The sequence below is a fragment of the Acinetobacter tianfuensis genome, assembly GCF_003611465.1.
Taxonomy (GTDB): domain Bacteria; phylum Pseudomonadota; class Gammaproteobacteria; order Pseudomonadales; family Moraxellaceae; genus Acinetobacter; species Acinetobacter tianfuensis.
On record NZ_RAXV01000023.1, the window covers coordinates 1 to 56,479 of the forward strand.

Annotated in this window: 60 protein-coding genes (1 of these 60 cut by a window edge); 26 read left to right on the top strand and 34 right to left on the bottom strand. The window is 43.0% G+C overall.

Annotation, left to right across the window (positions count from 1 at the left end; all coding sequences use genetic code 11):
- Positions 1–48: 48 nt before the first annotated feature.
- The 7 genes from D7V32_RS10800 to D7V32_RS10830 form a co-directional block, all read right to left on the bottom strand.
- The gene (locus D7V32_RS10800; RefSeq protein WP_120402886.1) at positions 49–474 is read right to left on the bottom strand and encodes a roadblock/LC7 domain-containing protein; all 426 of its coding nucleotides are present in this window, start codon (positions 472–474) and stop codon (positions 49–51) included.
- Between the two features lie 9 nt (positions 475–483).
- A complete protein-coding gene (locus D7V32_RS10805) occupies positions 484–1,026 on the bottom strand; it encodes a GTP-binding protein (protein WP_120402887.1) in 543 nt (180 codons plus the stop codon).
- A 17-nt stretch (positions 1,027–1,043) separates the two neighbouring features.
- Positions 1,044–2,030 carry a hypothetical protein gene (locus D7V32_RS10810; RefSeq protein ID WP_120402888.1) on the bottom strand — a complete coding sequence of 329 codons (987 nt, stop codon included), beginning with the start codon at positions 2,028–2,030 and terminating at the stop codon, positions 1,044–1,046.
- 98 nt (positions 2,031–2,128) lie between these two features.
- Positions 2,129–2,488 (bottom strand): roadblock/LC7 domain-containing protein, encoded by a 360-nt coding sequence (locus tag D7V32_RS10815; protein WP_120402889.1) that lies wholly within the window; start codon positions 2,486–2,488, stop codon positions 2,129–2,131.
- Positions 2,489–2,916: 428 nt separating this feature from the next.
- Complete coding sequence (locus D7V32_RS10820; protein WP_120402890.1) at positions 2,917–3,561, bottom strand: hypothetical protein; 645 nt, start codon at positions 3,559–3,561, stop codon at positions 2,917–2,919.
- A 19-nt stretch (positions 3,562–3,580) separates the two neighbouring features.
- A complete protein-coding gene (locus D7V32_RS10825; RefSeq protein WP_120402891.1) occupies positions 3,581–4,009 on the bottom strand; it encodes a ClpXP protease specificity-enhancing factor in 429 nt (142 codons plus the stop codon).
- 8 nt (positions 4,010–4,017) lie between these two features.
- A complete protein-coding gene (locus D7V32_RS10830) occupies positions 4,018–4,671 on the bottom strand; it encodes a glutathione S-transferase N-terminal domain-containing protein (protein ID WP_120402892.1) in 654 nt (217 codons plus the stop codon).
- 158 nt (positions 4,672–4,829) lie between these two features.
- Here D7V32_RS10830 and D7V32_RS10835 point away from each other — a divergent pair, with 158 nt between their 5' ends.
- A complete protein-coding gene (locus tag D7V32_RS10835; protein WP_120402893.1) occupies positions 4,830–5,060 on the top strand; it encodes a hypothetical protein in 231 nt (76 codons plus the stop codon).
- Positions 5,061–5,135: 75 nt separating this feature from the next.
- Here the strand turns inward: D7V32_RS10835 and rpsI are convergent, their stop codons facing one another.
- Complete coding sequence (rpsI, locus tag D7V32_RS10840) at positions 5,136–5,522, bottom strand: 30S ribosomal protein S9 (protein WP_078190115.1); 387 nt, start codon at positions 5,520–5,522, stop codon at positions 5,136–5,138.
- A 12-nt stretch (positions 5,523–5,534) separates the two neighbouring features.
- A complete protein-coding gene (gene rplM, locus D7V32_RS10845) occupies positions 5,535–5,963 on the bottom strand; it encodes a 50S ribosomal protein L13 (RefSeq protein ID WP_120402894.1) in 429 nt (142 codons plus the stop codon).
- A 451-nt stretch (positions 5,964–6,414) separates the two neighbouring features.
- Here rplM and pdxA point away from each other — a divergent pair, with 451 nt between their 5' ends.
- From pdxA to D7V32_RS10860, 3 genes are read left to right on the top strand one after another with little or no spacing between them, the layout of a single operon-like run.
- Positions 6,415–7,383, top strand: coding sequence for a 4-hydroxythreonine-4-phosphate dehydrogenase PdxA (pdxA, locus tag D7V32_RS10850; protein ID WP_120402895.1), 969 nt, complete (start codon positions 6,415–6,417; stop codon positions 7,381–7,383).
- Between the two features lie 30 nt (positions 7,384–7,413).
- The gene (gene rsmA / locus D7V32_RS10855; RefSeq protein ID WP_120402896.1) at positions 7,414–8,226 is read left to right on the top strand and encodes a 16S rRNA (adenine(1518)-N(6)/adenine(1519)-N(6))-dimethyltransferase RsmA; all 813 of its coding nucleotides are present in this window, start codon (positions 7,414–7,416) and stop codon (positions 8,224–8,226) included.
- Positions 8,223–9,062, top strand: coding sequence for a symmetrical bis(5'-nucleosyl)-tetraphosphatase (locus tag D7V32_RS10860; RefSeq protein WP_171407641.1), 840 nt, complete (start codon positions 8,223–8,225; stop codon positions 9,060–9,062). The genes rsmA and D7V32_RS10860 overlap by 4 nt, the downstream gene beginning before the upstream one ends.
- A gap of 61 nt (positions 9,063–9,123) precedes the next feature.
- Here the strand turns inward: D7V32_RS10860 and D7V32_RS10865 are convergent, their stop codons facing one another.
- The 7 genes from D7V32_RS10865 to D7V32_RS17710 all read right to left on the bottom strand — a co-directional run bounded on the left by D7V32_RS10865 (position 9,124) and on the right by D7V32_RS17710 (position 13,407).
- Positions 9,124–9,573, bottom strand: a complete 450-nt coding sequence (locus D7V32_RS10865; RefSeq protein ID WP_120402944.1) for a DUF2147 domain-containing protein — start codon at positions 9,571–9,573, stop codon at positions 9,124–9,126.
- A 48-nt stretch (positions 9,574–9,621) separates the two neighbouring features.
- A complete protein-coding gene (locus D7V32_RS10870) occupies positions 9,622–10,071 on the bottom strand; it encodes a DUF2147 domain-containing protein (protein WP_120402898.1) in 450 nt (149 codons plus the stop codon).
- A gap of 157 nt (positions 10,072–10,228) precedes the next feature.
- A complete protein-coding gene (locus D7V32_RS10875) occupies positions 10,229–10,675 on the bottom strand; it encodes a DUF2147 domain-containing protein (protein ID WP_120402899.1) in 447 nt (148 codons plus the stop codon).
- 101 nt (positions 10,676–10,776) lie between these two features.
- Positions 10,777–11,451, bottom strand: a complete 675-nt coding sequence (locus D7V32_RS10880) for an LrgB family protein (RefSeq protein ID WP_120402900.1) — start codon at positions 11,449–11,451, stop codon at positions 10,777–10,779.
- A gap of 10 nt (positions 11,452–11,461) precedes the next feature.
- Positions 11,462–11,833 carry a hypothetical protein gene (locus D7V32_RS10885; protein ID WP_120402901.1) on the bottom strand — a complete coding sequence of 124 codons (372 nt, stop codon included), beginning with the start codon at positions 11,831–11,833 and terminating at the stop codon, positions 11,462–11,464.
- Between the two features lie 44 nt (positions 11,834–11,877).
- Entirely contained in the window at positions 11,878–13,209 is a 1,332-nt protein-coding gene (gene hflX / locus D7V32_RS10890; RefSeq protein WP_120402902.1) for a ribosome rescue GTPase HflX, read from the bottom strand.
- A gap of 69 nt (positions 13,210–13,278) precedes the next feature.
- Entirely contained in the window at positions 13,279–13,407 is a 129-nt protein-coding gene (locus tag D7V32_RS17710) for a hypothetical protein (protein WP_265936383.1), read from the bottom strand.
- A gap of 190 nt (positions 13,408–13,597) precedes the next feature.
- Here D7V32_RS17710 and D7V32_RS10895 point away from each other — a divergent pair, with 190 nt between their 5' ends.
- Positions 13,598–14,416 carry a lysophospholipid acyltransferase family protein gene (locus D7V32_RS10895; protein ID WP_120402903.1) on the top strand — a complete coding sequence of 273 codons (819 nt, stop codon included), beginning with the start codon at positions 13,598–13,600 and terminating at the stop codon, positions 14,414–14,416.
- A 2-nt stretch (positions 14,417–14,418) separates the two neighbouring features.
- Here the strand turns inward: D7V32_RS10895 and D7V32_RS10900 are convergent, their stop codons facing one another.
- Entirely contained in the window at positions 14,419–16,047 is a 1,629-nt protein-coding gene (locus D7V32_RS10900; RefSeq protein WP_120402904.1) for a phospholipase D family protein, read from the bottom strand.
- Positions 16,048–16,151: 104 nt separating this feature from the next.
- Between D7V32_RS10900 and D7V32_RS10905 the strand changes: the two genes are divergently transcribed.
- On the top strand, positions 16,152–17,162 hold the full coding sequence (locus D7V32_RS10905) for a metallophosphoesterase (protein WP_120402905.1): 1,011 nt from the start codon (positions 16,152–16,154) through the stop codon (positions 17,160–17,162).
- A gap of 156 nt (positions 17,163–17,318) precedes the next feature.
- Positions 17,319–17,669, top strand: a complete 351-nt coding sequence (locus D7V32_RS10910) for a hypothetical protein (RefSeq protein WP_120402906.1) — start codon at positions 17,319–17,321, stop codon at positions 17,667–17,669.
- Between the two features lie 72 nt (positions 17,670–17,741).
- Here the strand turns inward: D7V32_RS10910 and D7V32_RS10915 are convergent, their stop codons facing one another.
- Positions 17,742–19,055, bottom strand: coding sequence for an MFS transporter (locus D7V32_RS10915; protein ID WP_120402907.1), 1,314 nt, complete (start codon positions 19,053–19,055; stop codon positions 17,742–17,744).
- A 146-nt stretch (positions 19,056–19,201) separates the two neighbouring features.
- Positions 19,202–19,849 carry a PAQR family membrane homeostasis protein TrhA gene (gene trhA, locus D7V32_RS10920; protein WP_120402908.1) on the bottom strand — a complete coding sequence of 216 codons (648 nt, stop codon included), beginning with the start codon at positions 19,847–19,849 and terminating at the stop codon, positions 19,202–19,204.
- A 101-nt stretch (positions 19,850–19,950) separates the two neighbouring features.
- Here trhA and D7V32_RS10925 point away from each other — a divergent pair, with 101 nt between their 5' ends.
- Together D7V32_RS10925 and D7V32_RS10930 are read left to right on the top strand one after the other, a co-directional pair.
- Positions 19,951–21,174 carry a class I SAM-dependent methyltransferase gene (locus tag D7V32_RS10925; protein WP_120402909.1) on the top strand — a complete coding sequence of 408 codons (1,224 nt, stop codon included), beginning with the start codon at positions 19,951–19,953 and terminating at the stop codon, positions 21,172–21,174.
- Positions 21,175–21,185: 11 nt separating this feature from the next.
- The gene (locus tag D7V32_RS10930; protein WP_120402910.1) at positions 21,186–21,626 is read left to right on the top strand and encodes a GNAT family N-acetyltransferase; all 441 of its coding nucleotides are present in this window, start codon (positions 21,186–21,188) and stop codon (positions 21,624–21,626) included.
- An 85-nt stretch (positions 21,627–21,711) separates the two neighbouring features.
- Here the strand turns inward: D7V32_RS10930 and D7V32_RS10935 are convergent, their stop codons facing one another.
- The 3 genes from D7V32_RS10935 to D7V32_RS10945 form a co-directional block, all read right to left on the bottom strand.
- The gene (locus D7V32_RS10935) at positions 21,712–22,053 is read right to left on the bottom strand and encodes a hypothetical protein (RefSeq protein WP_120402911.1); all 342 of its coding nucleotides are present in this window, start codon (positions 22,051–22,053) and stop codon (positions 21,712–21,714) included.
- Between the two features lie 136 nt (positions 22,054–22,189).
- On the bottom strand, positions 22,190–24,322 hold the full coding sequence (locus D7V32_RS10940) for a 3-hydroxyacyl-CoA dehydrogenase NAD-binding domain-containing protein (protein ID WP_120402912.1): 2,133 nt from the start codon (positions 24,320–24,322) through the stop codon (positions 22,190–22,192).
- Positions 24,323–24,643: 321 nt separating this feature from the next.
- On the bottom strand, positions 24,644–25,849 hold the full coding sequence (locus tag D7V32_RS10945; protein ID WP_120402913.1) for an acetyl-CoA C-acetyltransferase: 1,206 nt from the start codon (positions 25,847–25,849) through the stop codon (positions 24,644–24,646).
- A 223-nt stretch (positions 25,850–26,072) separates the two neighbouring features.
- Between D7V32_RS10945 and D7V32_RS10950 the strand changes: the two genes are divergently transcribed.
- A complete protein-coding gene (locus D7V32_RS10950) occupies positions 26,073–26,330 on the top strand; it encodes a hypothetical protein (protein WP_228200209.1) in 258 nt (85 codons plus the stop codon).
- A gap of 50 nt (positions 26,331–26,380) precedes the next feature.
- Here D7V32_RS10950 and D7V32_RS10955 read toward each other — a convergent pair whose 3' ends face one another.
- Positions 26,381–27,391: an AraC family transcriptional regulator gene (locus tag D7V32_RS10955; protein ID WP_120402945.1), complete on the bottom strand. Its 1,011-nt coding sequence runs from the start codon at positions 27,389–27,391 to the stop codon at positions 26,381–26,383.
- 211 nt (positions 27,392–27,602) lie between these two features.
- On the opposite strand from D7V32_RS10955, the gene D7V32_RS10960 reads away from it, so the two are divergent.
- The 6 genes from D7V32_RS10960 to ygiD all read left to right on the top strand — a co-directional run bounded on the left by D7V32_RS10960 (position 27,603) and on the right by ygiD (position 33,898).
- Positions 27,603–28,721 (top strand): CaiB/BaiF CoA transferase family protein, encoded by a 1,119-nt coding sequence (locus D7V32_RS10960; protein ID WP_120402915.1) that lies wholly within the window; start codon positions 27,603–27,605, stop codon positions 28,719–28,721.
- A gap of 313 nt (positions 28,722–29,034) precedes the next feature.
- The gene (locus D7V32_RS10965; RefSeq protein ID WP_120402916.1) at positions 29,035–30,678 is read left to right on the top strand and encodes a nitrite/sulfite reductase; all 1,644 of its coding nucleotides are present in this window, start codon (positions 29,035–29,037) and stop codon (positions 30,676–30,678) included.
- Positions 30,671–31,156, top strand: coding sequence for a DUF934 domain-containing protein (locus D7V32_RS10970; protein ID WP_120402917.1), 486 nt, complete (start codon positions 30,671–30,673; stop codon positions 31,154–31,156). Before D7V32_RS10965 ends, D7V32_RS10970 begins: the two co-directional genes overlap by 8 nt.
- Before the next feature lie 254 nt (positions 31,157–31,410).
- The gene (locus D7V32_RS10975; RefSeq protein ID WP_120402918.1) at positions 31,411–32,397 is read left to right on the top strand and encodes a diaminopimelate dehydrogenase; all 987 of its coding nucleotides are present in this window, start codon (positions 31,411–31,413) and stop codon (positions 32,395–32,397) included.
- Between the two features lie 141 nt (positions 32,398–32,538).
- Positions 32,539–32,892, top strand: coding sequence for a DMT family transporter (locus D7V32_RS10980; protein WP_120402919.1), 354 nt, complete (start codon positions 32,539–32,541; stop codon positions 32,890–32,892).
- Positions 32,893–33,031: 139 nt separating this feature from the next.
- On the top strand, positions 33,032–33,898 hold the full coding sequence (gene ygiD, locus D7V32_RS10985) for a 4,5-DOPA-extradiol-dioxygenase (RefSeq protein ID WP_120402920.1): 867 nt from the start codon (positions 33,032–33,034) through the stop codon (positions 33,896–33,898).
- A 42-nt stretch (positions 33,899–33,940) separates the two neighbouring features.
- Here ygiD and D7V32_RS10990 read toward each other — a convergent pair whose 3' ends face one another.
- From D7V32_RS10990 to D7V32_RS11000, 3 genes are all read right to left on the bottom strand, one after another.
- A complete protein-coding gene (locus D7V32_RS10990; protein ID WP_120402921.1) occupies positions 33,941–34,396 on the bottom strand; it encodes a VOC family protein in 456 nt (151 codons plus the stop codon).
- A 226-nt stretch (positions 34,397–34,622) separates the two neighbouring features.
- Positions 34,623–35,798 carry a thiolase family protein gene (locus D7V32_RS10995; RefSeq protein WP_120402922.1) on the bottom strand — a complete coding sequence of 392 codons (1,176 nt, stop codon included), beginning with the start codon at positions 35,796–35,798 and terminating at the stop codon, positions 34,623–34,625.
- A 110-nt stretch (positions 35,799–35,908) separates the two neighbouring features.
- Positions 35,909–36,430, bottom strand: coding sequence for a GspH/FimT family pseudopilin (locus D7V32_RS11000; RefSeq protein ID WP_120402923.1), 522 nt, complete (start codon positions 36,428–36,430; stop codon positions 35,909–35,911).
- Between the two features lie 374 nt (positions 36,431–36,804).
- Here D7V32_RS11000 and omp38 point away from each other — a divergent pair, with 374 nt between their 5' ends.
- Positions 36,805–37,839, top strand: coding sequence for an outer membrane protein Omp38 (gene omp38 / locus D7V32_RS11005; RefSeq protein ID WP_120402924.1), 1,035 nt, complete (start codon positions 36,805–36,807; stop codon positions 37,837–37,839).
- A 125-nt stretch (positions 37,840–37,964) separates the two neighbouring features.
- Positions 37,965–38,495 (top strand): cysteine peptidase family C39 domain-containing protein, encoded by a 531-nt coding sequence (locus D7V32_RS11010; RefSeq protein ID WP_120402925.1) that lies wholly within the window; start codon positions 37,965–37,967, stop codon positions 38,493–38,495.
- A 61-nt stretch (positions 38,496–38,556) separates the two neighbouring features.
- Here D7V32_RS11010 and D7V32_RS11015 read toward each other — a convergent pair whose 3' ends face one another.
- The 3 genes from D7V32_RS11015 to D7V32_RS11025 form a co-directional block, all read right to left on the bottom strand.
- Positions 38,557–40,026, bottom strand: a complete 1,470-nt coding sequence (locus tag D7V32_RS11015) for an amino acid permease (RefSeq protein ID WP_120402926.1) — start codon at positions 40,024–40,026, stop codon at positions 38,557–38,559.
- Positions 40,027–40,028: 2 nt separating this feature from the next.
- Positions 40,029–41,060 (bottom strand): methyltransferase, encoded by a 1,032-nt coding sequence (locus D7V32_RS11020; protein ID WP_120402927.1) that lies wholly within the window; start codon positions 41,058–41,060, stop codon positions 40,029–40,031.
- Positions 41,061–41,125: 65 nt separating this feature from the next.
- Positions 41,126–42,496, bottom strand: coding sequence for a uracil-xanthine permease family protein (locus D7V32_RS11025; protein WP_120402928.1), 1,371 nt, complete (start codon positions 42,494–42,496; stop codon positions 41,126–41,128).
- A 174-nt stretch (positions 42,497–42,670) separates the two neighbouring features.
- On the opposite strand from D7V32_RS11025, the gene typA reads away from it, so the two are divergent.
- From typA to D7V32_RS11040, 3 genes are all read left to right on the top strand, one after another.
- Positions 42,671–44,500 (top strand): translational GTPase TypA, encoded by a 1,830-nt coding sequence (gene typA / locus D7V32_RS11030; RefSeq protein WP_120402929.1) that lies wholly within the window; start codon positions 42,671–42,673, stop codon positions 44,498–44,500.
- Between the two features lie 277 nt (positions 44,501–44,777).
- The gene (gene mscL / locus D7V32_RS11035; RefSeq protein ID WP_120402930.1) at positions 44,778–45,212 is read left to right on the top strand and encodes a large conductance mechanosensitive channel protein MscL; all 435 of its coding nucleotides are present in this window, start codon (positions 44,778–44,780) and stop codon (positions 45,210–45,212) included.
- A 138-nt stretch (positions 45,213–45,350) separates the two neighbouring features.
- On the top strand, positions 45,351–45,683 hold the full coding sequence (locus tag D7V32_RS11040) for a gamma-glutamylcyclotransferase family protein (protein WP_120402946.1): 333 nt from the start codon (positions 45,351–45,353) through the stop codon (positions 45,681–45,683).
- A 54-nt stretch (positions 45,684–45,737) separates the two neighbouring features.
- On the opposite strand, the gene D7V32_RS11045 is transcribed toward D7V32_RS11040, so the two are convergent.
- On the bottom strand, positions 45,738–46,019 hold the full coding sequence (locus D7V32_RS11045) for a peptidylprolyl isomerase (RefSeq protein WP_067764891.1): 282 nt from the start codon (positions 46,017–46,019) through the stop codon (positions 45,738–45,740).
- Positions 46,016–46,870, bottom strand: coding sequence for a bifunctional DNA-formamidopyrimidine glycosylase/DNA-(apurinic or apyrimidinic site) lyase (mutM, locus tag D7V32_RS11050; RefSeq protein ID WP_120402931.1), 855 nt, complete (start codon positions 46,868–46,870; stop codon positions 46,016–46,018). Before mutM ends, D7V32_RS11045 begins: the two co-directional genes overlap by 4 nt.
- Before the next feature lie 380 nt (positions 46,871–47,250).
- Between mutM and D7V32_RS11055 the strand changes: the two genes are divergently transcribed.
- The 3 genes from D7V32_RS11055 (at position 47,251) to D7V32_RS11065 (ending at position 51,016) form a co-directional block, all read left to right on the top strand.
- Positions 47,251–48,519 (top strand): carbohydrate porin, encoded by a 1,269-nt coding sequence (locus D7V32_RS11055; RefSeq protein ID WP_120402932.1) that lies wholly within the window; start codon positions 47,251–47,253, stop codon positions 48,517–48,519.
- 339 nt (positions 48,520–48,858) lie between these two features.
- A complete protein-coding gene (locus D7V32_RS11060; RefSeq protein WP_120402933.1) occupies positions 48,859–49,968 on the top strand; it encodes an NADH:flavin oxidoreductase/NADH oxidase in 1,110 nt (369 codons plus the stop codon).
- 121 nt (positions 49,969–50,089) lie between these two features.
- Entirely contained in the window at positions 50,090–51,016 is a 927-nt protein-coding gene (locus D7V32_RS11065) for an AEC family transporter (RefSeq protein WP_120402934.1), read from the top strand.
- 70 nt (positions 51,017–51,086) lie between these two features.
- Here D7V32_RS11065 and D7V32_RS11070 read toward each other — a convergent pair whose 3' ends face one another.
- Entirely contained in the window at positions 51,087–51,887 is an 801-nt protein-coding gene (locus D7V32_RS11070) for a tetratricopeptide repeat protein (RefSeq protein ID WP_120402935.1), read from the bottom strand.
- 288 nt (positions 51,888–52,175) lie between these two features.
- Here D7V32_RS11070 and D7V32_RS11075 point away from each other — a divergent pair, with 288 nt between their 5' ends.
- Complete coding sequence (locus D7V32_RS11075; RefSeq protein ID WP_120402936.1) at positions 52,176–52,421, top strand: hypothetical protein; 246 nt, start codon at positions 52,176–52,178, stop codon at positions 52,419–52,421.
- Positions 52,422–52,494: 73 nt separating this feature from the next.
- On the opposite strand, the gene D7V32_RS11080 is transcribed toward D7V32_RS11075, so the two are convergent.
- Together D7V32_RS11080 and ygfZ are read right to left on the bottom strand one after the other, a co-directional pair.
- Positions 52,495–53,229, bottom strand: coding sequence for a DsbC family protein (locus D7V32_RS11080; RefSeq protein ID WP_120402937.1), 735 nt, complete (start codon positions 53,227–53,229; stop codon positions 52,495–52,497).
- A gap of 136 nt (positions 53,230–53,365) precedes the next feature.
- Positions 53,366–54,088 carry a CAF17-like 4Fe-4S cluster assembly/insertion protein YgfZ gene (gene ygfZ / locus D7V32_RS11085; protein WP_120402938.1) on the bottom strand — a complete coding sequence of 241 codons (723 nt, stop codon included), beginning with the start codon at positions 54,086–54,088 and terminating at the stop codon, positions 53,366–53,368.
- Between the two features lie 261 nt (positions 54,089–54,349).
- Between ygfZ and acnD the strand changes: the two genes are divergently transcribed.
- A protein-coding gene (gene acnD / locus D7V32_RS11090; protein WP_120402939.1) for a Fe/S-dependent 2-methylisocitrate dehydratase AcnD crosses the window boundary here: on the top strand, positions 54,350–56,479 show its 5' portion. Its footprint extends 489 nt past the window's final position; 2,130 of the gene's 2,619 nt are visible here — the first part of the coding sequence; the start codon lies at positions 54,350–54,352; its stop codon lies beyond the right edge, outside the window.

Genomic DNA, 56,479 nt, shown 5'->3' on the forward strand with positions numbered 1-56,479 from the left:
GAAATAGAAAACGGAATCAGTAAAAAATATAAGCCACTCTTAGATCATTCAATCATCATCTGCTAAATCTGCTTTTAAAATTGCATTGTTAGAATTTTTTAAGGCATATAGAAGCTGTCCCAGCAGAACATCTTTGTCGGCCAATGCAACAATGATCATGGGGTGATTTTTGGCAGGAACAGAGGATAAAATGGCTTTGCCATTTTCTGCATCCAGAGTGATTGACTGGCAGCCAGTCAGATGAATTTCCTGAGTAAACGCACTAACCATAGCTAGGATAGAGCTGCTCACAGCTGCAAGTTTGCCGTTATTGTAATGATCACGTTTATGGATACTTGCGAGTTCAAAGCCATCAGTAGAGCAGGCCATCACAAAGTTGACACCGCGTACATTGGATATAATATTGCTTAATTCTTGCTTGGCCTTTTGTAAAAGTTCAGGAGAAGCAGTGCGTTTTTCTTTAATATTAAACATAATTTCTCCTTAAGCGCTAATGTGGTTAACTTCAACTGCTGTGATAAGTGCTTCTAGCAGCAGTAAAGCATCTTCTTTTTTTCGTGCATCGATAAAAAACAATGGTGAAAATAAATCTTGCTTAATAAGCCATTCTTTATAGATTGAAAGAGAGTGTGAACTGTCATGATCATCGACATGGGTAATGCCGATCGCAATATTGTCAGTATAATTCTGGAAGGTTTCTAGGTAGCTTTCTAATTCCTGCAGGGGTTCTGCACTATTATGGTCAATCAGTATGATTGCACCGATAGCGCCTTTGCAGATAACAGGCCAAATGAAATCGAAACGGTTTTGTCCTGGTGTGCCATATAAACCGATTTTGACTCCATCTTCTAAGGTCACTTCACCATAATCAATGCCAACGGTTGTTTGCATTTTTTCATGACTCGCCTGGTCGGTATTAAGTGCTTCTGTAAGCAGTACTGGAATATCTGATAAAGATCGAATGGCTTCCGTTTTTCCTGCACCCATCGTACCCGCAAATACAATTTTATATTGTTGTAGAATCATACAATATTCTCCATTTGTCAGAAGCCGAATTTTCTGCGTATTTTTCCGATGAAACTTTTGATTAAATTTTCTTCAGGTTTTTCTGCTGATTTTTCTGGCGGGTTGTAGTGATTGTCCCAAATATTAATTTTACTTAAATTTCCAGCTGCCATATTGGCCGCAATAAATTGGCGAACAATTTTAAGCGGGATATTATGCTGTTCCGATATTTTGGATATTTTTGCGCCTTGTATAAAACAGGCAGATAATTGAAATATAAGTTTTCTATTCGTTTGATCTTGCGGTTTTGGCCAAAAATGAATACGGTAATGTCCATCTTCAGGTGCAATTTGATAAAAATTGGGTGAATTCCAAAATAGATTCCAAATCCAGTCTTGTAAAATGAAACTGTTTTTCCGTGTGACTTTTATTAAGTCTGTTGTTGATGCAAGATCATATTTAAATTGAAAATCTGTTTGGTACTGTTCGCGCTCAGCATTACAAAAAACTAAATTTTGGGCAATATCAATTACGCCTATCGGCCCAGAACTATCCGAAAGCATCAGTTTGCTATGTAATTCCGCATCATGCATCCCTCTAAAAAAACTTTCAGTGTATGGGTGATTGGCTGGAAGTATTGCATATTCTGCTTTATTTAAAGCAGGTGCAGCTTCATCTAAAGGAAGGGTGTAATCATTATTAATAATGTATTGGTCTACCCATTGATTTAAATCATTAGAACTGTGTAGAGGAAGATATAAAGTATTATTTTCGAGTTTTCCTGAAAGGGAGCTGTTTTTCGCAATTTTTAGCCATGGAAATTTTTTATTATTTAAAATACGTTGAATTCCTTCAGTTTCAAAGAAATTTTCATGAATAAATAAGCAGTCTAAATTAATATCTGTTGCTGTTTTCCATTGGATGTTGAATTTATTTTCTATAATATTGCTGAGCTGGCCTTTTAATTCTTCTGCATCGTGAATACTTAAACCAGAGATGGCAATATTAATATATTGCTTATTCATTTTGATCTCTCTTTCAACTTGCTGTAAAAGTAATCTTCAAATTTTAGGAGAATAAAAATCCCCCCTATGTATTTGAACATCATAGGGGGGGCTAGAAATCAACTGAAATCTAGATTTTTTTCATATGCTTTTAATTCATGGCGCGCCATTGCTAAGTTTGCTTTAGAACGGTCAAGTACCAAATATAGGAATACGTTTTCATTTTTTTCCAGCGGGCGGATTAAATGATACTGTTTTCCTAGTGTGATTAGAATGTCCACAATTGTGTCATTTAAGTTCAGTGATTGCGCTACACGGCGTTTTGCGCGGACAACTTCTGTGTTTCCAGCTGCTGCCAGCTCAAGGTCAATATCACCGCCGCCTTGGGTCGCAAGTGCTAGACCGCTTTCACCGTCTACAAGTGCTGCTGCATGAAAACCATCAATACTTGTGAGTGAATCTAATGATACTTTAGCCATAGTTATTTCTCTCTTTTAGGTTATGCATGTTTATTTATTATGTTGAGCGGGTAATTAAGGTTTGTGGTTAATTACTTAATTTTTATTATAGGAGGCGCAGTTCTCTTTTCAATCAAATTATTTTAATACGTTAATAATGAATTATTTTTTGTATGCTTAAGTTAAGATTTGCTACAGGCTTTTTGTGAGCAGATTCGCATTTTTGATATTAAAATGGTTGGAAAACCAACTAAATTAATAAGTTTTAAAGCTTAAATTACAATGTAAATAAATGTAACCAGATTTCAAAATGCTTGAAATTTTGCTTTTAATTAAATTTATTTTACAAAAGTTAACAAAGTTTCGGTTTTAATAAGCGTAGTGTATTTGCAATAAAAAAGATCAGCAAATGCTGATCTTTTTTATTATATCTGCCGTATATGCTTAATTTACACAAACATTTTGCAAGCTGCTGAGTATAAAAACCATAAAATGATCACTGCTACAGCGGGTTCTAAAACTTTTGACCATGCAGGAATGGCTGGGGTTGAAGCCGTGTGTTCTGTATCGGTATGTGATTGGTTAACCATGTGATTGAATTCCTTCATTGTTGCTTCTAATGATAGCTCTTCTTGCTGAATTGGTTTAGAGCCTTTCAGTTCTATTAGTTGATTTGTTGACCAAACCCAATCATCAGACTGCCCTGACAGGTGTTCAATTTGCCCAAGAAGAAGCTCTCGAACACTGCTTAAATTGAGGCCGCCAGTATCATGAAGCTGTTTGAGTTCATGCAGCTGCAGTGAAAAAATAGTGCTGGTTAATTCTTCAAGCTGAAATAGAGGCAAGGCAGATTTATTTTCAGCTGAAGTTGTCAGGTGGCGGGAAACCTCTTGTATATATAGCGGATCAGGGTGGGTGATTTCCTGATAAACTTTTGTATCATTTTCACGCCATTGACGAATAAGCTCACCAAGGGTCAGTGTGTTGATTTCCTGAATATGCTCAAGGCGCTCACTGCGGGGAAGTTTGCTTAAAAGCTCTGGCTTTTGATTGTCTATTTGCGCTGTAAAATATTGTACTAAGTCAAAAGCCATATCATCACTCCATATTTTTTTAATCTAGCAGCCTTAAGCTAGGTTTCTTTTTCGGCTGCTCGGCTTGTTCTTCATTGCTTGATTTTAAAGCATTCTTATCATTTTGGATATGCTCGTACTCGCTTGGGTCGAAGAAAAGCCCTTGGCTGTTTTCCCGGGCATAAATGCCAATTAATGCTGAAAGCGGGATATATAAATCACGTGATACACCGCCAAAGCGTGCAGAGAATGTAATTGCTTCGTTACTCATGTGCAGGGCATGCACGGCATGAGGCGCTAAATTTAAAGTAATTTGACCATCTTGAATAAATTGTTCCGGCACCATGGTATTTGGCTGAGTTGCATCGACTAAGATGTGAGGTGTTAATTGGTTATCGCAAATCCATTCGTATATTGCGCGCGCAAGATAGGGGCGTGTAGGTGAAACATTCAACTCTTGTTCTGACATGATAAGGCCTATGGATGTGTTAGAAATTCGCTATAGCGTGTTTTTTCCTGCAATGTCAAAGACTTAGTGAATGCAGGGCGGCTAAATATACGTTGGCGGTATAGTAAAATTGGGCGGCAATGCTTTGCAGGCAATTCAATCCCCATGGATTTTAGACGTAAAAAGATAGGGGCTAACATGCAGTCTAAAATGCTGAATTGTTCAGACATGAAGTAAGGAAAATGCTGAAACAAAGGCGTTAGTGAAATAAGGGTATCTCGAAGTTTTTGCTGCGCTTGCTCTTTTGCTTTTAGATCGAGTGTATCTGGGTGGCGAAGCATGATATCTGCAAGTTTCAGCCAGTCTTGCTCAAAGCGCCAAACATATTGGCGCTGCTCTGCACGAGGCATGGGGGCATCTGCATACAGTTTATTTTGACGGTAGCGGTCATCCAGATATTCGGCAATAATACTGCTGTTATAGAGTTTTAGGCCATTTTCAATCATCATCGGAAGTTGATTGTAGGGATTTAAACTCGCAAGATCTTCGTCTTCATCATCAGCAATAATTAAATTATGTTTGATTTGCTTCTCTGCAAGTACATAGCGTATCCAGTGTGAGCGAAAGTCATCCGCATGACTGTAAAGCGTAATCCCTTGGAGAGGTGCATTTTCGACTGACATAATCCGAGACGATGAGAAATGAATAAGATAGGATACTAAAATTAGACAGTAAAATCACGGAGACTTTAGCAATATCAATGCCGCTACAGTGAAAATTACAGTTTTGTTTTATTTTATCTGATAGATTGGCATGTCATTCATTTACCCGATCATCACGCATGATGACCATTGCACTTTTACAAAAATTATTATTTTTCGCTGCTGTTATTTTTATGGGCATTGGCTTTTATACGGCACTCGCTGGAGGTTATGCCTCTGATTATGGCGCAGAGGATGATAGCCCTGAACAAAAAAGTAAAATTACCATTTGTACAATTACACTAACACTGTCGGTTATATGCTTAATTGCGAGTTTGGGTCTCTTTGTTTATCGGATCGTTTCTATTTGATTCATTTTCATAAAAATCAAGATATAAAAAAACCTTGGCATAAGCCAAGGTTTTTTGTCCGATTCGGTAAACGAATTAACGTTTAGAGAATTGAGGACGTTTACGCGCTTTACGTAAACCAAGTTTCTTACGTTCAACTTCACGAGCATCACGAGTAACGAAACCAGCTTGACGAAGAGCAGGTTTAAGAGTTTCGTCAGAAGCGATCAATGCGCGAGTAATACCGTGACGGATTGCGCCTGCTTGACCGCCGATACCGCCGCCAGCAACAGTGATGTAAAGATCATATTTTTCAGTAGCTTCTAAAAGCTCAAGTGGTTGGTTAACAACCATACGAGCAGTTTCACGACCGAAATATTGTTCTAAAGAACGGTTGTTGATTACGAGTTTACCAGTACCAGCTGATAGGAAAACACGTGCAGTTGCGGTCTTACGGCGACCTGTACCATAATTAGTAGCCATGTGCTGTATCCCTTAGATGTCCAAAACTTGTGGCTGTTGAGCAGCGTGTGGATGCTGAGTACCTGCATACACTTTCATTTTCTTGATCATTGCATAACCAAGAGGACCTTTTGGCAACATACCTTTAACAGCTTTTTCTAAAACTGCTTCTGGTTTGTGAGCGATTAACTTTTCAAAGTTAGTTTCGCGGATACCACCAGGGAAGCCAGTGTGGCGATAGTATTTCTTATCAAGCGCTTTTTTACCAGTCACTTGAATTTCTTCAGCATTGATAACAACGATGTAGTCGCCAGTGTCAACGTGAGGAGTATAAGAAGTTTTGTGCTTACCGCGTAAACGACGAGCGATTTCAGTCGCAAGGCGACCTAAAGTTTTGCCAGAAGCATCAACAACGTACCAGTCGTGTTGAACTTCAGCTGGCTTAGCGCTGAGAGTTTTCATTAAACCACTACCTATTATAGTTGGTTTGGACTATGGAATCTGTCCAAACAAAAGGAGACGCGATTCTAAACGAATATGTGAAGAATCACAAATGAAAATATCAAATTTCAAGCGCTGTATTGTAGTATATTTCTTCAGCAATAAACAGCATATAGTTCAGAAATGCGAAAAAAAGCAGATAAAAAGAAAGTCTGCCAAACATTAATCTCATAAAAACTTCATCTGAAGCTTTATTTTGGCTGATTACAAATCCTCCGCTTTATATTTTAGTCATTCGGCGTTAGTGCATTATGGTCATTGCATTGATTTAAATACATTCAATTTCAAATCATCCTATATAGGCTGCACAGTTTTATTTTTAATTTTGGCCCTTTGTTTTTAGAAAATATAATTAAGCCCGTCATGCGTATCCCACAGTATAATAAGCCTATTGCACATACAGGATAAACGCATGCTGCCTTTATATATTACTAGCGGTGAACCTGCAGGTATTGGTCCAGATATCTGTTTAAGTTTGGCCAGCCGTGCGGATGAACGTCCTATCGTAGTTTTGGCGGATGTTGATATGCTGAGGGCGCGGGCTGAAGTGCTGAATCAGACTGTTGAGCTGATTGATTATCAGGGGCAGGCTGAGTCAGCGCAGATTGGTCAGCTGTATGTTGAGCATGTGCCTTTGGCTGAACATGTGATTTTGGGTGAGCTGAATCCTAACAATGCAGCGTATGTGCTGGAACAATTAAGGCGCTCTGCTGATTATGCCATGTCAGGTAAAAGCGCAGGAGTAACCACAGCGCCTGTACAGAAATCTATTATCAATGAGGCTGGAATTCATTTCAGCGGCCATACCGAATATTATCAAGAGTTTGCTGGTGTTCCTCGCGTAGTGATGATGCTTGCGACCAAGACTTTGCGTGTTGCGCTTGCAACGACGCATTTGCCGCTGCGAGATGTGCCTGATGCAATTACTAAAGAGCGTTTGCATCAAGTGATTGATATTCTCATTCATGATTTAAAAACAAAATTTAAAAAAGATCAGCCGCGTATTTTGGTTTGCGGCTTGAACCCGCATGCAGGGGAAGATGGCTATTTGGGCATGGAAGAGATAGAGGTGATTAATCCTGTGCTTGAGTCTTATCGGGCGCAAGGTATTGAGATGAGCCTAAGCTTACCTGCCGATACGTTGTTTACACCTGAAAATTTAAAAGATGCAGATGCAGTTTTAGCGATGTATCACGATCAGGGTCTACCTGTGTTAAAATCACAGGGCTTTGGTGAAGCCATCAATATTACTTTAGGCTTGCCGTTTATCCGCACCTCTGTCGATCACGGCACAGCGCTCTCCCTCGCAGGCACAGGCCTTGCGAAATGCTCTAGCTTGCATGTGGCTGTGGATCTTGCGCTGGATTTAGCGCGTCAGTGATTTTGTCTTATTTACACGTTGGAAATGTCTATGTATCAGATTAATGCCTTAAACCCGAAAGATGAAGGGCACCACACGCGCAAGCGTTTCGGGCAGAACTTCTTACATGACCAGCGTGTCATTGCAAAAATTGTGCGCTCGGTTAATCCGCGTACAGGAGACAATATTGTTGAAATTGGCCCTGGTTTGGCAGCCTTAACATCACCTTTAATCGGTGAGTGTGATGCTTTAACTGTTGTGGAGCTTGACCGTGATTTGGCTGCTGGGCTGCCAGGCCGTGTACCGCACCCTGAGCGTTTGACCATAGTAGAAACAGATGCTTTGAAATACGACTTTACTGAGCTGTTTCAAGAAGGACGTCCGCTGCGTGTTGTGGGCAACTTGCCGTATAACATTTCTACACCGCTGTTATTTCATCTCTTGGAATTTGGCGACAAAGTGAAAGACATGCACTTTATGCTGCAAAAAGAGGTTGTTGACCGTATTACGGCATCACCGAATACGAAGGAATATGGCCGTTTGTCAGTCATGATTCAGTATTATTGCAAGCCGACGTTTTTATTTGAAGTACCGCCAGGTTCGTTCAATCCGCCGCCAAAAGTTACATCTGCAGTGTTCCGTTTAGAACCTTATGCAGACAAGCCAATTGTGGCAAAAAATGAAAAAGCTTTAGCGCGTTTAGTGTCGCATGTCTTTACGCAGCGCCGCAAAACTTTACGCAACAGTTTAAAAGGCATGCTGGCTGAAGACGGTTTTGAAAAGGCAGGTGTTGATCCAATGGCGCGTCCTGAAACACTGACTTTAGCGCAGTTTGTTGCGCTTGCTGATCAAGTGATTAACTGATGGCGCGTTATAACTATGTCATTGGCGATGTACAGGGCTGTTTCGAAGCTCTGAAAGCGCTGCTGAAAGAAATTCAATTTGATGTTGACCAAGACTTTATCTGGTTCGCAGGTGACCTTGTTGCGCGCGGGGAGAATTCGATTGGCGCGCTGCGTTTCATTAAAAAATTAGTTGAACGCGGCTCGGCTGCAACAGTGCTTGGCAATCACGATTTAAATTTGCTGGCAGTTGCGCGCGGTATTAAGCCAATTAAAGAACAAGACAATACCCAAGATGTGATTAATGCGCTGGAAAGCGATGATCTGATAGACTGGCTTCGCAAACAGCCGCTGTGTCTATTTCCAAATCATGAAACCGTGCTGACACATGCTGGGATTCCTTGCTGCTGGACGGCAGAACAGGCTGCTATTTTGGCGAAAGAAGTTGAAGCAGTGATTGCGAATGATGACTTTGCTGTAGTGGATGATTTCTTAAATGATATGTATGGCAAGAAACCTTCGCTATGGTCAGATGATTTGCAAGGCAGTGAGCGTTTGCGCTGCATTACCAACTATTTAACCCGTATGCGTTTAACAGATGCAGAGGGCCGTTTAGAGTTCAGCTTTAAAGATTCGCTGGATGATCCGATGCCTGAAGGTTTTAAGCCCTGGTTTGAGTTTCAGTCGCAAGCTGCTAAGACGCATCAGATTATTTTCGGCCACTGGGCTGCTTTACAAGGCAAAACCATTTCTGAAAATATTCAAAATGTGGATGGCGGCTGTGTTTGGGGGCATCAGCTTTTGGCATATCGTTTAGAAGATAAAGCTTTAATTGCTGTTGATAATCCGATGTTTTAAATGCAACGGTAAAAAAGCCACATTGAATGTGGCTTTTTTTATGTCATGCATACAGCTGGATTTAGTCTTGGCGAATCCACGTTTGGCTGCGGCCAAGTGCTGAAACGCCCATATAGCCGCGTAAACTTAAACGCTTGCCGTTGGCATTTAACCGAACTTTTGCGTCATATACTTTGCCTGATAGCGGGTCAATGATGCGGCCTTTGTCATAGTTGGCTGTGCCGTTTATAGATTTTAAGCCAGTAAGGATATCCATACCCAAAATTGGCTGATTTGTATAAGGTGCAGGGCAACTATTACAGGTTTTTTGCGGTGTATAGCCCGGACGAGGCGTTACTTTGATGATTTTACCCGTAAATGAGCCATTGCTTTCTTTACGGATTTCAATCAGCGCTTTAGGTGAGCCTGACTTATCATCAATTTGCTGCCATAAACCTGATAAATCTTCTGCAGCAGCAGAACCTGCCAACATTGCACCAAATAGAAATGCGCTGAATTTAAGCTTTTTCATCATATTTTCATCCCTGTATGATCTGAGCATGCTGATGTTAGTTCGGGGTTATTCTTGGCGGATCCATGTTTGAGTGCGGCCAATTGCGGATATGCCAATATAGCCTCTTAAATGCAAGCGTTTACCATTTGAGGTCAGCTTGCCTTTAAGGTTGTAAATTTTGCCGGATAGCGGATCTAAAATTTTACCGTCTTCGTAAATGTTTTCAGATTCATGTTTTAAGCCCTTAAAGACTTCTAAACCTAAAATAGGCTGATCTTTATAAGGCGGCGGACAATTTATACATTTTTCTTTAGGTGTATAGCCTGGACGGGGCGTTACTTTGATAATTTTGCCGCTGAAAGTGCTATTGCTATCTTTTTTGATTTCAATCAACGCTTTTGGTGACCCAGTCTTGTCGTCAATTTGTTTCCAAATACCTGTTAGATCTTGAGCAAAGGCAGCGCTGCTGATCATTGCTAAACCAATTAACGATGCCCATCTCATTGTTTTCTGCATTGTTATTCTTCCTTTTCTGACAGCTGTTCAATCTTTGAACTTAACTTCATGTTAGGTAAGAATATGTAAATGCGCAACAGGTTTTAGCCGAAATTTCAGAGAATTTAAATTTTGCCAAGAAAAATGTGACGAAATTCAACTTTTTTATGTCAAATGATTAATCCTGACGGATCCATGTTTGACTGCGGCCAAGTGCAGATACGCCGACATAGCCGCGTAAGGTTAAACGATTGCCATTAGGGCTGAGTTTAGCTTTGGTGCTGTAAATTTTGCCTGTCAGTGGATCTAGAATTTTTCCGTGGTCATAATTGCCTTCCTTTGTTTCTTTTAGACCAGTCAGGACATCTAAACCTAAAATGGGTTTATTGGTATATGGCGCAGGACAATTAGCGCAAGTTTCACGCGGTGTATAACCTGCACGCGGCGTGATTTTAGTCACTTTAGCATTATAAGATCCATTGGGCATTTTACGGATTTCAAGTAAGGCTTTCGGTGAACCTGTTTTGTCGTCAATGTTTTGCCATGTACCGTTCAGATCTTTCGCTAGGGCAAAACCTGATAATGAACTGAAAAGTATTGCAGATAAAAATTGCAGCTTACGCATTTTCAAATTACCTATAATTTAATTAATTAATTCATTCATTAGCTTATGGGAGTATAGGTTGGAATTTAATGAAAAACAACGCTATAAAAATGATCACTCAGTCACAAAAACTTAAGAAATGTGATAAAAGATGGCAGCCAAATGGCTGTGAAAACAGCATTTACCGCCATGCCAAATGCAGCATAACGGCCTGCAATACTGCCTCGCTGCCATGCTTGCGCTGTTCCAATCGCATGCGCTGCTAAGCCAAGCGCAAGCCCAGAAGCGCGTTCGTCATTGATGTGCCGCAGTAATAATGGTGATAAAGCCGCGCCAATTACGCCAGATAAAATCACAATTAAAATTGCGAGGCTAATAGGAGCTTCGAGCAAAGTGGCAATATTGATCGCAATTGGAGTTGTCACGGCTCGGGTGGCAAAAGCCATAATAGTTGAATCTGACAGATGAAGCAGATAGGCCAAGCCCATTGGCAGCGCCACTGCGCTGATGCTTGCAAAAAACAAAATGCCGATGACTGCTTTTAATGGGAGGTCATCATAACGCATGGCGGCTAAAGGGATGGCCAATGCTACTGTTACATAGCCGAGCAGGCGATTAAACAGCGGATTGACTTGCGCCATATAGTCTTCATAAGGAATCCCGAACAGCGCCAGCAGTGCAATGATTAAAATCATGGCAATCACAATGATTGGAATTTGCGGCAATTTTTTATTTATGGGCTTTGCTGCTAAATAGCCGGCTAGCGTTAATGCAAACGCATATAAAATAGAAATCATCCGTGTTCTCCTAAAGCCACTTTTTAGCTATGATTGCGTAAATCCAAAGCGGAATCAGTGTGCTGACCACCAGTACAGTTAAAAAAAGCGGTATTTCTTTGCCCATATGCATCATCATCAGTAATGAACCTGCGCTGATAGGCAGGAAGGCAAAAGCGCTTTCTTTCATGATTTTATTATTTGTGTCGACCAGGCGGGCAGGCACGGCTTTGTATTTGCGCCAAAGCAGCAATACGGCCAAAAGGCTGAGCAAGCCAGTTAAATTGCCTAATTCAGGGTGGCTGAATTGAGACATTAGCCATACTGCTCCTTCACGGAACAGAATAATCAGTGAAATTGTGCCTATCCAAGCTTTCCAGTCGAGCGCCTTGATCCAGTCCATTTTTGAATTTTCATTAAAATTGTATTTGTCACGTTTTAACTGATTTACGTGTCAATTTCAAACTCTTCCAGCGGATGTTTGAACTGATTAGCGCGTTCTCCTAGTATTTCATCTATAGGCAAATGCGCTTGTTTGATCAGCTGCTCAAGTTTATTTGGCGCCATAATGACATGCAAATGAAGATTACCCAGTTCATCATAATTTTCAGTTTGAATAACATTAAGGCCATATAGCTGTGTACGAAGCTTGCCATACGCGGGTTTTAGGCAAAGTTCAAAACTTTGCACTTGCCCCATCAGGCATTCTTGCACCGCTTGCGCTAAGAAGTTTAAACCTTGTCCTGAATGTGCAGAAACATAGACACGTTCTGGTTCATTTGGACGTGCATAAACAATTTTGGCATCTTCACCAGATTGGTCAATTTTGTTGTAGACGCGCAATATGGGCACATCGGCGCCAATTTCTTTCAGTACTTTTTCGACCGCTTCAATCTGTTCCAGCATGTCAGGGCTGCTGGAATCGATGACGTGCAGCAGAAGTGCTGCTTCTAGTGTTTCTTCTAATGTAGCTTTGAATGATTCAACCAGTGAGTGAGACAGGTTGCGGACAAAACCAACGGTATCCGCTAGAACAACATTGCCTATGCCATCCCACTCTAATCGCCGAAGCGTTGGATCTAGTGTGGCAAATAGCTGGTCGGCAGCATAAACATCGCTTTGCGCCAAAATATTGAATAGGGTTGATTTGCCTGCATTGGTATAGCCGACTAACGAAATGGTCGGCACTGCAGCTTTTTGGCGTGCAACACGGCCTTGCAAACGGGTTTGGCGAACTTTTTCAATACGTGTTTTCAGCTGGCCCATGCGGATACGCAATAAACGGCGGTCTGTTTCAAGGAGGGTTTCACCGGGGCCGCGCAGGCCAATACCGCCTTTTTGGCTGTCCAGATTGCCGCGGCTGCGGATCAGGCGCGAGGACATGTGCTGCAGCTGCGCCAGTTCAACCTGAAGTTTGCCTTCATAAGTACGGGCGCGCTGTGCAAAAATATCTAAAATAAGTTCGGTCCGGTCAACTACACGGCATTGAATAATATATTCAAGGTTACGCGCTTGAGCTGGCGTGAGCGAATGATCAAAGATGACTAAATCAGCTTCTTCTGCCTGTGCAATGGCCGCAATTTCTTCGGCTTTGCCAGAACCAACAAACAGCTTTGCATCAGGTTTGATGCGGCTGGCATGCAGATGCTGCAGAATTTCTGCACCTGCTGATTGCGCAAGCAGGCTAAATTCTTCGGCATCGAGGTCATCCAGCATGCTGACAGCTACACTGACTAAAATAACCCGTTCACCATATTGCTGTTGATTGATTTGATCCACGCAGCAGAAACTCCTAATGAAAGCTCTATTCTAGGCGAAAATACGGTACAGCGGTGGATTTGCACAGCCTTAAATTGCACGTGAAAAAGCAATCGCAAATACCAGCATGACAGCACAATAGGCAAAGGCTAAGCTGCCAGCCGTGCCTAAAACGGACCCTGCCGAGATGTTTTGCGGCGCAGTGTCTTGGAAATTCATTTGAACATAATCATCTTTTTATTCAATTATTTTATAATAATTAATTTTTATAAACGATTGAAATGGGGAATAATGATGCGGTCTTTCGGTTTTTATGATCAATGCAAAAAACAAACGAACGGTATAGTATGGTGAAAATTAGGTCCTATAGCCGCCCTAAATAAGCCATTTTACTGCCAGTGATAATTTTATGACTCAACTTACAGAACCGAATACTGCTGTGTCTCCAAAAGGTTTTTCCCGTATTGCGCTTTACACGAAAAAGGTGATTGCCATGCTGGGGGCTGTCAGTCAGGGTTTCTATTTAGTTTTTCGTCATCAGCTGTATAAGGATCCGAACAATCCCAGCAATACGCGTTATGTGCAGTATTTCTGCCGTAAGCTGTGTAAAGTTTTTAATATTAATGTGCAAGTGCATGGGGAAATTCCGCGTCAGCCTGCACTGTGGGTCAGCAATCATATTTCATGGCTGGATGTGGCCGTATTAGGCTCAGGCGCTCGAGTCTTTTTTCTTGCAAAAGCTGAAATTGAAAAATGGCCTGTGCTGGGTAAGCTGGCGAAAGGCGGCGGCACTTTATTTATTAAACGCGGTTCGGGCGATTCACTGCGGATCCGTGAGCAAATGACTGACTTTTTAAAGCAAGACAGTCCCGTGCTGTTTTTCCCAGAAGCAACAACTTCGGACGGCTCCCGAATTAAAAAAGTACATGGCCGGCTGCTAGGCGCGGCAATTGATGCGCAGCGGCCAGTGCAGATTTGTTTAATCTGCTATGTGAATCAGCATGGCGAGCTGGATATGGTTGCGCCGTATATTGATGATATCGGTTTCGCGGAACATGTGCAAAATGTGCTGGAAATGCAGCAAGTGACTGCGCATCTAATGACGCTTCCGGCGATTGATTCCGCAGGGCACACAGTAGAAAGTTTAACGGCCGTTGTACAGCAGCATATGGTTGATGGCTTAGCTCAGCTGCAGCAAAAAGTGCTGAAGCAGCCGATTGCCAGTTAAGCTTACATAAAACCTTCGATTGGCAGCCATGCAATGACTTTCATGCTGGCGCGCTGCCACCATTTCATTTTGGGTTCCCTGACATAAGTGCGGATGCTGCCGTCAGCAAGCTTAATTTCCCAATTCATTTTCTTGTTGGCGTCCAGCACTAACTTGTAAGCATATTTGCTGAGGTTTTCATCCATGGTGTGATGCACGGCCTTAGCCAGCCGCGGACTGTCCAGCAAGACACCTATTTCAGTATTTAAATAGGCTGATCGCGGGTCAAAATTAAAAGAGCCGATAAAGACTTGTTTTTCATCTAGCGCCATCAATTTTGCATGCAGGCTGGAGCGGCTGAGGCCCTTAATGCTGACTTTGGCTTTTTTGGCCAACTCTTCAGTATTGATATTTAAATTTTCGCTGTCTGGGGTGGACAGAAATTCGTATAGATTGACATTATTTTCCAGCAGGTCTTGGCGGTATTTGGCATAAAAAGCATGTACCACTGGGACATCATTGGCTTTAAATGAATTGGTCAGGATGCGGACTTTCACATCATTATCCGCTAATTCCTTCAGCTGCTGCGCGCCCTTTTTTTCTGGCACAAAGTAGGCAGAGATAATATCGACACTTTGGGTTGGTTTATCTAAACGGTTGAGCAGCTGGAAATTCAGATGTTCTTCTTTTTTGGCTTTTGCTTTAATTTTGCTGGGTGAATCTTTAACCACCTCCGCTTTGACCCAATCCAGCTGAATGCTGTGATTCAGCCAATGGTCAAAGGCATGTGAGCGGTTGGCTAAATCTAAGTAGTTTTGTACAGAAACGTCTTGATCATGCAGCTGCAGCTGTTCTTTTAGTCCTTCAAAGCGCAGTGTGTAATGGCGCGGATTAACCAGCTGTTTGACGGGGAAGGCGTAGTCGTCATTCCAGTATTCATCAAATGAATGCACGATTTCATCAGATGCAGATCCAACCAGCATGACGTCTACATCTGAAAATTGGTAGTTATCACTGACGTTATAATATTGGTTGCTCATGTTGCGCCCGCCTATCAGCGCGATTTGATTATCTGCAATAAAGCTTTTGTTATGCATGCGGCGGTTAATGCGCTTGAGGTTCAGCACCATATCCATAGCGCGGTAATGTCTGAAGCGGTAAGGGTTATAAAGGCGCACATCAATGTTGCTGTGCTGGTCAAGCGCTAAATAAATCCCTTCCATTTGTTTGGCATTGTTGTCATCAATCAGCAGGCGGACTTTGACGCCGCGGTCGGCTGCTTGAATAATCGAATGCAGCGCCATTGAACCAATTTTGTCATTGTCCCAAATGTAATATTGCAGATCTAACGTTTTTTCGGCTTTATTAATCAGCTCTAAACGCGCTGCCAGGGCTTCAAGCGGATCATACAAAATGCGGTATCCGGTTAAGCCTGGATTGGCTTCGCGCAGCGGAGTGATGATTTTGCCCAGAGAAGTCTGTTCGGTTGGCGTGCTGAAACCATATTCTACGGGCTGCGGTATTTGTTTAGGCAGCGTAGAGCAGCCCGATATTCCAAATATGAGTGTGCAGCTGATCAGAAGCGCCGTATTTTGAGTGTTTTTATAAGTTCGCTGCGGCGCGGCAGGCACTGGCGCTTGATCTGAAGTCATACTTGGACTGAAACTTAAAAAATAGAATTGAGTATAATTGTGAGCTATGAAAAGATAAATACATTGAATGCGAATTCAGATAGATCTAGAGGCTGCGCTGCACTATGTGGGAAACCAATTCCGTTGTGATGTATTTTTATATTGGTATGGGCTTGCTGGCCGTTTGGGCGGTGTCTCAAGCTTGGCTGAGCCAATCACGCACGGAAACCATACATCCTTTTAAAGCCTTTGTGCATTTGCTGGCTTTTTATTTATCTTATTTGCTCATTCCGCTGTTCTTTTTCAGCTTCTATGCGGGCTGGAGCGGCTATTATTCGATACATGAAGCGCTGTTTATTTTTCTGATTACGGGGCTGCTGTGCTATGCGCGTTTTGTAGAGCCGCACTGCATACAGGTGCATCACATGCAATATCCACTGCATGAAGACCGTAAAATGCTGAAGCCAGTTAAAATTGCTTTAATTGCCGATTTGCATATTGGCCTGTTTTCAGGGCATGAACGCCAATTAAAAATGATGGTTAAAAAATTAAATGAGCAGAAGCCTGATTTGGTTGTTGTTGCCGGGGACTGGACTTATGAGCCGGAAAATAAATTGGCAGAAGAATTGGCAGTGCTGAAAGAAATTAATGCGCCTGTATATTCGGTGAATGGCAATCATGATGAGCAATATCCGGGACCTCCGATTCATGCGCTGCTGCAGCGGGCGCTGCAAGAAAATAAAGTGATGGATATCGAAGGTCAGGTGGTCGAGTTTAATGAATTCAGGCTGATTGGCATTGGCGACTTGTGGGCTGGCAAAGCGGATATGCGCTTTATGCCTCAGCTTCCGCAAGATAAGCCATGGGTCATTTTATCGCATAATCCGGATACGGTGGATATGGTGCCAAAGCTGCCGGCCCGTCCGCTGATGCTGTCAGGACATACACATGGCGGGCAGGTTGAGCTGCCGTGGCTGACCGATTATGTGATGAAAAAGGTCTCTATTTTAGGCCATAAAAAGGGCTTGTACCGCCATGAACATGCCGATGTGTTTGTGACAGTCGGTACGGGAATGGTTGGTGTGCCGTTCAGGTTCCGTGTACCGCCGACTATCGATATTATTGAATTGATTTGATGCAGCTGATTGTTTTTTGAATAAAAAAATTATTATAGTAATGCTGTTGCAGGGACCGGTTTTTAGACTGTGAGAATGTCATCGGTCTTTAAACCTATACTGCAGAAACATGCTTATATGCATGTTCTTTACGGCCTAAAATAAGAGAAGAATGCGATGTCGGAATTTTATAAAGAAGTGGGGACGTTGTTTGGTCAAACTGAACTGCAGTCGGCTGATTTAGAGCGAGGCCTCGTGCGGCTTGTACAGGAGTTTAAAGCTGCATCTGAGGTCGGCAGCCGAGATTTTTCATCGCAGTTTTATCAGAAATTTGAGCAGCTGGTGACACAAAACGGCATTATGGAAACAGAGGTGGAAGCTTTGGTGAATGTGCTGTATTTCAGTGATGATCATCAGCAGCTGGTGACATTTGTGGTGCCAAGTTACTACAATGCTGGCGGTGACCGCGCTCAATTTGCAGATACATATCAGCTGATGATGGATGATGTGCAGCAGGCAGCGCCATAAGTTTTGTACAAAGATAATTGCAGCTATAAAAAAAGCCAGTCATGAACTGGCTTTTTTATGTCTGCAGCAATCTTAGATTTGATTGTTTACATCGTCATTTTTAGTTTCACGAATAAGCAGGAATGCAATCAGTGATAAAATCGAGGCAGCTGTTAAATAGTAGCCTACAGCATATAGGCCATATTCAGTAGCAAGCTTTGTTGCAATCAGGGGTGCAAATGATGCGCCGAAGATGCCAGCTAAGTTGAATGTTAAAGCAGAGCCTGTATAGCGGACAGATGTCGGGAAAATCTCAGACAGTACAGTGCCGATAGGGCCATAGGTTAAGCCCATAATTGCAAGGCCGATACAGAGGAACAGGAACACGATCAGCGTGCTGCCAGATTCAAGCATGTCGGCAAAGAAAATACCGAAAATTGCTGAAACGACACATACGCCAATGGATGTCGCTTTACGGCCAAACTTTTCTGCAAATACAGCAGAAAGCGGAATGAAGGCTGCAAAACACAGTGTTGCAACGAGCTGCAGCTGCAGGAATTCTTCACGTGTATAGCCCAGCTGTTTGGTACCCCATTGTAGTGCAAATACTGTTGTCAGGTAAAATACAACAAACGTACAGATGGCAGCGATTGTGCCTAATACGAGCATTTTAGAATGCTTTTTGAAAACCTGTACAAAAGGTACGTTCACTTCTTTTTGCTTATCCAGAACGTTTTGGAAAGCTGGTGTTTCATGAAGTTTCAAGCGGATCCATAAACCGACAATCACAAGCAGCGCGCTTGAAATAAATGGAATACGCCAGCCCCACTGCATAAACTCTGCTTCAGACATGAAGTGGCCCAGTGTGAGGAATGAACCCGTCGCAAGAATGAAGCCGATTGGAGCGCCCAGCTGCGGGAACATGCCGTACCATGCGCGTTTGCCTTCAGGCGCGTTTTCAGTTGCAAGCAATACTGCGCCTGACCATTCACCGCCTAAACCTAGACCTTGGCCTAAACGGCACAGTGCTAATAATAACGGTGCAACGATGCCAATTTGACCATATGTAGGGAGCAGGCCAATGGCAACGGTTGAAAGGCCCATTGTCAGCAAAGCTGCAACTAAGGTGGCTTTACGGCCGATACGGTCGCCTAAATGGCCGAACAGTGCTGCGCCAATCGGGCGGGCAATAAATGCAATTGCGAATGTAGCCAAAGACTGAATCGTGGCGGTCATTGGATCGGTACTTGCAGGGAAGAACAAGTAAGGGAAAATAATGACAGCCGCAGTGGCATAAATATAGAAATCGAAGAATTCGATTGTTGTACCTACCAGACTTGCGGTAAGTACACGTGCTTTTGAATTAGCTGGCTGCTGTTCAGTGGCAGCAGTATTTGATGACGCCATGGGGAAACCTTACACTTACTAAAAATAATAGAACTTAGTTTTAAAAGCGTAATCTTTTTAAAAAAGGCGTAATTTCTTAAAAAAATACGAAAGACCTGCTTACAGACTACGGGATTAGGGTCACTAAAAAATGTAGTGTCAGCGGTTTATACCACGTAAAGATAAATCGACAGGAAATGTGATCCTGCGCCTATCAATACAAAAATATGCCAGATAGCGTGTGTGTATCTTACCTTTTTTAGCGCATAAAACAATGCGCCGATGGTGTATGCAAGGCCGCCTATGACCAGTAAGGTTAAAGATTGATCGGATAAAAATGCTTTCATATCATCCATGACCAGCAGGGCCAGCCAGCCCATCACCAAATAGGCAATAAGTGAAAATTTCTGAAAACGGTTAATGAAAATTAACTTGAATAGTGTTCCAATAAGAGCAATCACCCATAGCGCGATCAGCAAATATTGTGCTTTCGCTGTTGGAATGGCGATTGCAAGAAAAGGGGTATAAGTGCCTGCGATTAAATAATAGATAGCTGTGTGGTCAAGCTTTTTATAGAAATAGCGCCGGTCTGCTGTTGTGCTCAAATGATATAATGTAGAGGCAGAAAACAGCAAAATCATACTCAGTGCATATACCCACAGACCCATCCATTGACCGAATGGCAGATAAGAGCCTTTAATAATCAATAAAATACCGGCAATAAGTGCTAATAATGCGCCTAAGCCATGGCTAAGAAAGTTTAAGCGTTCTTCACGCGGGTCATAATCTGGAAGCAGTGGAGCGTTATTTACCATTTTGTGTCGCTCATTTTAAATATACATGTGTATAGTAATTGAATTTTGCATTTAGCGTAAGAAGATTTAAACTTTAGCTTAAGTATTTTCAGGTTTACCTTATGTCCGTTTTGGCTACACTCTTCCCGCAGGAACAGCAATTTTTAGAAACGTTCCAGCAAGCGCTTGAATCGAATCAATTTGATCGCTTAATCCTGAGCCAATATAAAGGCGAACTTGAACAATTGGAAAAAATGACTCTGCGGGTCATTTCTGTACAAAATGAAAAAGTCCTCAGCTGTTTATACCGTTATAAGACTCAAGATGTGACAAAAAACTATTCTTTAGATCATGCGCTGCAGCAAGTCACTGAATTGCTGCTGTGCTGCAGGCAGGCGAATTTAATCACGGCCAGTGAAGAGCTGCAGCTGAAGAAAAATAAGAAAAAAGCCATGCTTGCGGTCACGAAGAAAACAGCCGCTGCTGAAAATACGGCAGCAGCGGCTGCGCACCATGACCGCAGCAAACACCGCTATGTGGACCAAGGCAGCTTATTTCTGCAGCCTTTAGGCATTACCGATGCCAAAGCGCAAATCATTCCAAGCATGGCGCGCAAATGGAAACAAATTAATAAATTTGTGGAAATTTGTGCAGGCGCGCTGGATCAAATTAAAACGGATGGCAAACCTTTGCATGTGGTGGACTTCGGTTCTGGTAAAGGCTATCTCACTTTTGCTTTATATGATTATTTAGCGAAGCATCAGCAAACACCTTTTGTGACAGGGGTAGAGCTGAACCCGAAAATGGTCGAGTTTTGCAAAAATGTGGCGGCGCAGTCCAAGTTTACACAGCTGGATTTTTTCCAAGGTGATGTGCGTACTTATGATCCAGAGCAGCTGGATGTCATGATTGCGCTGCATGCCTGTGATGTGGCGACAGACTTTGCTATTCACACAGGTATCCGCTTAAATGCGCAAATGATTATGTGCGCGCCGTGCTGCCATAAAGAGCTGCGTCCTCAGCTGGAAGCGCCAAAAGTCTTATCACCAATGCTGCAGTTCGGGATTCATGCGGGCCAGCAAGCTGAAATGCTGACGGATACAATTCGTGCTTTGTTGCTTAAAGCTCATGGTTATGAAACGAAGGTTTTTGAGTTTGTTGCCCTTGAGCATACCAGTAAAAATAAAATGATTTTGGCGGTCAAGCGTAATCAGGCTGCAGAACCAGATGCTGCAGTGCTGGCTCAAATTCATGCCTTAAAAGAAATGTATGGTATTCAAAAGCATTCATTGGAGCTGCTGCTGAATGATCAATGGGATCAGCAGAATATTGGCTGCAAGTGCTGAGGAAATCAAAAATGTCTGAATTTAAAATTATTTCTGGCAGCTGGGCAAGTTTAGCGTCAGCAGTTAAGCCTATTCGTGAAGCGGTGTTTATTCAAGAGCAGCAGATTGCGCCAGAAGATGAATGGGATGCAGAAGATGCGGTTTCTTTGCAGTTTGCTGTTTATGATCAGCAGCAGGTCATTGCGACTGCGCGGCTGCTTGAAAATGGCAGCATAGGCCGTGTGGCGGTGCTTAAAGCTCATCGCGGGTTGGGTATAGGCAAACAGCTGATGCTGGAAATTATTCGTCAGGCCAAACGGCAGCAAAGGTCTTTTGTGAAATTGTCAGCGCAAGAGCATGCCATTCCATTTTATGCTGCTTTAGGTTTTCAAGTGCAAGGTGAAACATATTTAGATTGCGGGATTGTGCATGTTGATATGCAGATGGTCTTAGAAGAGGCGATCAAGATCTGATGATCCAGTCCGCTGCGAGATGATCTAAACACATCTAAGCAATAAAAAAGCGCTGTATCAATCAGCGCTTTTTTTACAGGTATTCTTAGTGGCCGTGGCCATTTTCAGTATTGCCGTGCTGCATGCTGCTGTCCATATTGGCATGCTGTTCTTCACTCATCTGCATTTCAGAGGCTGATTGAGCTGATGCAGCTTCGCGGGCTTCTTTATCGGCCTGAGCTTTTGCTAACGATTCTTCAGACATTGCAGGCGCACTTTTAAATGCATGCTGAGTTGTCTGATCTTTTTTCTGCTGGCTAGGCATATAGTCTGGTTCGTTGGTTACTGCAAGCCAAAAGAAACCCATGAACAACAAGCTTAATACACTGAAAAGAATTAATGCTTTCCAGCCCCATGGCGATTTTTCAGGAGAAGATTGATCTGTCATAACAGCGTACTCAGTCAAGAATAAGAATAAAAATTCCGTTACTTTATAACATAGTTTTTATTTGAATGGAGCAGAGATTGTCCTGCATTGAAAATGAATAAAGGAGCCGAGGCTCCTTTAACTTTAGATGCTAACTTTAGATTTTTTCAGCTTTGGCTGCTTTATCTTTCAGTAACTGAGGCGCTTTAAAACGCTCGCCGTATTTTGCTTCTAATGTATTTGCACGCAATAGCGCTTTTTCTAAACCATATTGATTTAAAAACTGCAAAGCGCCGCCTGTCCAAGGCGCAAAACCAATACCGAAGATCGAACCGATATTGCCGTCTACAGTGGATGCAAGTACACCTTCTTCGAGGCAGCGTAAGGTATCCAGTGACTGAACAAACAGAAAGCGGTCAATCATTTCCTGCTCTGAGATGTCATTGTCTTTCTGCCATTTGCTTAAGCCGTCCCATAGGTGCTTTTTACCGCCTTCTGGATATTCATAAAAACCTGCACCCGCTGCTTTGCCTTTACGTCCGAATTCATGAATCATGCTTTGAATCACATCATCAGCACCAGAGCGAGGCAGGTCTTTGCCTTCGGCTTGCAGGGCCTTACGTGTTTCATTTGCCACATGTTCAGAGAGCGTCAGTGATACTTCATCCTGAATGGCCAATGGTCCAACAGGCATGCCTGCTTTTAACGCCGCCATTTCAATGCGGGCAGGGTGCACGCCTTCAGACAGCAGACGTAAACCTTCTTGCACAAAGGTGCCAAATACACGGCTGGTAAAGAAGCCGCGGCTGTCATTGACCACAATTGGCGTTTTACCAATTTGCTGCACATAGTCATAGGCTTTGGCTAAGGTTTCAGCAGATGTATTTTTCCCCTTGATAATTTCAACCAATTGCATTTTATCGACAGGGCTAAAGAAATGCAGGCCAATAAATTTGGCTTGATCTTTTGATGCATTGGCTAAGCCTGAAATGGGCAAAGTAGAGGTATTCGATGCAAAAATACCGCCCTCTGCTAAATAGGCTTCGGCTTCTTGCGTCACTTTGGCTTTCAATTCGACATTTTCAAAGACAGCTTCAATAATCAGATCACAGCCTTGTAAATCGGCAGCATCCGCAGTGGCATGAATCAGTCCTAAGATTTGATCACGTTTTTCTGCACTTAAACGGCCTTGTGATACTTTTTTATCCAGCAATTTTTGGCTATAGGCTTTGCCTTTTTCTGCATTTTCAAGTGATACATCTTTAAGTACAACTGCAATGCCTTTCGATGCTGTCGCATATGCAATACCAGCACCCATCATGCCTGCGCCTAAAATACCGACTTTAGCTGCTTGCCATTTCGGCACGTCTTTTGGACGGCTTGCGCCAGATTTAATGGCATTCAGGCCGTGCCAAAAAGTGCCGATCATATTTTTAGAAATTTGACCTGTTGCAAGATAAGTAAAGTAACGTGATTCAATGGTGAGCGCCATATCGACATCCACTTGAGCGCCTTCAACCGCTGCCGACATAATGGCTTCGGGTGCAGGGTAACATCCCTTGGTTTTGTCACGCAGCATAGCAGGGGCAATTGCTAACATTTGCGCCACAGCAGGTGTGGATGGCGTACCGCCCGGAATTTTATAGCCTTTTACATCAAAGGGCTGCAGAGACTTAGGATTGGCTTTGACCCAAGCAATCGCTTTATCCATCAGCTCTTGTTTAGATTCTGCAGTGTCTTGAATGAGTCCCAGTGATTTGGCTTTTTCGACACCAATTTGTTTACCTTCCATCAAGAGCGGAAATGCATTTTGTAAACCCAATAAACGCACCATACGCACAATGCCGCCACCGCCCGGCAGTAAGCCTAAGGTCACTTCAGGCAAGCCAAACTTTGCCTTAGCATCATTCAGCGCGATACGGTAGTGACAGCCGAGCGCTAATTCCCAGCCACCGCCCAATGCCGTGCCATTCAGTGCCGCCGCGACTGGAATACCGCGGGTTTCGATATAACGCAGTTTGGCTTTCATATCTTCAATCATGTTGAAGAAATCTGTTGCATGCTCAGGTGTAGCTTGAATCAGTTCATCGAGGTCACCTCCGGCAAAGAAGGTTTTTTTGTTCGAGCGTAAAATAATCCCTGCGATATTTTCGTCTGCTTGCAGTTTGTCTACCGTTTCTGCCAAGGCTGTGCGGAAATCTGCATTCATGGTGTTGGCAGATTGGTTTGGAGAATCTAAAGTTAAAATGACGATATTGTCGGCATTTTTTTCAAATTGAATTGCGCTCATAAATTTTATCCAAATATTTTTTATGACGTTGCTAGTGATTTTTGAGATTTAAATTATTCATAGTCACTACGGAGTCTTTCCAAATTTATTCATTACGGTTATTTCATTTCAGCTAAAGCAGTGCTTTAGCTTCATTCAGGTTCGACCTACCTTGCGAAATATATTTCTCATTTGGCAAAAGTAGGCAAAACCATTTGTCATCCACAAAACCTGTCAAATAATGTCTTTTTTCTAAAAATTCGCAGAAACATTGTTTTCAAGTTTTGCTCAGGTTGTGGATGACACATACTAAGTATCAGATGTGGTGTACGGTTAGGTTAATTAAACCAACTCAATAATCGTTGCGATGCCCATGCCGCCGCCTACACACAAGGTCGCTAAACCGCGCTTTTTACCTTGGCGTTCTAGTTCATCCATCAGTGTGCCTAAAATCATGGCGCCTGTTGCACCCAGCGGATGTCCTAATGCAATTGCGCCGCCATTCACATTGACTTTGGCAGGGTCAACGTTGAGTTCGGTAATAAAACGCATCACAACGGCTGCAAAAGCTTCGTTCACTTCAAACAGGTCAATGTCATCAATGCTTAAGCCAGCTTTGGCTAAGGCTTTACGTGCAGCAGGGGCAGGGCCAGTCAACATGATGGTTGGGTCTGCTCCGACAAGGGCAGTGGCAAGCACTTTAGCGCGCGGTTTTAGGCCTTGTTCTTGTACTGCTTTTTCAGAAGCCAGCAGTACCACCGCAGCGCCATCGACAATCCCTGATGAGTTGCCTGCATGGTGTACATGATTCACTGCGCCGACTTCTGGATATTTTTGCAATGCAATCGCATCAAAGCCCATTTGTCCCATCATGGCAAAACTAGGATTGAGTTTGCTTAAGCCTTCTGCTGTGGTGGTTGGTTTAATAAATTCATCTTTGGCTAAAACTGTCACGCCTGCTTTGTCTTTGACTGCTACGACGGATTTGTCGAAATAGCCATTAGCTTGCGCTGCTGCGGCTTTTTGTTGAGAGTTAGCAGCAAAGGCATCAACATCTGCTCGGCTATAACCATCAATGGTGGCAATTAAATCGGCTCCGATGCCTTGCGGAATAAAGTCACAGGCCATATTGGTTTCAGGGTCGAGCGCCCAAGGACCGCCGTCACTGCCCATTGGCACACGAGACATTGACTCTACACCGCCTGCAACGACGAGGTCTTCCCAGCCAGAACGCACTTTTTGCGCTGCCATATTCACAGCTTCTAGGCCTGATGCACAAAAACGGTTGATCTGAACGCCTGCTACATCATTGTCCCAACCAGCCGCAATAGCTGCGGTTTTGGCAATGTCCGAACCTTGGTCACCAATTGGGGTTACACAGCCTAGTACGATGTCATCGACTGCAGCGGTGTCAAACTGATGGCGGCTTTGCAGTTCATTCAATAAGCCAGTCAGCAGGCTGATGGGTTTAACGGCATGCAGTGAACCGTCTTTTTTACCTTTTCCGCGCGGCGTGCGAATGGCATCAATGATGTAAGCCTCGCTCATAATTCTGTCCCTATTAGATGTTTAAATTTTTTATTGGTTTTTTTGAGTGTACGGATTAATTAAGCCAGCGCAATGATGAGAACGGGCGAGTCGTTTGATATTTTTGGTCAACGCTTGAAACTAAATAAAGTAAAAATCATCATCCATATTTAAATAACTGGTAGGCTAATAATTAGTCGAAATTTTGTAAGTTAAAAATGAAGATCTACTCATGCATAAAAATGTGAAACGAGTGTTAAAAGGTCTGGCTTGGCTTGTACTAGCAGGCTGCTTAGGTTTTGTATGCATGATCGGTTTTTATATTTATATGATTTATGGCATTCATCCCTCAGATGAAGGGTCAGGCGGTTTGGCTTGTGAGTATGATCGGGACTTTCAAGTGACCAAAGCAGAAATGTATCGGATACAGGATGGAAAGCGCGTGATCACTTCAGTCGATCCAATACTTTGCGAAAAAAGCCGAGCGGATTTTCCCGAATAAAAAACCTGACCGGAGTCAGGTTTTTTATGTTCTATCTTTTGATTGTGAAATTAGTGATAGCCATGCAGCTGACGGTATAAGCCCGGCGTTACACCTGTCCATTTCTTGAATGCGCGGTGGAAGGTGCTGGTTTCACTAAAACCCACTTGCTGCGCCACATCTTCTAAAGTTAAAGATGGGTTGAGCAGCAGGTGAATGGCAGCATCGCGGCGCAAAGCATCTTTCACGCCTTGATAGCTTTTACCTTCGGCTGCTAAACGGCGGCGTAGGGTTTGCGGTGAAAGATACAGCATAGAAGCGACATCATTCAGAGTCGGCATTTCTTCACCAATTTGACTCTTCAGCACTTCACGGATGCGCGAAGTTAAAGAGTTGGTGTTTTTAAATTTCACCAGCAGCTGCGCAGGCGCGGCTTTCAGGAACTCTTCTAAAGATTCTTCATTTTGACGGATTGGAAGATCTAAATAATCCGCCGCAAAAGTAATTTCTGTACGCGGTGAGTCAAACTGCATCACAGGCGCGAAGAACAGCGCGTCATATTCATCTGCATGATCTGGACGCGCATAGCCGAAATGTACACGTTCTAGCGGCAGGCGGCGTTCAATCAGCCACGATGCCAAGCCATGCCAAATCATCAGCATGCTTTCTGTAATGAAATGATCTGGGTCCATTGATTGCGGAATCAGCGGCACTAAGCGCGCTTCATGTTTGTCACGCTCCAAAGTCACCGACCATTCATCGCCAAATAATTTGTAAAATTGTGAAGACAGCTCAAGCGCATCACCTAGCGTTTTAGCATGAATAATCAGCTGGCACATGATGGCGAAAGTACCTAAACGGCGCGGCTGAATATCAAAGCCGACATGCTCATCTTGGGTTACCATCCACAGCATTTTAATAAAGCGGGTGTACTGTTCTGGTGAAATACGCGCTTTAGGCTGACGGAGCAACTCGGCTTCAATCCCGACATGAGACAATAAAGTTTCCACATCCATGCCAAGGCGTTTTACACCCGACAAGGCTGCATTCACGAAATGGATACTGATCGTATCGCGGCTCATACTGATTCCTTCGGACTCTTTAATGTTCACTACCGTTTGACCTAACTGACATTCAAAAAAAGTATTATGGCAATTTACAACAGCTGAATTGCCATTTTTACATGGTAAATTGCCGAAACTATCAAGGTAAATGGCTGAACATGACATTGTGTTCATTCATTTATATTTCTAATATGCATAAAAAATCAACATAATTAGAGTAAAAACTCCAATGCATGCACCCTTAAAAGACTTGAAAGTCCTCGATTTTTCTACACTTCTGCCTGGGCCGTTTGCAACATTATACTTGGCGGACTTAGGTGCAGATGTTGTGCATATTGAATCACCGGCACGTCCGGACCTTGTGCGCCTCATGCCGCCGTATGCCAATGGCCAAGCGGTTTCACACAGTTATTTAAACAGAAATAAGCAATCGATTGCACTGGATTTGAAAGACCCAGCCAGTATTGCGCTGCTGCATTCGCAAATCCAGCAGTATGACATTGTGGTGGAGCAGTTTAGGCCGGGAGTCATGAAGCGCTTAGGTTTGGATTATGAAACTCTGTCGGAGATTCATCCCAAACTGATTTATTGTTCCATTACAGGCTATGGTCAAACAGGAAGTGCGAAAAATAAGGCTGGCCATGACATTAATTATTTAGCATTGTCTGGTATTGCTGGCCACTCTGGCCGAGCGATGGGCGGGCCGCCGCCTTTAGGCATACAAATTGCGGATGTTGCAGGCGGTTCCATGCATGCCGTGATTGGCATTTTAACTGCGGTTATTGAGCGCAGCAGCAGCGGTGTTGGGCAGCATATTGATATTTCTATGACCGATTGTGCTGTTAGCTTAAATAATATGGCAGCAGCAGCCTGTTTGGCTGCGGATGAAAATCCTCAGCCAGAGCAAAGCTACCTCAATGGCGCCACTTTTTATGACTATTATGAAACAAAAGATGGCCGCTATTTTTCAGTTGGCAGCCTAGAGCCTCAATTTATGCTGGGTTTAGCTCAGGCTTTAGATTTATCCCTTTTACAGCAAAAAGGCGCTTCACTGGATACAGCTGACCGGCAGCAGGTTAAACACGCGCTGCAGGAAAAGTTTTTAACAGCAAATTTTGACGAATGGGTGCGTCACTTTGAATCATTGGATGTTTGTGCAGAACCTGTGCTGAGCTTAAAGGAAGCGCTGCATTCAGATTTGGCAAAACAGCGCGGCTGGGTTGTTTCCGTTCCATTGCATGAGCAGTCTGAGGCAACTGAGCAGCAGCTGGCATGTCCTATTAAGTTTTCACGTTCCAAAGCGCAATATAAATATATAGGCAAGGGGCTGGGGGCAGATCAATTTTAGGGGCAGTGCAAATCTATATTTTTAAGAAGTCAGGCTGAGGTGGTAAAGCAACCGCAGTGCTGGCTTCTTTATTTGCTTTGTAAGCAAACTAAAAATGCTTGGCCTAAGCTTATGAAAAAAAATGCTAAATAATGAATAAAATAATCAATATTAATAAAAATAGAATGAAAAGAGCGCAAAGGCCTTATATCAGTGAAATCTAAGGATGCTTATCAAAAAAACCGCTATAAAATATGTAAAAAACGCATTTTCTTGATAGATCAAATCTCGTTATGCTGTGCGCCGTTATAATAGAAATTACTAGCTGTACGCCATGTATTTATATACTGATTTTGACCAGCAACTGGTTAATGAACGTGTTGCACAGTTCCGCGATCAAACGGAACGTTATTTAGCGGGTAAATTAACCGAAGACGAATATCGTCCGCTTCGCCTCCAAAATGGTTTATACGTTCAGCGCTATGCGCCGATGCTCCGTATTGCTGTGCCTTATGGTCTAATGAATTCTAAGCAGCTGCGTAAAATTGCAGACTTGGCGAAGGATTATGACCGCGGCTATGCGCATGTATCTACACGTCAAAACATTCAGTTTAACTGGCCAGCTTTAGAAAATGTGCCTGATATGCTGCAAGAGCTGGCATCCGTTCAAATGCATGCCATTCAAACTTCAGGCAACTGTATCCGTAACACGACAACTGACCAGTATGCTGGCGTTGTTGCAGGTGAAGTTGAAGACCCGCGCCCAACGTGTGAGCTGATCCGCCAGTGGTCGACATTTCACCCTGAATTTGCTTTCTTGCCGCGTAAGTTCAAAATTGCCGTATCTGCTTTGGATGAAGTGGACCGCGCTGCAACTGCATTTCACGACATCGGTGTTTACATCGTGCGCAACGAAGCAGGCGAGATGGGCTACAAAATTAAAGTGGGCGGCGGTTTGGGCCGTACACCAATTATCGGCAGCTTTATTCGCGACTTTTTGCCGCGTGAAGATTTAATCGCTTATTTAGAAGCGGTACTTCGTGTTTATAACTTGCACGGCCGCCGTGACAACAAATATAAAGCGCGTATTAAGATTTTAGTGAAGGCATTAACGCCGGCAGTATTTGCAGAGAAGGTGGAAGCTGAATTTGCGCATACTGTTAAAACTTTAAAAATTGATGCTGATACTTTGGCGAAAATGGATGAAAACTTTACGCCGTTTGCATACCAAGACTATGCAGATGAAGATTTTTCTGCCCAGTTCGCTGCTGAACCGAAGTTTAAACAGTGGTTCAACATCAATACCAATGCGCATAAAGTGAAAGGTTACCGTATCGTCACGATTTCACTGAAACGTGCGGGTGTTGCGCCGGGTGATATGACTGTGGAAGAAATGCGTTTAATCGCAGACCTTGCAGATAAATATACCTTCGGTGAGCTGCGCACGACGCATGAACAAAATATTTCATTGGTTGATGTACCGCAAAAAGACTTATTTGAGCTGTGGACGATTCTTGAAAAGAACAATCTGGCACGTGCTCACATTGGTTTTATTACAGACATCATCTGCTGTCCGGGCGGTGACTTCTGTTCATTGGCAAATGCGAAATCGATTCCAATTTCTGAAGCGATTTCACGCCGTTTTGATGATCTCGACACGATTTACAACTTAGGTAAATTGGATCTGAACATTTCTGGCTGTATGAATGCGTGCGGTCACCACCACGTGGGCAACATCGGTATTTTAGGCGTAGATAAAAAAGGCGCTGAATTTTACCAAATCACGCTTGGCGGCAATGCTGACCATGATGCGTCTATTGGCGACATCTTAGGGCCATCATTTGCAGCAGACGTTGTACCAGATGTAGTAGAAGAAATTCTAAATACTTATCTTGATCTTCGTGCAGAAGGTGAAGAGTTTATCGAAACTTACCGCCGTGTCGGCATTCAGCCATTTAAGGAGCGCGCATATGCTTAATACAGCACTACAAGTCCTCTCTAAAGACGGCTCGATTGCAGACAATACCTACCAGCTGATTGGTGAAGATGGTGTGCTGCCGCAAGGTGATGTGGTTCTGACGGTTGAACAGCTAGACCAGATTGCCAATGTTTCAGGTAAAAAAGCGCTTTACATTACAGTAGATGCGTCTCCTGAAACCAATGCGTTCCCGCTGGATCAATTGGATGCAATCTTTATTGAGTTTGCTGGTTTTAATGATGGCCGCGGCTATTCATTTGCAGCGCTGCTGCGCCGTCAAGGTTACCAAGGTGAACTTCGCGCAACAGGCGATGTATTTAAAGATGTTCTGAACTACATGAAACGTTCAGGCTTTGATACATTTGCGGTGAAAGAAGGGAAAGATATTGCTGAAGCTGCTGCTGGCTTAAGTGACTTTACTCATCCTTACCAAGCTTCGGCTGCGGTTGAAAAAGCAAGTTATCAAACAGGCGCTTAACTGCCTTGAATTGAAATAAAAAATCCTCCTTCGCGGAGGGTTTTTTATGCTGTAAAAAAAGATAGAAAGTGATGTTTTTTAATGCTTAAAGCGCATTGTTTTAGTGCATTGTTGTGTAGTATAAGTTGGCCTGAGTCAAAGACTTTGGCTTTTTTTGTTTTTCAGAACATTTAAAAAATAGAGCGGCCATTCAATTTAAAAAATTGTGTTTTCTGCTCTTTTAAGACTTTCATTGATTAAGTGATATTGTGTTTATGCAAAATTCTATCCGTATTGGTATTGCAGGTTACGGCAATCTAGGCCGTGGTGTAGAAACTGCGGTTCAAAAAAATCCAGATTTACAATTGGTCGGTATTTTTAGCCGCCGTGAACCTGCATCAGTCACTCCATGTTTTGCGCAAACGCAAGTGTATGCTATGGATGCATTGAGCGATTTCCAAGACAAAATAGATGTCTTGATTCTATGCGGCGGTTCGAAAGATGATTTACCGCAGCAAGGCCCGATTCTAGCAGGCCAATTCAATACCGTAGATAGTTTTGATACACATGCCCGTATTCCTGAATATTATGCTGCTGTCGATGCGCCTGCGCTTGCCAATAAAAAAACGGCGATGATTTCGATTGGCTGGGACCCAGGCATGTTCTCTATCAACCGTTTATTTGGTGAAGCTTTATTGCCGGATGGTGAAACCTATACTTTTTGGGGTAAAGGTTTAAGCCAAGGGCATTCAGATGCCATTCGCCGTGTAGATGGCGTAAAAGCTGGTGTGCAATATACGATTCCATCGACAACTGCGATTGAGCAGGTACGCAGCGGTTCACGCCCTGTATTGAGCACTAAAGATAAACATAACCGCGACTGTTATGTGGTTTTAGAAGCAGGAGCAGATGCCAAAGCTGTAGAGCAGGCAATTGTGACGATGCCTGATTATTTTGCTGACTATAATACGACGGTAAACTTTATTGATGAAGAAACGCTGAAAAAAGATCATCAAAAAATGCCGCATGGCGGTTTTGTTATTCGCAGCGGCAATACAAGCGATGAACAAAATCAAGTGCTTGAGTTTTCGCTAAAGCTGGACAGCAATCCAGAGTTTACGGCCAGTGTATTGGTGGCATATGCGCGCGCATGTTACCGCATGAACCAAATGCAGCAATATGGTGCAAAAACAGCATTGGATGTTGCGCCTGCATTGCTTTCAATCAAATCGCCAGAGCAGCTGCGTAAAGAGCTGCTTTAAGCAGGATTGAGCAGATGAAAAAAGGCGAATGTTATATTCGCCTTTTTTTTGGTGACGAATTGATAAAAATATTTGTTTGATGTCGTTATTTATTATGACTCGGGCTAAAATCCGCTTAAAAATTTATCAATGAATATGAACATGTCTTTTTTATTGGAAAAAATGAATCCAGGGGTAATTTGGTTATTGATTGCCATAGGGACAGATGTGCTGTCTACATTTTATTCGGCAAAAGCGAATGGTTTAGTCAATAAGCTGGATCAAGGCATTGCTTTAGTTTTATACATAATTTCCTTTGCTTGTGCAGCTTACGCTTTAAAATTTATGCAGGCGGGAATTTTATATGTGCTGTGGTCTGGCATTGGCGTGATTGCAACGGCGCTGCTTGCGAAAACATTTTTGGGGCAAAATATTGATTTGGCTGGCTGGATCGGTATTGCATTTATTACTTTAGGATTAACCATTATTGCCCAATTTTCCAATATTGATGTTTAGTCCGTATGCTGTTTTGGCTCAGCTGCACCTAGCAGGCGCTGATTGTTCTATTTCAGCAATGCTGTATTGATCGAATGCATCTCGCCGAGAGGGATGAAGCTTTGCATAATAAAAGCCTTCATCAGCATAGGCAGAGATCATGCAGTTTCAGTACGGGCAAAGACCCAGCGGCGACTTACCTTTATTAAAACAATGGAATGCGGAACTCCCGCATACTGCACCCATGCCTGTACTGTTTTTAGGGCATGGTTCTCCCATGAATGCAATTCAGGAAAATGAATTTACCCGTGAATGGAGTAAGATTGGCGCTAATTTAGAAACACCGCCTGCGGCGGTTTTATGTATTTCTGCACATTGGCTGACTCAAGGCGGTACAGCCGTCACGGCAATGCAGATGCCCAAAACAATTCATGATTTTGGCGGTTTTCCGCAAGCATTGTTTGATATGCGGTATCCAGCCGCGGGCAATCATGCTCTTGTGGATGCGGCGGTTGATGCAATTCAGAGTATTGATGTTCATCATGATCATGACTGGGGTCTAGATCATGGGACGTGGGCGGTGCTTTGCCATGTTTTTCCAAATGCCAATATTCCTGTGGTGCAGCTGAGTATTGACTACAGCCAGCCGGCACAATACCACTATGAGCTGGCTAAACAGCTGAGTTCTTTACGCCGTAAAGGTGTGCTTATTGTTGCCAGCGGCAATCTGGTACATAACTTAGGCCATATTGCTTTTGATAAAATGAATGACAATTATGGCTTTGATTGGGCTTTAGAAGCAGACCGTACAATGCAGCAGTTCTTGCTTAATCATCAGCACCAGTCGCTTCTTGACTGGGATAAGCAGGGTGCTGCTTTTAAATTGGCGATCCCGACACCAGATCATTATTATCCAATGATTTATGCGCTGGCGCTTCAGGAAGAAAAAGATGAACTGAGTATATTCAATGCAAAAGCCGTTGGAGGTTCGCTGACAATGACTTCATTCAGGCTGGATCAAAGCTGAATAAACAAGGTAAAGGCCGCGTGAAGCGGCCTTTTTACTCGTCTAAGACACATGATTTTTCAGCTGGCAGTTAATCATCCACTGTATACCGAATTGATCGGTGAAAGCGCCGTATAAAGCTCCCCAAAATGTTTCCTCCAGAGGCATTTCAACCGCGCCATTTTGTGAGAGGGCATCAAATAGACGGTGTGCTTCATCTTGTTCATGAGCATCCAGATTAATTGAAATATAGTGATTGGTGCCTTGAGTGAAAGGGATATTGCGCTGTGCGCAAAATTGCTCGTTGATATCTGAAGCCATTAAAACAGTATGTGCATTGATTGGCAGTGAAATATGCAGGATGGCATTCTTTTCAGCGTCAGAAAGGCTGGCGGAGTTTTCGTTAGGCAAATCGCCATAGCGCGAAAGCATGGCAAACTCTCCGCCAAAGATAGCGCGGTAAAACTCAAATGCGGATTCTGCTGTGCCGTTAAAGTTGAGATAGTGATTGAGCTGCATGGGCTTACCTAATTTTTGTCGTTATGGTGTTTTAAGCTTAAGCTGCATTTCTGAATTTAAAATGATCAGATTGCTCATTATTGTAAATGTACATTTGAAATGAGTGAATTTTTCGATCATAAAAAATCCCCAGCTATAGGGGATTTTTTAACGACTTATCTTTGCGGGAGCGGGTTAGGATGAGGGTTATCCCTCTCTCTAGCTCTCTCCCTAAGGGAGGGATAATTTATAGTAACTCAATCGCCACAGCTGTCGCTTCACCGCCGCCGATACACAGCGCAGCAATACCGCGTTTGCCGCCAGTACGTTTAAGCGCGTGGATCAGCGTCAAAATAATGCGTGAACCTGTAGAACCCACCGGATGACCCAATGCGCATGCGCCGCCATTGATATTGACTTTTTCTGCATCCAGCTTGAATTCATCCATAGGGCACATGGTTACCATAGCGAACGCTTCGTTGATTTCCCACAGGTCAACCTCCTGCACATTCCAGCCTGTTGCATTCAGTACTTTCTGAATTGCGCCGACAGGTGCAATGGTAAATTCAGACGGGTGCTGTGAATTTGAAGCATAAGCCACAATTTTAGCTAAAGGGTTTAAGCCCTTCGCTGCAGCTTGCTCAGCTGATGTTAAAACCAGTGCAGATGCGCCGTCTGAGATTGAGCTGGCATTGGCCGCTGTAATTGTGCCGTCTTTAGCAAAAGCAGGGCGAAGGCTTGGGATTTTTTCAATATTGGCATTAAACGGCTGTTCATCTTTATCAACAACGACATCGCCTTTGCGTGTAGAAACCGTGACAGGCACGATTTCATCGGCAAAATAGCCTTCAGTAATGGCTGTTTGCGCGCGTTTTAAAGATCGGATTGCAAAATTATCCATTTGCTCGCGTGTATAGCCTTTCGTATTTGCCATATCTTGCGCAAAAGAACCCATTAGGCGGCCTGTTTCAGCATCTTCAAGACCATCCAGGAACATATGGTCTTTTACATCGCCATGGCCCATACGGTAGCCAGCACGCGCTTTAGTCAATACATAAGGCGCATTGCTCATTGATTCCATTCCGCCAGCTACGACAATATGTGCAGAACCTGCTTTAATCATATCTGCCGCCTGCATGACAGCTTTCATGCCTGAACCGCATAATTTGTTAATGGTGACTGCGCCTGTTGAATCTGGTAAGCCTGCCTGGCGCATTGCTTGACGGGCAGGGCCTTGTTTTAAGCCTGCAGGCAATACGCAGCCCATAATGACTTCTTCAACATCGGCAGCATTCAAGCCTGCGCGGGCAATGGCTTCTTTAATTGATGCTGCGCCGAGTTCAGGTGCAGTTAATGCAGAAAGGCTGCCTTGAAAACCGCCCATTGCAGTGCGGGCACCATTGACAATTACGATGTCAGTCATTGTTATATCTCCAAATTCCATGTTTATGAATTATTCAAATCCACAGCAGTATATAAAAAAAAGTATATGAATAAAGCATATTCTGCTGGCAGGCTGTAGACGCATGAGTTCTAGCATTGGGTCAAACTCTCTACACGGATATGTCCCATTTTGCTCATAATAATTTTTTTGTGCTGCAGGCTGCTTAAGGAACATTGATAAAAAGTGCCATTCGAGCCTATAGGCAGGCCAGATGAAGCTTGAAAATTAAGACTGGGAGAGCGGAGTGCGCCCTGCCAGTCCAAAGTGCTGTATTGAAGCGCTAACTTTTCGGTATGCAGGATAGTTTCGTTTGTATCGAGCTGACGGTTTTTGTTTTGATCGCTAAAGATAAGAAATCCGGATGACCATTTGGCAGGCTGGCATGCAGTAAAGTTTGCACTAGAGCAAATGACGATATTGGTATGTTGGGCAGCAGCCCAATTTTTTGCTTGACGGCTGAGCGCGGTGATTTTTGTTGTTGTGTTGTTTATTTCTTGAGTTGCCATCATGCTGCGGTAGGCTGGCAGCGCAAAGCAGGAAATAATCGCAATCAGCGCAGTAACGATAATTAGCTCCAGTAAAGTGAAGCCATTTTTTATTATAAAAAACATTGGATTAAACCTGTTTTATGGTGTTTTTTTTATCAAATTATGTTATTAATAAGGCGTTTTTTTAATATGTAATAAATTGAGCTTAATTTTTTTTTACTTAAGTTTTAATAAAGCTGTTAAAATATTAGCAAGCGAAAAATAAGTGATTCATGCGAATAAATTGAGTAAAAATTTACCGAATTACAACGGAAATTGTAAGTAATTTTGTCAATAATTTACTTGATTAAAGATATCAAGCACTTGGAAAAACAATAAAGTGTTTGTATGATTTGGCGTGAATAGCTTAAAAATCAAACTGGGGTATTAGAAAGCCTATCTCAGGATGCCGGATTTTTAGGCTTGAACAACAATTTTTATCTCTGGAGGATAAATCCATGAAAATGAGTCGTATTGCATTAGCAATGCTGGTAGCTGCTCCTTTAGCTGCTGCAAACGCAGGCGTAACTGTTACTCCATTAATGCTTGGTTACACATTCCAAGGCACTCAGCACAACAATGGTAAAGACCATTTAACTCCTGGTCCTGAACTTCAAGACGATTTGTTCGTTGGTGCAGCGCTTGGTGTTGAATTGACTCCATGGTTAGGCTTTGAAGCTGAATATAACCAAGTTAAGGGTGATATTGATGGCTTAGCTGCGGGTGCAGAATACAAGCAAACTCAAATCAACGGTAACTTCTATGCTACTTCTGATTTGATCACTAAAAACTATGATAGCAAAATCAAGCCATATGTATTGCTAGGTGCTGGTCACTATAAATATACAGGTTCAGGTGATGTTAATCTTAATGGTTGGAAAGACGAAGGTACTTTGGGTAATGCTGGTTTAGGTGCTTTCTGGCGCTTAAACGATGCTTTATCTCTACGTACTGAAGCTCGTGCTACTTACAACATCGATGAAGATTTCTGGAACTACACAGCTTTGGCTGGCCTTAACGTAGTTCTTGGCGGTCACTTGAAGCCAGCTGCTCCTGTAGTTGAAGTTGCTCCTGTAGCTCCTGTAGCTCCTGTAGCTCCTGTAGCTCCAGCTCCACAAGAGTTGACTGAAGACCTTAACATGGAACTTCGTGTGTTCTTTGATACAAACAAATCAAACATCAAAGACCAATACAAGCCAGAAATTGCTAAAGTTGCTGAGAAACTAGCTGAATATCCAAACGCTACTGCTCGCATCGAAGGTCACACAGACAACACTGGTCCACGTGCGTTGAACGAACGTTTATCTCTAGCTCGTGCTAACTCTGTTAAGTCTGCACTTGTAAGCGAATACAACGTAGATGCAGCTCGTTTGTCTACTCAAGGTTTCGCTTGGGATCAACCGATTGCTGACAACAACACTAAAGAAGGCCGTGCTATGAACCGTCGCGTATTCGCTACGATTTCTGGCAGCCGTACAGTTGTCGCTCAATAAGATTCAGTAATTCGTTATTGAATTGATTTGAAAAAAAGCAGCCGAAAGGCTGCTTTTTTTATTGCCTTAGATTTTTGTTAGAATCAATTGCAATGAATTGTGTAATGCACTGACTGAGTAAATGTATGGCCTTAAATATTCCAGAAGCTTTATTGAAACTAAAATCCAATAGCGGGGTCTATGCGGTGTGGATGGTCATGCAGCATTATGGCATTCAGGCGGATATCTCACGTTTAGCTGAGCTGTGCGGTTATGACGGAGAGGGTGCTTATACTGTGGGTTTAGCGCTTGCACTGCAAAAGTTAGGCTGTAAAACAGCATTTCATACTGATCCAGATCCCGACTGCCAGCCGCAAGAAGTTGAATATTATGCAGAAGCAAAGCAGCTGCAAATACCTATACAGTCGGCATTAACTTATGAGCAGATTAAACTGAAATTAGAACAGGGCTATTTTATCATTGTGTATTACGATACACCTGAGGGGGAAGGCCATCACTCGCTGGTATATTCTATCAACAGCCAAGAAATTTGTTTTTTTGATAATTTTACAACCTTATCTGCACGTACTTTTGAGAAGCGCCGCAGAGCAGAGGGAATATGCCGTCAGGCAATTGTTATTGATGGTTCAAAATTAGCAGATATTCGCTTCAGCTGATTGAGGCTTAGATATATTGCAGTGATAAAAAAAAGCAGCTTTGCAGCTGCTTTTTCAATTTTTAGCCTTGGTTTTGATCAGTTTTAATCGGGGATACATCCATTTCTTGATAAGAAACCAGCTTCGCTTTATGTTTCCATTTATAACCTAGCCAAATTGCTAAGAATAAGAAAATACCAATATAAGTTGATAATACAGACAGCCATTCTCCATCCAGCATTGCTTGGTAGTTCTGGCCTAAGACAACAATTGAACAAAGAATGAAGGCAAACCATGGCGCGAATGGAAAAAATTTAGCGCGGTATGCAAGATTTTCCAGTTTATGACCTTGAATAATATAGCCTTTACGGAAACGGTAATGCGAAACAGCAATACCCAGCCAAACAATAAAACCGCACATCCCTGACATGTTCAGCAGCCAATTGAAGACTTGCTCTTCGCCAATGAACGTGGTTAAAAAACATATTGCGGCAATTGCAGTTGTTGCATACAGCGCATTCATTGGAACGCCGCGCGAGTCAAGTTTACCAAATACTTTTGGTGCACTTCCTTTACGCGCCATATCAAACAGCATGCGTGTAGATGAATACATGCCTGAGTTACCGGCAGATAAAATTGCAGTTAAAATCACGGCATTCATTACAGATGCGGCGAAAGCAAAACCTGCTTTTTCATACAGCAGTGTAAATGGTGACAGTGCAATATTTTCAGAAGCAGCGGCTTGTAATAAACGCGGGTCGTCATAGGCAATGAGTGTGCCGATAATGAAAATACACACGATATAGAACAGCAGAATACGCCAGAAAATTTGTTTAATGGCGATAGGAATGGTTTTTTCAGGATCTTTTGATTCACCGGCAGCCACCCCCACCATTTCTGTGCCTTGGAAGGAGAAACCGGCAATCATTGCAACACCGATCAGCGCTGCAAAGCCGCCAACAAATGGCGCTTCGCCTTTGCTCCAGTTTGCAAATGTTTCAACACCAGGGGTCAGCATGATTTTACCAATCATGAAAATACCGATGATAATAAATGCAATAATGGCAACAACTTTCACCAGTGAGAAGAAGAACTCACTTTCACCAAAACCTTTTACTGTTAAGGCGTTAATGCCGAATACGACGGCAAGGAAGATGGCGCTCCAATAGAAGCCGGGAATATCTGGGAACCAGAACTTCATAATGAACTGTACCGCGACGAGCTCAAAAGCAACGGTAATGGCCCAGTTGTACCAGTAGTTCCAGCCTAGTGCAAAGCCAAAGCCTTTTTCGACATATTTTGTGCCGTAGGTAAAGAAAGCGCCAGAGGTTGGATTGTGCGTTGCAAGTTCACCTAAACTGGTCATGAGAAAGTAGATCATCACACCAATCAGAGCATAGGCCAGCAGCGCGCCGCCTGGTCCTGCATTTGCAATGGTTGCGCCAGATGCTAAAAATAAACCTGTACCGATAGAGCCGCCGATTGCAATCATGTTGAGATGGCGAGCACCCAGCTTACGCTGCAATTCTGCGGGTTGTTGTGTTTCGCTCATCATTATTCCTTCAGATTTTTTTGAGTGCTGGCGAAGAGCACTTTAAAGCCTTGTTGATCTGTCTTGATTGTGCAGTTCTTATAGCTTTGCTCAATTAAAGTCGGATAATTGAGGAAGCGGTTTGCGACAATCCACAGTTCTCCGCCAGACTTAAGATGTCTGCGCGAGGTTTTACACAAATTTTCACTCGCATTGTAGTCTGTTTGAATCCCTTGGTGAAAGGGCGGGTTGCTGACAATGGCGTGTAAAAACAGCGGCGCATCTTCAATGCCAGTAACAGCTTTGATTTCAAGCTGTTCAGGTGTAAGGGAATTTTCTTCAAAAGTTAATTGGGTAGATGCTAATGCAAATGCATCAACATCCATCGCAAAAATGCGGTTTTTAGGATTTAGCTTAGCTAAATAGGCGCTAATCACACCTGCACCGCAGCCAAAGTCAGCAATTTTGCCAGAGGTCACTTGTGATAAATAAGGTAAAAAGACTGCTGTGCCGACGTCTAAACGGTTCTGGCTAAATACGCCAGGCAGTGCGCAAATGTTTAAATCGCCATTTGGTGTTGCAACGGTATAGCGCTGTACCCAGTCTTTAAGCGGTTTTGCGGTAACCGTATTTTCCAGCACCATCTGCCAAAATTGGCAGTGGCGGGCGCTGTCTAATTTCAGGGTTTTGCCGAAAGGCAGCATCTGTTTTGCTGCGCGTTCTACACCGCCTTTTTTCTCACCCACCAAAAAGATTGATGCGTCTTTATTTAAGCGGCTAGCCAGGTTGTGCAAAAGGTAATTCAGCAGTTCTTTGGCTTTTGGGACAAAAATAATGGCCTGATCAAACTCGCCAGCAGGCAAATCAATACCAAAATGGACATCTGCCTGACGGGCTTGAAAATATTGGAAGTCATTAAAATTCCAAGTCCAAATGCTGGCATTGACGTTTGACGGCAAGTTGTTGAGTAAATCATCTGTTGGCGCATTGACCAGCAGCACACGGCCATTCAGCAGCTCTTCCTGACGAATAACAACTTCACTTTGAGGAACCATATATCTCTCCAGAACAAAAACACCGCCGAGGCATTCACCCAGACGGCGCTTAAGGGAATTGAAAATTATTTCTTCGTTTCAGGAAGCACAATATTCAAAATAAGGGCAGCAATACCGCCAGTCGCAACGCCAGAACTGAAAATATTGCGGAACAATTCGGGTAAATGCTCAAGAATCTGCGGAACTTGGGCAACACCTAAACCTAGCGCTAATGAAATGGCAATAATCAGTAATGCGCGTCGGTCAAGATGTACACCAGACAGAATGTTGATGCCGGAAGCGGCAACAGCGCCAAACATCACCATTACAGCGCCGCCAAGTACGGCTTGCGGTACAGCTTGGATGACACCGGCAACAGCAGGAAGCAGGCCTAAAATGACAAGAAGCGCTGCAATCCAAATACCCACATAACGGCTGGCAACGCCAGTCAGCTGAATCACACCGTTATTTTGTGCAAATACAGAACTTGGGAAGGTGTTAAAAATACCTGCGAGGAATGAGTTTGCGCCATTAACCAGCACACCGCCTTTAATGCGTTTCATCCACTCTGGGCCATCAACTGCTTGGTTCGACAGTTTAGAAGTTGCGGTGACATCACCAATCGCTTCTAAAGATGTCACCAAATAAATAAACGCCATTGGAATGAATAAACTCCAAGAGAAGTCTAGTCCGAAGTGCATTGGTGTTGGAATTTGAACCAGCGGAGCATCTTTTAAGCCGTCAAAGTTTAAATGCCCCATGAAGCCCGCAAGGATATAACCGGCAACTAATGCAATAAGAATGGCTGAGCTTTTTACCCATGTAATGCGTACACGGTTGAGTAAGATGATGAGGGCTAAGACTGTGCATGACATAATCAGGTTGTCTGCATTGGCAAAGGTTTTATCGCCCATTGCTTGATAACCGCCGCCCATGCTGATTAAGCCTTCTTTAATCAGGGTTAAGCCAATCAATAACACCACAATCCCTGTCACTAGCGGTGTGATCAGTTTTTTTACCCATGGCAGAATTTGAGAAACACCCATTTCAATAAATGAACCGGCAATCACCACACCAAAAATAGAGGCCATCACGGCTTCCACTGGTGTGCCTGCGGCAACCATGGCAGAACCAATACCGATGATTGGGCCAATAAAGTTAAAACTGGTGCCTTGAACAATCAGCAGGCCGGCGCCAAAGGGCCCAACTTTTTTACACTGCAGAAATGTTGCTATGCCTGAAATGACCAATGACATCGAAAGAATCATATTGGTATCTTCTTTCGAAACACCTAAAGCCAAGCAAATCAGCAGGCCTGGCGTCACAATCGGGACAATAATGGCCAATAAATGCTGGAAAGCTGCTAAAAAAGCGATAAACGGTTTTGGGCGGTCATTTAGGCCGTAGACCAGATCAAGTTGATTTTTGGGGTCGGGAGATTGATTTAAATCAGACATAAAGAACAGCAAATTAAGGCTAGATGGCGCTATTCTAATCTGTTTACATGCCTTTACAAAAGTAAAAGGGGCTGGGCAGCGAAAAAAAATGATATTGTCAATAAACTGTCACTATAAAAACTTAAGATTTTTCTGTATAATTTGCCCTCAAACTTTAGGCGTATCGAATTTTACATGTCAGATATTAAAACACTCCGTAACATTGCCATCATTGCGCACGTCGATCATGGTAAAACGACTCTAGTCGACAAACTTTTACAACAATCAGGTGCTTTGGGTGAACGCGCGGGTGAGATCGAGCGTGTTATGGATTCAGGCGCTATTGAAAGCGAACGCGGTATTACCATTCTTGCAAAAAACACTGCAATCAAATGGTTAGACAAGCGTACTGATACAGAATACCGCATCAACATCGTGGACACCCCAGGACACGCCGACTTTGGCGGTGAAGTGGAACGTGTAATGTCGATGGTTGACTGCGTACTTCTTCTTGTCGATTCTCAAGAAGGCCCAATGCCGCAAACTCGTTTCGTAACGCAAAAAGCGTTCGCACGCGGTTTGAAGCCAATCGTGATCATCAACAAAGTTGATAAGCCAAACGCGCGTCCTGACTGGGTAATTGACCAAGTATTCGATTTGTTCGACAACCTTGGCGGTACTGACGAACAGTTAGACTTCCCAGTGGTTTATGCTTCAGGCCTTCGCGGTGTTGCTGGTCCTTCTCCTGAAGAACTTGCTGAAGACATGACTCCATTGTTCCAAACAATCGTAGACATCGTTGAGCCGCCGGCAGTTGATGTTGACGGCCCATTCCAAATGCAAGTGTCTTCACTTGACTATAACAGCTTCGTAGGTGTTATCGGTGTTGGCCGTATTCAGCGCGGTTCAGTGAAATTAAACACACCTGTAACTGTGATCGACAAAGACGGTAAAACACGTAATGGCCGTATCTTAAAAATCATGGGTTACCACGGTTTAGAGCGTATTGACGTTGAGTCAGCTTCTGCGGGTGATATCGTTTGTGTAACAGGTATGGAAGAACTTCATATCTCTGACACAATCTGTGATCCGAAAAATGTTGAAGCTTTACCGCCGCTTTCTGTAGATGAACCTACAGTTTCTATGACATTCCAAGTAAACAACTCACCGTTTGCTGGTAAAGAAGGTAAATTCGTCACTTCACGTAACATCCGTGAACGTCTTGACCGTGAATTGATTCACAACGTCGCTTTACGTGTTGAAGATACTGACAGTCCTGACCGTTTCAAAGTGTCTGGCCGCGGTGAACTTCACCTTTCAGTTTTAATTGAAAACATGCGCCGTGAAGGCTTCGAAATGGGTGTATCTCGTCCGCAAGTAATCTTGAAAGAGATTGACGGCGAAATGCAAGAACCATACGAAAACGTAACTTTTGACGTTGAAGATCAGCACCAAGGTGCTGTAATGGAACAAATGGGTAACCGTAAGGGCGAAATGACCAATATGGAAGTTGACGGCAAAGGCCGTATCCGTATTGAAGCAACTGTTCCTTCACGCGGCTTAATTGGTTTCCGTTCTGAATTCATGACCATGACTTCTGGTACTGGTATCATGACTTCAAGCTTCTCGCACTACGGTTCAATGAAGCAAGGTCAAGTTGCAAAACGTCAAAACGGTGTGCTGATTTCTATGGTTCAAGGTACTTGCCTTGGCTATGCACTATTCAGCTTGCAAGACCGCGGCCGTCTATTCGCTAAACCTCAGTTAGAAGTTTACGAAGGCATGATCGTAGGTATTAACTCACGTTCTGACGACATGGTGGTTAACCCAACTAAAGCGAAACAGTTAACTAACGTACGTGCTTCTGGTACTGACGATGCGTTGACACTTGTTCCTGCAATTGAATACACGCTTGAACAAGCGCTAGAATTCATTGAAGATGATGAATTAGTTGAAGTAACACCTAAGTCAATCCGTATCCGTAAGCGCTGGTTGACTGAAAACGAACGTAAGCGTAACAAATAAGTCATGCTTATCTTCGGATAATAAAAACCGCTGATTTCGATCAGCGGTTTTTTTTATGTCAGATGAATTGCTTTAATTTTGGCTTAAAGCTGAATTAAAATAGAAAATGCCCTAGATCAGCAGCCATAACAGCATGCATTTGCAATAGATTTGTGTGAATTTTTATATTGGGCATTTAGTAATGGATCAAAACCAAGTAAATTAGGCGGAAATTGCAATACATAAATTAATGTATACTTCGTCACATAATTAAAGTGAAAAAATTTCTGGAGATGACATGAGTATTATTCAAGAATTTAAAGAATTTGCTGTCAAAGGCAATGTTATGGATTTAGCTGTCGGTGTGATCATTGGCGGCGCGTTCGGTAAAATTATTGACTCAATGGTGAAAGATATCATCATGCCTTTTATTTCATGGGTTTTAGGCGGTGATGTTGATTATTCAAACTGGTTCTTGGTTTTAGGCGACAACCCAAATAACTTGACCACACTTAAAGCAGCGCAAGATGCAGGTTTGAATGTATTGGCTTATGGTAACTTTCTGACGATTCTGATTAATTTCCTGTTGCTTGCATGGGTGGTGTTCTTGCTAGTGAAATTAATGAACAGAGTACGCCGCCAGCAGCCTGCTGAGCCAGAAGCGCCAGCTGCTACTCCTGAAGATATTGAATTGCTTCGCGAAATTCGTGATGAATTGAAACGTAAGGGTTAATTCTTCGGCAATAAAAACGGCACATTTCAGTGCCGTTTTTTTCATCTGTATAAAACGGTTGAACCGTCATAAAAAGCTAGAGATTGTCACGCAATATCACTAAGATAAGCGCTTATTTTTTAAGCTGATATGAACTGGATGAATTATTTATTTGTTTATGGAACTTTGTGCCCAAACCGTGAAAATTCACATTGGTTAGAAAATATTGGCGGTACATGGCAAAAGGCTTCGGTAAATGGTGTTGTGCATATATTAGATTGGGGACCAGATAGAGGCTTGCCTGCAATTGTTCTTGATCAAAATGCGCCGCCAGTAGCGGGTTATTGTTTTAGTACAGAAAAATTGGCACAGCACTGGGATATATTGGATGAGTTTGAAGGCATGCAATATCAGCGTGTACAAGCCATGATTCAACTTGAATCAGGGGAACAAAAAGCCGCTTGGGTTTATGAAATGAAAAACGCAGCATAGACGCTGCGTTTTAATATCAGTATTAGATGTAATCAGGCCATTTGTATTGGGGGGTTAATCCATGCGGAATTTAATTTCCAGTAAATGCCAGCCAAATTGACTTTTGATTGGACCATGCAATTCACGTTCAGGCAGAGTAAATACCGCTTTATCAATCGGGCCTACCAGCTGGCCTTTTTTGATATCGCCGAGTTCACCGCCTTTTTTGCCAGACGGGCAGGTTGAATGCTGTTTGGCAATTTTGGCAAAGTCAGCGCCGCCTTTAATTTTCTTTTTGAGCTGCTCACATAGTTCTTTGTCTTTGACTAAAATATGACGAACAATGGCAGATTTCATGCTTTGCTTCCTTTAAGGGCTTTCTTACTGAGCATTTTAACCTTTTTTAAAGGCTGGCACGCAGGGCAAAACACCGAAGCGCGTTGTCCTAGTTTGATATTTTCCAAGGCAGTTTCACAGTTGATGCACATTTCACCTGCACGGCCATAAGCCAGCAGCGTTTGCTGAAAATAGCCGTTTTCCCCCATCGCATTGCTGTAGTCACGTAAGGTAGAACCGCCTAAATCAATTGCCTGTTTTAAGATGCGCTTGATTTCGATGACCAGTTTTTCAACCTGTTCAAGGCTTAAATCCTTGGCAGGCTGTGCAGGGTGGATGCCTAAGTTAAATAAGCTTTCAGTTGCATAAATATTGCCCACACCGACAACGATATGGTTGTCCATGATGGCAACTTTAATTGCAGTGTTTTTGCTTTTAAGCTTTTGCGCTAAATATGCAGCATCAAATGTTGCGCTGAGCGGTTCAGGCCCAAGCGTATCAATCAGCTTCGTCTGTGAGTATTCATCCAGCCATAAAATGCAGCCAAAACGGCGCGGATCATGGTAGCGCAGCTGCATGTCTTCAAATTGAATAATCAGGTGGTCATGTTTACGCAGTTCTTCATGCGCATCACAAATACGGAAACTGCCTGACATACCTAAATGCCACAGCATGGTGTCCTGTTCAAACTCAGCCAAAATATATTTAGAGCGGCGTGTTAATTTCAGCAGGCGCTGCCCAGCCAGTTTGTGCAAGTCGTTTGGAATTGGCCAGCGCAGACTAGACTGACGCACTTCAACATGCTTTACCGCCTGATTGAGCAGAGGCATTAAACTGGTTTTGGTGGTTTCAACTTCTGGTAATTCAGGCATGCTGTATTTCACGGAATCGGGATGAGCTTAATATTGGGCTGCAAGCGTCAGATTGCAAGAGAAAAAGCAATTGTGCAGATCAGCATGGTGTTTTTTGAACATATTCAATAAATTTATAAACTTATGAGTCATAGCTAATGCGTTTTCATTTTTTCGGCGAGGGGCATAAATACATTTGTTTTTATGTAAGTTATTGAAATATATTTAAAAAAGTTGAGTTTAGATAAAAAATATTGAGAAATATATTATATATAAGAAAAAGTTTTTAAAATAATAAAAATTATGCAAGAAATAAATATCAATAATTATGTAATTATTCATTCAAATTTCTACAGTAGACCAACGGTAGAAAGCCGTTCTCTCAATTTCAGGTTTTTCATATGAAAAAGTTCAGCCTTGCATTTATGCCAGCGTTGCTGGCAGCAGCATTTACACAAACTCAGGCCGCAGAACAGGCATTTGATGCCAAAGGTCAATATATGCTGGGCGACTGGAACGGTAAACGGACTGAGCTTGCACAGCAGGGCATAAAATTTGAAGCCAATATTGCAGCTGATGCAGCGTATTTAGCCAATGGCGGCCGTGATGATGATCATACGGCAACTGTGGCAAGCCAGCTATGGCTGGGAACAGCTTTGGATTTGGAACAGCTGGCAGGCTGGGATGGCGTAACTGTCCGTGCAGTGATGACGGCACGTCAAGGCCAAAGTACGACTCTAGAAGACTTGCAGGATTCTTCTGCGCCTCAGTTGGGGAATGTTCAAGCAAATTATGGCCGCGGCAATCAGAAAACCCGTTTATCTGAACTGTCTATTGAAAAGAAATTTAAACAGCAAGGCTTAAGCATTAAAGCAGGCCGTTTAGGTCTGGGCATGGACTTTAACGTCATGGCCTGTGATTTTGCCAGTACTGCATTCTGCGCCGCGCAAATAGGCAAATGGCAAGGCAATATCTGGATGAATACCCCTGTGTCACAGTGGGGCGCACGTGTGAAGCAAGAGCTGAGCCCTGAGCTTGCTGTACAAGCGGGCGTATACGAATATAATCCTGAAAATGCTTTGGAACGCCACGGCTGGAACTTAGATACCGATGATGCAGATGGCCTAACCATTCCTGTGGAAGTGATTTGGACACCAAAAGCATTAGTAAATGGTTTAGCTGGCAGTTACCGCGTTGGCGCGATGTACAATACCGCTGATGATGTGAAAAATCAAAAAGATATTGCAAATCCTGCCGATGCTAAAAACCGTACTTTTGCTGGCTGGCTGGCGGTTGAACAGCAATTGACATCTACAGGTGAAGGTAAACGCGGTTTGCACAGTTTTGCTAACTTTACTTGGCATGACCGTGTGACCAATAAAGTGGATAACTCGCAGCAATTGGGTGTGAAATATATCGGTTTAACGGATCGTTTACCAAATGACATGGTCGGCTTAGCAGTCAACCGTGTGCATGTAAATGACCGCTTTGCCGCTGGCAAGCCGCAATTTGATGCAAGTGCAGAATATAACGTGGAGCTGAACTATAGCTATAATCCAGCCAAATGGCTGATGCTGCGTCCAAGCATGCAGTATGTAGTGAATCCTGGTTCAACAAATAAAGTAGATGATGCTTTTGTTTTAGGCTTAAGTTCAAAAGTAACATTCTAAGCATATGCATAATATGCATTGAACTATTGACTTAGAAATGTTGATAGATGTGATTGCAGCAGCTTCTTCGGAAGCTGTTTTGCTTGATGTACAACAGCTGCAATCAAAGCGCTAAGATAGCTTAAGCGATGCTTTCTGCAGCCGGCTTATGTATTTTCCGCCATTTGATTCTGCAGCGCTAATATTTTCTGATCTTTTAAAATACATTGATTTTTATATTCTGCAGCAGTTGCCAATTGCGCATATGAGCGTTAATTTGAAGCAGCAAAACACGTGAATAAGCACATAAGCTGAACAACAGCATCGGATTTGATAAAGAAAGATAAGCAGAGGGATGAGATGACTTTATTATTTAAGCCAATTCAATTTGAGCAGCTGCAGCTGAGCAACCGTATTATTATTGCGCCCATGTGCCAATATTCTGCTAATGAGCAAGGTGAGCTGACGTATTGGCATGAACAGCAATGGGCAAATTATGCCTTGTCTGGCGCTGGGATGTGCATTATTGAGGCAACGGCTGTACAGCCTGAAGGCCGAATCAGTTTTGCCGATTTAGGGCTGTGGAATGATTTGCAGCGTGCGCAGATGAAGGCTTTATTGGTAAAGCTGAAAACTATTTCTCCAATGCCATTTGCGGTTCAGCTGGCGCATGCAGGACGTAAAGCATCGACCGATAAGCCTTGGGGTGGGCGCGGTCAATTGGCGCCAGAACATGCACAGGGCTGGCAAACTGTTTCGGCCAGTGAGCTGCCGTTCAATCCGGCGGATCATACGCCGCATGCTTTAACGATTGCTGAAATTAAAAAAGTGGCCGCGGATTTTGCAGAAGCAGCAAAACGCGCAGTGGATGCAGGTTTTGAGCTGATTGAGCTGCATGCTGCGCATGGCTATTTGCTGCATCAATTTATGTCGCCGCTGTCAAATCAGCGTACAGATGAATATGGCGGCAGTTTTGAAAACCGTATCCGCTTCACACTGGAAGTACTGCAGGCCGTGAAAAATGCAGTGCCGCAAGGCTATCCAATTGGTGTCCGTATATCTGCGACAGACTGGATCAGCGATGCAGACAGCTGGGATATAGAATCATCAGTTGGCCTTTCTAAAGCGTTGGAACAGCTGGGAGCCGCTTATATTCATATCTCCAGCGGCGGCTTGCACGAGGCGCAAAAAATTGAGCTGCAGGCAAATTATCAAGTGCCATTTGCAGAAGCGGTGAAAAAATCCGTCAGCATTCCTGTCATTGCTGTGGGTTTAATTACTGAAGCGATGCAGGCAGAAGGTATTTTGCAGTATGAACAGGCAGATGCAATCGCTATTGCCCGCGCTGCGCTATATGATCCGCGCTGGGCTTGGCATGCAGCAGTGGAACTGGGCGAGCCGATTGCAATTGCGCCGCAGTATTTACGCTGTCAGCCGCGAGGTTTAAAGAGTCAATTCAACGCTTTTTAAGCCTGTGCAGTTTGTTTTAACGTAAGGTTTGCTTTATTGCCCGTTGTTTTGGCGGCAGTGATTACTTGGGTTTAGACCTCGGTTAAAGTGATGCTGGCCGCCTTAGATTGGACGATATAAAATGGTCTTTGATGTCATTTTTCCTATTCTTTTTTTATTGGCGCTTGGCTATATATCTGTTCGAAGTAAAGGGCTGAATCCAGAGCATATTGCGGCTTTGGGCAATTTTGTAATTAAGGCGGCGCTGCCTGTACTGATTTTTATCTCTTTAGCCGCCAAAAACGTTCAAGATATTTGGCTGCCTCAATATTTTATTGTCTATGCTGGCGTTGCATTTCTGCTGTATGGCGCAGCATTTCTTATTTGCCTGAAATATTTCCAGCAGCCATTTTCACATGCTGCAGTATTGGCTTTAGGCGCGAGCATGTCTAACACCGGCATGTTAGGGACTGCAATTTTAACCATGCTCATGGGGCAGCAGGCGCTGACTTATATTGCGCCTGTGCTGATTATCGAAAGTGTATTGATGGTGCCGCTGGTGCTGGCACTGGTGGCGATGGGGCAGCAGCAGGGCGTTCAGTCAGTTAAAGTGCTGCAGCAAACACTACTGATTTTGCTGAAAAATCCGCTTTTTATCGCTGTAGTGCTGGGACTGCTTTGTGCGGTATGGGGCATAGCTGTACCTAAATTTATGCAGCAGTCACTGAGCCTTTTGGGGCAAACGGCATCTCCGCTGGCGCTGTTTGTGATTGGCGGCGGGATTGTCGGCATGACAATGCAGCATATGAATCTGCAAAGTATTGTGCTGATTATTTTCAGCAATATCTGCATGCCGCTGCTGGTCTATGCAGGACTGCGTTTTGGCGTACATGCAGAACAGGAAATGCTTTATGCCGGTACGATTATCGCAGCGCTGCCGATGCCGGCAATGTTTGCATTATTGGGGCAAATGTATGGCTTAAAAGATAAGACCCTAACCCCGCTGCTGATCAGTACATTATTGGGTTTTGTTGTGGTTGGCATGCTGATTGCGTTTTGGTTTGGCTAGGTTTATCTGTTCAGCAGTAATAAAAAAGCCCTGAATATCAGGGCTTTTTTATTTACTTAGTTTGATGGCATCAGCTTTTTTTTGCTGGAGCCTTGCTGCCTTGTTCTGCAATCAGTTGGTTGACAGCAGCTAAAGATTCTTTGGCTTGAGGCACATTTTCTTTCGCCAAAGCTTCAAAAATTTTCTTCGCTTCTGTTAGGTTTTGCGGAATGATGTTGCCATTTACAAACATATTCGCGACTGCCATCAATGCAGGGATGTAGCCTTTTTTGGCTAAGTCCTGAATGCTGGTCAGACCTTGCTGTACTGATTTTTCATTTTTATTTTTAAAGCCCAAGCTGATGTCATAGAGCGCTTTCGCATGAATAGCTTGATTATTGCCTTTCTTAATCAGCGGATCAAGTTTTGCTAAAGCTTCTTTGTCAGAAGCAGGTTTATTTTCAGAGAACAGTAAAACGGCTAAATCAATCACGGCATCATCAAAGCCTTGAGATGCGGCCTTATTTAAGTGCTGCTTGGCTTTTACAGGGTCAGCTTTCAGGCCCATAGAACCTGTAATATAGTTTTTGCCTAAGACATAGCTGGCAACAGGGTAGCCTTTATCTGCAGATTGCTGATACAGCTGCAGCGCTTTCTTTTCATCTTTTACAGTGCCTTGACCTGTTTGGGTCAAATAAGCCAAGTTGTAAATTGCTTGCGCATTGCCTTGTTTAGCCAATTTATCTAAGGCTTGATAGGCGCCTGTCATATTATTGGCTTTCACCATGCTTTCAATTTTTTCAAATTCAGGATCAGCATTTTGTGTTTTGGCGTCTGCAGCAGCAAATTGAGATGAAAGCGCAATAAGTGCGGCCAAGAGAACTTTTTTCATTTTAAAACCTTTTTAAAACAGCCACATAATTCCATCTATGCGTGCCAGAAATGAATCTTTACTTTCTCATCATAAATAGATATGTCTGAAAGTAAAGAGTGCTTATGTGAAAAATTTTAAGCGGTATGCAGCATAGGCTGAACACTAAGCTGCGAAGCCGTTTAAAACACCGATTTATCTCGCTTTGTCAGGCATAGCGCATAATTACAGCATTTATGCTGCAGAGCAGTTTGCTTTCTTGGGTGATTTTGTTTTAATCGCTGCATGAATATACGAGTGAGTTCTTAAATGTTTATTAAAAGCATTAAGCGAAATTATGACAAAGTGAATCAGGACGACAGCATTGCGCATGAAGATAAAATTGATGCGCTGCTGATGAAGCTTGGCGCTGCGTTCTTGGTGAGCAAAGATGACCGTGTATATATTTTTGAAAAAGGCGAAACCCGTGTGAAATTTGATGCTAAACATGCGCGTGATTTTTCATTTAAAGAATATCTCTGTAAGGATATGAATAAGCTGTTTCATGATTTTTGACGGCTTAAAAATTTAGCTGTTACATACGCTTCATATGTATAAAGGGGGAGTTTTGCCCCCCTTTATACTGAGTTCAATTTAATTGAACTTTTTGAGGTCTAATAAATGCTTCAAATTCTTCTTCAGTTTCAAGACCTGCCATTCGATGTCCTAGTGAATTAAAAACAGTGGGGGTAATTGAGATATTCAGTTTTTTAGTCAAATCCATATTTTGATCAATTGGATTGCTGCAATCAGTAGATTGCTGTTTTGGTTTTTTATCCTCAATTAAATATTCTTTCCATGCTTTTAAAGGTTCTTTAGAGCACCAGATTTTTTTTGCCGTTGTTAATGCGGTTGGGTGCAGGTGAGTTAATGCAAATGGAAAAGTGTAAATCGTCATATTATCCATTTCTTCGGATATCGCTTGGAATGCTTGGCAAGCAGGGCAGTCAGGATCTGCAAAAACATAAATGACATGTTTCCCATTTCCCTTTACTTCTTTAAAAGCTTGATTCAGCGGGAGTTGCTTGGGGTTTATGGCATAGTGTTTTTGATAAATGGCATTTGTAAGGTTCAATTGATTATTGATGTCTAAAATTTTTCCTTTAATTAAATACTTGCTTTTAGCGTCCATCAAATATGTGCCTCGGGCATTCGATAAGGCATACAGTCCTTCAATTGGCGTTTTATCGATAAACTCGGGTTTTAATTCTCTAGGAAATTGTTGAGCAGCTTGATTTATTTTGTCGAGATCATCTGCAAAGCTGATTGGACTGCCTAAAACGAGCCAAGTCAGGATTGGTGCTAAAATAGTTAATTTTTTCATAATACTTAATTATTGATATTTTTATAAATATTTGCAGAATTGATAAAAAAGAACAAGCTTTATTGACAAAATTTCGCCATAAAAAAGCCCCTAAATTTAGAGGCTAATGTATCACAATATTTTAAAATTTATAGAGTTATTGCGGTCTAGCCACATCACCACTTAAACTTTCAGGCAAGTCCAAAACAGTCACTTCTAATTCTTCCAAAGCTTCAGGACGGGCAACGACAAGCGCAATATAACCGTTTTCAAAAGCCGTGCTATTGACTACTTGTACGCCTTTATTCAATTGCTCACCCAAGGCAGGCACATCGCCTGAACCTTGAATGACATGCAGCCATGCTTTCGGTTTAGCTTTAAACCATAAACGTGCAATGACTTCCTGACCCAAATAACAGCCTTTGTCATAGTGAACACCTTCACGCTGATGCAAACGAAGCTCTTGCGGCTGGAACAAAGTTTCGGTTTTTTGAACGATGAATGCTTGACCATTTTGAATAGCTGCGGCTTCCCAAGCCGCAATATCAGTCATTTCTGCTGAAAAAGTGGTCGTATCGTCAGCGAGTGTCGGAAAAACTGAACCCGCCGGTTCAAGTTTCATTTTAGAAAAAGCGCCGTACTTTTTAATGTGCTTTGAAAATTCATCAGCTTGGTCGTCAGCAGTGACAATTTCAAAATGTTCAGGATTACGCTTTGTGAGCCACAAACCGAAGTGAATACGGCCTTTCAGGTCGCAGATGGCAGTATAGCGCGCGGTATTTTCGGCCAGTGCTTCGGTGTTTAAAGTGACTTGTCCCTGCAGGAATTTTTGCGCATCTGCACCAATTAAAGTGAAAGAGGAGAAAGCTAAATTGCTCATGAATTGCTCGCTTATCTTAAATCTAATACTAAAGAATTAAGCTTATTCTCCGCTATTTTTCAAAAAAAATCATATTTAGAGTTAATATTCCAAAGTTAATGTAACTAAATGTTTCTAAAACCCCTGTTTTTGTACTTAACCATATGAAATATATGAGATTTGGGAAATGGGTTTTTGACAGTGTAGTATGCCTATCGAACAAAGATGAATTGTCTATGAAAAGACAACGCAGAAAAATGAAAGACCGAGGGCAGGAAGGCTATGAACAACAATTACCGTAAACCGCTGCAAGGCACCCAGCTAGAATACTTTGATGTACGCCAAGCCGTAGAAGATATTCAGCCAGGCGCATACGCAAAACTTCCATATACATCTAAAGTTCTTGCAGAACAATTGGTTCGCCGTTGTGATCCAGCCATTCTAGAACAATCTTTAAAAGAACTGATTTTCCGTAAACAAGACCACGATTTTCCTTGGTATCCTGCGCGTGTGGTGTGTCATGACATCTTAGGTCAAACAGCGCTTGTAGACCTTGCAGGTCTGCGTGATGCGATTGCTGATCAAGGTGGTGACCCATCTAAAGTCAATCCAGTTGTGCCAACCCAATTGATCGTCGACCACTCTTTAGCCGTGGAATACGGTGGTTTTGATCCTGACGCATTTGAGAAAAACCGTGCAGTCGAAGACCGTCGTAATGAAGACCGTTTCCACTTCATTGAGTGGACTAAAACAGCTTTTGAAAATGTCGATGTAATTCCTGCGGGTAACGGCATCATGCACCAAATCAACTTGGAGAAAATGTCTCCAGTGATTCAAAACCGTGAAGGTGTGGCATTCCCTGATACGTGTGTAGGGACAGATTCACATACACCACATACCGATGCGCTTGGCGTAATCTCAATTGGTGTGGGTGGTTTAGAAGCTGAAAACGTGATGTTGGGTCGTGCGTCTTGGATGCGTCTGCCTGACATTATCGGTGTTGAGTTTGTCGGTCAGCGTCAAGCAGGCATTACAGCGACTGATATCGTTTTAGCATTGACTGAATTCTTGCGTAAAGAACGTGTGGTTGGCGCATATTTAGAATTCTTCGGTGAAGGTGCAGACAGCATGTCAGTGGGCGATCGTGCGACGATTTCCAACATGACCCCTGAATATGGCGCAACTGCGGCAATGTTCTACATCGACCAAAACACCATTGATTATTTAACGCTGACAGGTCGTGAAGCGGATCAAGTGAAATTGGTTGAAGCTTATGCCAAAGAAATTGGTCTTTGGGCATCTGACATGAAACAAGCGGAATATCCGCGTATACTTCGTTTCGACCTTTCAACGGTAACACGTAATATTGCAGGACCATCAAACCCACATGCACGTGTTTCAACAGCTGACCTTAAAGCCAAAGGTATTGCAGGTAACTTAGACGCGGCTCGTGCGCAAGAAGCTGAAGGTTTAATGCCAGATGGTGCAATCATCATCGCAGCGATTACTTCTTGTACAAATACATCAAACCCGCGTAATACCGTAGCGGCAGGTTTATTGGCTCGTAAGGCAAATGAACTTGGCTTAGTGCGTAAACCTTGGGTGAAATCATCATTTGCACCAGGTTCTAAAGCTGCTGCTTTGTACCTTGAAGAAGCAGGTGTATTGGGTGATTTAGAAAAACTCGGGTTTGGTATTGTGGCGTATGCATGTACCACATGTAATGGGATGTCAGGTGCTTTAGATCCAGTGATTCAGCAAGAAATTATTGATCGTGATTTATATGCAACTGCGGTACTTTCAGGTAACCGTAACTTTGATGGTCGTATCCATCCTTATGCAAAACAAGCGTTCTTGGCTTCGCCTCCATTGGTTGTGGCGTATGCGATTGCAGGGACGATTCGTTTTGACATCGAAACAGATTCTTTAGGTAATGACAAAGATGGTAATCCAATTTACCTGAAAGACATTTGGCCGTCTGATGCTGAAATTGATGCATTAGTTAAAGAAGCGGTGAAGCCTGAACAGTTTAAGAAAGTGTATATCCCAATGTTTGATTTGGGTGTGACTGAAAAATCTGAAAGCCCACTTTACGATTGGCGTCCGCAAAGTACTTATATCCGTCGTCCGCCGTATTGGGAAGGGGCGTTGGCTGCACCTCGTACTTTAGCGAATATGCGTCCACTTGCGATTCTTCCTGATAATATTACGACGGATCATTTATCGCCATCGAATGCGATCATGATGGATTCGGCAGCAGGTGAATATCTACATAAAATGGGTGTGCCTGAGGAAGACTTTAACTCATATGCAACGCATCGCGGTGACCATTTGACTGCGCAACGTGCGACATTTGCCAACCCGAAATTGTTTAATGAAATGGTGGTTCGTTCTGACGGTACGATCAAGCAA

Bases quoted from the DNA above. Each gene is read 5' to 3' on its own strand.
- D7V32_RS10800 (WP_120402886.1), bottom strand. From the start codon at position 474: ATGTTTAATATTAAAGAAAAACGCACTGCTTCTCCTGAACTTTTACAA.
- D7V32_RS10805 (WP_120402887.1), bottom strand. From the start codon at position 1,026: ATGATTCTACAACAATATAAAATTGTATTTGCGGGTACGATGGGTGCA.
- D7V32_RS10810 (WP_120402888.1), bottom strand. From the start codon at position 2,030: ATGAATAAGCAATATATTAATATTGCCATCTCTGGTTTAAGTATTCAC.
- D7V32_RS10815 (WP_120402889.1), bottom strand. From the start codon at position 2,488: ATGGCTAAAGTATCATTAGATTCACTCACAAGTATTGATGGTTTTCAT.
- D7V32_RS10820 (WP_120402890.1), bottom strand. From the start codon at position 3,561: ATGGCTTTTGACTTAGTACAATATTTTACAGCGCAAATAGACAATCAA.
- D7V32_RS10825 (WP_120402891.1), bottom strand. From the start codon at position 4,009: ATGTCAGAACAAGAGTTGAATGTTTCACCTACACGCCCCTATCTTGCG.
- D7V32_RS10830 (WP_120402892.1), bottom strand. From the start codon at position 4,671: ATGTCAGTCGAAAATGCACCTCTCCAAGGGATTACGCTTTACAGTCAT.
- D7V32_RS10835 (WP_120402893.1), top strand. From the start codon at position 4,830: ATGATGACCATTGCACTTTTACAAAAATTATTATTTTTCGCTGCTGTT.
- rpsI (WP_078190115.1), bottom strand. From the start codon at position 5,522: ATGGCTACTAATTATGGTACAGGTCGCCGTAAGACCGCAACTGCACGT.
- rplM (WP_120402894.1), bottom strand. From the start codon at position 5,963: ATGAAAACTCTCAGCGCTAAGCCAGCTGAAGTTCAACACGACTGGTAC.
- pdxA (WP_120402895.1), top strand. From the start codon at position 6,415: ATGCTGCCTTTATATATTACTAGCGGTGAACCTGCAGGTATTGGTCCA.
- rsmA (WP_120402896.1), top strand. From the start codon at position 7,414: ATGTATCAGATTAATGCCTTAAACCCGAAAGATGAAGGGCACCACACG.
- D7V32_RS10865 (WP_120402944.1), bottom strand. From the start codon at position 9,573: ATGAAAAAGCTTAAATTCAGCGCATTTCTATTTGGTGCAATGTTGGCA.
- D7V32_RS10870 (WP_120402898.1), bottom strand. From the start codon at position 10,071: ATGCAGAAAACAATGAGATGGGCATCGTTAATTGGTTTAGCAATGATC.
- D7V32_RS10875 (WP_120402899.1), bottom strand. From the start codon at position 10,675: ATGCGTAAGCTGCAATTTTTATCTGCAATACTTTTCAGTTCATTATCA.
- D7V32_RS10880 (WP_120402900.1), bottom strand. From the start codon at position 11,451: ATGATTTCTATTTTATATGCGTTTGCATTAACGCTAGCCGGCTATTTA.
- D7V32_RS10885 (WP_120402901.1), bottom strand. From the start codon at position 11,833: ATGGACTGGATCAAGGCGCTCGACTGGAAAGCTTGGATAGGCACAATT.
- D7V32_RS17710 (WP_265936383.1), bottom strand. From the start codon at position 13,407: ATGAATTTCCAAGACACTGCGCCGCAAAACATCTCGGCAGGGTCCGTT.
- D7V32_RS10895 (WP_120402903.1), top strand. From the start codon at position 13,598: ATGACTCAACTTACAGAACCGAATACTGCTGTGTCTCCAAAAGGTTTT.
- D7V32_RS10900 (WP_120402904.1), bottom strand. From the start codon at position 16,047: ATGACTTCAGATCAAGCGCCAGTGCCTGCCGCGCCGCAGCGAACTTAT.
- D7V32_RS10905 (WP_120402905.1), top strand. From the start codon at position 16,152: ATGTGGGAAACCAATTCCGTTGTGATGTATTTTTATATTGGTATGGGC.
- D7V32_RS10910 (WP_120402906.1), top strand. From the start codon at position 17,319: ATGTCGGAATTTTATAAAGAAGTGGGGACGTTGTTTGGTCAAACTGAA.
- D7V32_RS10915 (WP_120402907.1), bottom strand. From the start codon at position 19,055: ATGGCGTCATCAAATACTGCTGCCACTGAACAGCAGCCAGCTAATTCA.
- trhA (WP_120402908.1), bottom strand. From the start codon at position 19,849: ATGGTAAATAACGCTCCACTGCTTCCAGATTATGACCCGCGTGAAGAA.
- D7V32_RS10925 (WP_120402909.1), top strand. From the start codon at position 19,951: ATGTCCGTTTTGGCTACACTCTTCCCGCAGGAACAGCAATTTTTAGAA.
- D7V32_RS10930 (WP_120402910.1), top strand. From the start codon at position 21,186: ATGTCTGAATTTAAAATTATTTCTGGCAGCTGGGCAAGTTTAGCGTCA.
- D7V32_RS10935 (WP_120402911.1), bottom strand. From the start codon at position 22,053: ATGACAGATCAATCTTCTCCTGAAAAATCGCCATGGGGCTGGAAAGCA.
- D7V32_RS10940 (WP_120402912.1), bottom strand. From the start codon at position 24,322: ATGAGCGCAATTCAATTTGAAAAAAATGCCGACAATATCGTCATTTTA.
- D7V32_RS10945 (WP_120402913.1), bottom strand. From the start codon at position 25,849: ATGAGCGAGGCTTACATCATTGATGCCATTCGCACGCCGCGCGGAAAA.
- D7V32_RS10955 (WP_120402945.1), bottom strand. From the start codon at position 27,391: ATGAGCCGCGATACGATCAGTATCCATTTCGTGAATGCAGCCTTGTCG.
- D7V32_RS10960 (WP_120402915.1), top strand. From the start codon at position 27,603: ATGCATGCACCCTTAAAAGACTTGAAAGTCCTCGATTTTTCTACACTT.
- D7V32_RS10965 (WP_120402916.1), top strand. From the start codon at position 29,035: ATGTATTTATATACTGATTTTGACCAGCAACTGGTTAATGAACGTGTT.
- D7V32_RS10970 (WP_120402917.1), top strand. From the start codon at position 30,671: ATGCTTAATACAGCACTACAAGTCCTCTCTAAAGACGGCTCGATTGCA.
- D7V32_RS10975 (WP_120402918.1), top strand. From the start codon at position 31,411: ATGCAAAATTCTATCCGTATTGGTATTGCAGGTTACGGCAATCTAGGC.
- D7V32_RS10980 (WP_120402919.1), top strand. From the start codon at position 32,539: ATGTCTTTTTTATTGGAAAAAATGAATCCAGGGGTAATTTGGTTATTG.
- ygiD (WP_120402920.1), top strand. From the start codon at position 33,032: ATGCAGTTTCAGTACGGGCAAAGACCCAGCGGCGACTTACCTTTATTA.
- D7V32_RS10990 (WP_120402921.1), bottom strand. From the start codon at position 34,396: ATGCAGCTCAATCACTATCTCAACTTTAACGGCACAGCAGAATCCGCA.
- D7V32_RS10995 (WP_120402922.1), bottom strand. From the start codon at position 35,798: ATGACTGACATCGTAATTGTCAATGGTGCCCGCACTGCAATGGGCGGT.
- D7V32_RS11000 (WP_120402923.1), bottom strand. From the start codon at position 36,430: ATGTTTTTTATAATAAAAAATGGCTTCACTTTACTGGAGCTAATTATC.
- omp38 (WP_120402924.1), top strand. From the start codon at position 36,805: ATGAAAATGAGTCGTATTGCATTAGCAATGCTGGTAGCTGCTCCTTTA.
- D7V32_RS11010 (WP_120402925.1), top strand. From the start codon at position 37,965: ATGGCCTTAAATATTCCAGAAGCTTTATTGAAACTAAAATCCAATAGC.
- D7V32_RS11015 (WP_120402926.1), bottom strand. From the start codon at position 40,026: ATGAGCGAAACACAACAACCCGCAGAATTGCAGCGTAAGCTGGGTGCT.
- D7V32_RS11020 (WP_120402927.1), bottom strand. From the start codon at position 41,060: ATGGTTCCTCAAAGTGAAGTTGTTATTCGTCAGGAAGAGCTGCTGAAT.
- D7V32_RS11025 (WP_120402928.1), bottom strand. From the start codon at position 42,496: ATGTCTGATTTAAATCAATCTCCCGACCCCAAAAATCAACTTGATCTG.
- typA (WP_120402929.1), top strand. From the start codon at position 42,671: ATGTCAGATATTAAAACACTCCGTAACATTGCCATCATTGCGCACGTC.
- mscL (WP_120402930.1), top strand. From the start codon at position 44,778: ATGAGTATTATTCAAGAATTTAAAGAATTTGCTGTCAAAGGCAATGTT.
- D7V32_RS11040 (WP_120402946.1), top strand. From the start codon at position 45,351: ATGAATTATTTATTTGTTTATGGAACTTTGTGCCCAAACCGTGAAAAT.
- D7V32_RS11045 (WP_067764891.1), bottom strand. From the start codon at position 46,019: ATGAAATCTGCCATTGTTCGTCATATTTTAGTCAAAGACAAAGAACTA.
- mutM (WP_120402931.1), bottom strand. From the start codon at position 46,870: ATGCCTGAATTACCAGAAGTTGAAACCACCAAAACCAGTTTAATGCCT.
- D7V32_RS11055 (WP_120402932.1), top strand. From the start codon at position 47,251: ATGAAAAAGTTCAGCCTTGCATTTATGCCAGCGTTGCTGGCAGCAGCA.
- D7V32_RS11060 (WP_120402933.1), top strand. From the start codon at position 48,859: ATGACTTTATTATTTAAGCCAATTCAATTTGAGCAGCTGCAGCTGAGC.
- D7V32_RS11065 (WP_120402934.1), top strand. From the start codon at position 50,090: ATGGTCTTTGATGTCATTTTTCCTATTCTTTTTTTATTGGCGCTTGGC.
- D7V32_RS11070 (WP_120402935.1), bottom strand. From the start codon at position 51,887: ATGAAAAAAGTTCTCTTGGCCGCACTTATTGCGCTTTCATCTCAATTT.
- D7V32_RS11075 (WP_120402936.1), top strand. From the start codon at position 52,176: ATGTTTATTAAAAGCATTAAGCGAAATTATGACAAAGTGAATCAGGAC.
- D7V32_RS11080 (WP_120402937.1), bottom strand. From the start codon at position 53,229: ATGAAAAAATTAACTATTTTAGCACCAATCCTGACTTGGCTCGTTTTA.
- ygfZ (WP_120402938.1), bottom strand. From the start codon at position 54,088: ATGAGCAATTTAGCTTTCTCCTCTTTCACTTTAATTGGTGCAGATGCG.